This is a genomic window from Streptomyces sp. NPDC054047 (assembly GCF_055585065.1).
In genome coordinates, this window is sequence record NZ_JBVJKV010000011.1 from 113945 (window position 1) to 169317 (window position 55373).

The 55373-nt window shown below is 70.9% G+C and carries 53 protein-coding genes and 1 riboswitch (2 of these 54 running past the window's edge); of the genes, 29 read left to right on the top strand and 24 right to left on the bottom strand.

The genetic code is table 11. The features are described 5' to 3' along the window. The 4 genes in view from ACZ6ZP_RS32810 to ACZ6ZP_RS32825 are tightly spaced (at most 29 nt apart) and all read left to right on the top strand, a layout consistent with a single transcriptional unit that may run on beyond the window. Positions 1-963: the 3' portion of a GMC family oxidoreductase gene (locus ACZ6ZP_RS32810; protein WP_351172728.1), read on the top strand. The gene continues 582 nt to the left of window position 1, outside the view; only the last 963 of its 1545 coding nucleotides appear in the window; its start codon lies beyond the left edge, outside the window; its stop codon occupies positions 961-963. Positions 964-992: 29 nt separating this feature from the next. Beyond that, complete coding sequence (locus ACZ6ZP_RS32815; protein WP_351172731.1) at positions 993-2084, top strand: quaternary amine ABC transporter ATP-binding protein; 1092 nt, start codon at positions 993-995, stop codon at positions 2082-2084. After that, complete coding sequence (locus tag ACZ6ZP_RS32820) at positions 2084-4051, top strand: ABC transporter permease subunit (protein WP_361468528.1); 1968 nt, start codon at positions 2084-2086, stop codon at positions 4049-4051. Before ACZ6ZP_RS32815 ends, ACZ6ZP_RS32820 begins: the two co-directional genes overlap by 1 nt. Before the next feature lies 1 nt (position 4052). Continuing rightward, positions 4053-5015 carry an ABC transporter substrate-binding protein gene (locus tag ACZ6ZP_RS32825; RefSeq protein ID WP_361468530.1) on the top strand — a complete coding sequence of 321 codons (963 nt, stop codon included), beginning with the start codon at positions 4053-4055 and terminating at the stop codon, positions 5013-5015. A gap of 231 nt (positions 5016-5246) precedes the next feature. On the opposite strand, the gene ACZ6ZP_RS32830 is transcribed toward ACZ6ZP_RS32825, so the two are convergent. Genes ACZ6ZP_RS32830 through ACZ6ZP_RS32840 form a run of 3 tightly spaced genes read right to left on the bottom strand, consistent with a single transcriptional unit; the run spans position 5247 to position 6924 of the window. Continuing rightward, positions 5247-5972, bottom strand: a complete 726-nt coding sequence (locus ACZ6ZP_RS32830) for an isocitrate lyase/PEP mutase family protein (RefSeq protein ID WP_469409435.1) — start codon at positions 5970-5972, stop codon at positions 5247-5249. After that, entirely contained in the window at positions 5969-6415 is a 447-nt protein-coding gene (locus ACZ6ZP_RS32835; protein ID WP_351172743.1) for a carboxymuconolactone decarboxylase family protein, read from the bottom strand. The genes ACZ6ZP_RS32830 and ACZ6ZP_RS32835 overlap by 4 nt, the downstream gene beginning before the upstream one ends. Then, the gene (locus tag ACZ6ZP_RS32840; protein ID WP_469409437.1) at positions 6412-6924 is read right to left on the bottom strand and encodes a carboxymuconolactone decarboxylase family protein; all 513 of its coding nucleotides are present in this window, start codon (positions 6922-6924) and stop codon (positions 6412-6414) included. The genes ACZ6ZP_RS32835 and ACZ6ZP_RS32840 overlap by 4 nt, the downstream gene beginning before the upstream one ends. A 47-nt stretch (positions 6925-6971) precedes the next feature. On the opposite strand from ACZ6ZP_RS32840, the gene pdxR reads away from it, so the two are divergent. Continuing rightward, positions 6972-8435, top strand: a complete 1464-nt coding sequence (pdxR, locus tag ACZ6ZP_RS32845) for a MocR-like pyridoxine biosynthesis transcription factor PdxR (RefSeq protein WP_469409439.1) — start codon at positions 6972-6974, stop codon at positions 8433-8435. A 200-nt stretch (positions 8436-8635) separates the two neighbouring features. Here pdxR and ACZ6ZP_RS32850 read toward each other — a convergent pair whose 3' ends face one another. Further along, entirely contained in the window at positions 8636-9487 is an 852-nt protein-coding gene (locus tag ACZ6ZP_RS32850; RefSeq protein ID WP_366462379.1) for a DMT family protein, read from the bottom strand. Positions 9488-9620: 133 nt separating this feature from the next. On the opposite strand from ACZ6ZP_RS32850, the gene ACZ6ZP_RS32855 reads away from it, so the two are divergent. From ACZ6ZP_RS32855 to ACZ6ZP_RS32865, 3 genes are all read left to right on the top strand, one after another. Then, a complete protein-coding gene (locus ACZ6ZP_RS32855; protein WP_351172752.1) occupies positions 9621-10058 on the top strand; it encodes a hypothetical protein in 438 nt (145 codons plus the stop codon). A gap of 63 nt (positions 10059-10121) precedes the next feature. Continuing rightward, positions 10122-11327: a glutathionylspermidine synthase family protein gene (locus ACZ6ZP_RS32860; protein WP_351172755.1), complete on the top strand. Its 1206-nt coding sequence runs from the start codon at positions 10122-10124 to the stop codon at positions 11325-11327. A gap of 80 nt (positions 11328-11407) precedes the next feature. Further along, entirely contained in the window at positions 11408-12193 is a 786-nt protein-coding gene (locus ACZ6ZP_RS32865) for an SAM-dependent methyltransferase (RefSeq protein ID WP_351172758.1), read from the top strand. A gap of 86 nt (positions 12194-12279) precedes the next feature. Here ACZ6ZP_RS32865 and rocD read toward each other — a convergent pair whose 3' ends face one another. Further along, positions 12280-13482: an ornithine--oxo-acid transaminase gene (rocD, locus tag ACZ6ZP_RS32870; protein WP_469409441.1), complete on the bottom strand. Its 1203-nt coding sequence runs from the start codon at positions 13480-13482 to the stop codon at positions 12280-12282. 111 nt (positions 13483-13593) lie between these two features. Next, positions 13594-13684: riboswitch (ZMP/ZTP riboswitch) on the top strand. A 40-nt stretch (positions 13685-13724) separates the two neighbouring features. Here rocD and ACZ6ZP_RS32875 point away from each other — a divergent pair. Beyond that, the gene (locus ACZ6ZP_RS32875) at positions 13725-15071 is read left to right on the top strand and encodes a serine hydroxymethyltransferase (RefSeq protein WP_469409442.1); all 1347 of its coding nucleotides are present in this window, start codon (positions 13725-13727) and stop codon (positions 15069-15071) included. Positions 15072-15177: 106 nt separating this feature from the next. On the opposite strand, the gene ACZ6ZP_RS32880 is transcribed toward ACZ6ZP_RS32875, so the two are convergent. The 3 genes from ACZ6ZP_RS32880 to ACZ6ZP_RS32890 all read right to left on the bottom strand — a co-directional run bounded on the left by ACZ6ZP_RS32880 (position 15178) and on the right by ACZ6ZP_RS32890 (position 17485). Continuing rightward, a complete protein-coding gene (locus tag ACZ6ZP_RS32880) occupies positions 15178-15924 on the bottom strand; it encodes a hypothetical protein (RefSeq protein ID WP_469409443.1) in 747 nt (248 codons plus the stop codon). A gap of 72 nt (positions 15925-15996) precedes the next feature. Further along, a complete protein-coding gene (locus ACZ6ZP_RS32885) occupies positions 15997-16866 on the bottom strand; it encodes a hypothetical protein (RefSeq protein WP_469409444.1) in 870 nt (289 codons plus the stop codon). Next, positions 16859-17485 (bottom strand): RNA polymerase sigma factor, encoded by a 627-nt coding sequence (locus ACZ6ZP_RS32890; protein ID WP_383820062.1) that lies wholly within the window; start codon positions 17483-17485, stop codon positions 16859-16861. Before ACZ6ZP_RS32890 ends, ACZ6ZP_RS32885 begins: the two co-directional genes overlap by 8 nt. 136 nt (positions 17486-17621) lie before the next feature. Between ACZ6ZP_RS32890 and trpS the strand changes: the two genes are divergently transcribed. Continuing rightward, the gene (trpS, locus tag ACZ6ZP_RS32895) at positions 17622-18635 is read left to right on the top strand and encodes a tryptophan--tRNA ligase (protein ID WP_351172773.1); all 1014 of its coding nucleotides are present in this window, start codon (positions 17622-17624) and stop codon (positions 18633-18635) included. A gap of 73 nt (positions 18636-18708) precedes the next feature. Then, entirely contained in the window at positions 18709-19296 is a 588-nt protein-coding gene (locus tag ACZ6ZP_RS32900) for a 2'-5' RNA ligase family protein (RefSeq protein ID WP_351172776.1), read from the top strand. 86 nt (positions 19297-19382) lie between these two features. On the opposite strand, the gene ACZ6ZP_RS32905 is transcribed toward ACZ6ZP_RS32900, so the two are convergent. Further along, complete coding sequence (locus ACZ6ZP_RS32905; protein ID WP_351172779.1) at positions 19383-20138, bottom strand: decaprenylphospho-beta-D-erythro-pentofuranosid-2-ulose 2-reductase; 756 nt, start codon at positions 20136-20138, stop codon at positions 19383-19385. Positions 20139-20158: 20 nt separating this feature from the next. Beyond that, on the bottom strand, positions 20159-21550 hold the full coding sequence (locus tag ACZ6ZP_RS32910) for an FAD-binding oxidoreductase (protein ID WP_351172782.1): 1392 nt from the start codon (positions 21548-21550) through the stop codon (positions 20159-20161). Positions 21551-21715: 165 nt separating this feature from the next. Here ACZ6ZP_RS32910 and ACZ6ZP_RS32915 point away from each other — a divergent pair, with 165 nt between their 5' ends. The 4 genes from ACZ6ZP_RS32915 to ACZ6ZP_RS32930 are packed head-to-tail and all read left to right on the top strand — an operon-like array spanning position 21716 to position 24621. Next, a complete protein-coding gene (locus ACZ6ZP_RS32915; protein ID WP_351172785.1) occupies positions 21716-22237 on the top strand; it encodes a phosphatase PAP2 family protein in 522 nt (173 codons plus the stop codon). Beyond that, positions 22230-23171 carry a decaprenyl-phosphate phosphoribosyltransferase gene (locus ACZ6ZP_RS32920; RefSeq protein WP_469409445.1) on the top strand — a complete coding sequence of 314 codons (942 nt, stop codon included), beginning with the start codon at positions 22230-22232 and terminating at the stop codon, positions 23169-23171. The genes ACZ6ZP_RS32915 and ACZ6ZP_RS32920 overlap by 8 nt, the downstream gene beginning before the upstream one ends. Before the next feature lie 26 nt (positions 23172-23197). Further along, a complete protein-coding gene (locus tag ACZ6ZP_RS32925; protein WP_351172870.1) occupies positions 23198-23626 on the top strand; it encodes a GtrA family protein in 429 nt (142 codons plus the stop codon). Continuing rightward, complete coding sequence (locus tag ACZ6ZP_RS32930; protein ID WP_469409446.1) at positions 23614-24621, top strand: YihY/virulence factor BrkB family protein; 1008 nt, start codon at positions 23614-23616, stop codon at positions 24619-24621. The genes ACZ6ZP_RS32925 and ACZ6ZP_RS32930 overlap by 13 nt, the downstream gene beginning before the upstream one ends. On the opposite strand, the gene ACZ6ZP_RS32935 is transcribed toward ACZ6ZP_RS32930, so the two are convergent. Further along, positions 24569-25828: a D-alanyl-D-alanine carboxypeptidase family protein gene (locus ACZ6ZP_RS32935; protein ID WP_383820052.1), complete on the bottom strand. Its 1260-nt coding sequence runs from the start codon at positions 25826-25828 to the stop codon at positions 24569-24571. The two genes, ACZ6ZP_RS32930 and ACZ6ZP_RS32935, sit on opposite strands and share 53 nt — an antisense overlap. Before the next feature lie 127 nt (positions 25829-25955). On the opposite strand from ACZ6ZP_RS32935, the gene ACZ6ZP_RS32940 reads away from it, so the two are divergent. The 3 genes from ACZ6ZP_RS32940 to ACZ6ZP_RS32950 all read left to right on the top strand — a co-directional run bounded on the left by ACZ6ZP_RS32940 (position 25956) and on the right by ACZ6ZP_RS32950 (position 28094). After that, positions 25956-26198, top strand: coding sequence for an SCO4848 family membrane protein (locus tag ACZ6ZP_RS32940; RefSeq protein WP_160506782.1), 243 nt, complete (start codon positions 25956-25958; stop codon positions 26196-26198). Positions 26199-26228: 30 nt separating this feature from the next. Further along, entirely contained in the window at positions 26229-27524 is a 1296-nt protein-coding gene (locus ACZ6ZP_RS32945) for a metallophosphoesterase (protein WP_469409449.1), read from the top strand. Between the two features lie 147 nt (positions 27525-27671). Then, positions 27672-28094 (top strand): ATP-binding protein, encoded by a 423-nt coding sequence (locus ACZ6ZP_RS32950; protein ID WP_351172800.1) that lies wholly within the window; start codon positions 27672-27674, stop codon positions 28092-28094. A 59-nt stretch (positions 28095-28153) separates the two neighbouring features. Here the strand turns inward: ACZ6ZP_RS32950 and ACZ6ZP_RS32955 are convergent, their stop codons facing one another. After that, positions 28154-29599 (bottom strand): sensor histidine kinase, encoded by a 1446-nt coding sequence (locus tag ACZ6ZP_RS32955; RefSeq protein ID WP_383820047.1) that lies wholly within the window; start codon positions 29597-29599, stop codon positions 28154-28156. After that, entirely contained in the window at positions 29596-30330 is a 735-nt protein-coding gene (locus tag ACZ6ZP_RS32960) for a response regulator transcription factor (protein ID WP_351172806.1), read from the bottom strand. Before ACZ6ZP_RS32960 ends, ACZ6ZP_RS32955 begins: the two co-directional genes overlap by 4 nt. Before the next feature lie 171 nt (positions 30331-30501). On the opposite strand from ACZ6ZP_RS32960, the gene ACZ6ZP_RS32965 reads away from it, so the two are divergent. Continuing rightward, positions 30502-32943 (top strand): MMPL family transporter, encoded by a 2442-nt coding sequence (locus ACZ6ZP_RS32965; protein ID WP_469409613.1) that lies wholly within the window; start codon positions 30502-30504, stop codon positions 32941-32943. A 37-nt stretch (positions 32944-32980) separates the two neighbouring features. On the opposite strand, the gene ACZ6ZP_RS32970 is transcribed toward ACZ6ZP_RS32965, so the two are convergent. Next, positions 32981-33907 carry an SMP-30/gluconolactonase/LRE family protein gene (locus ACZ6ZP_RS32970; protein WP_469409453.1) on the bottom strand — a complete coding sequence of 309 codons (927 nt, stop codon included), beginning with the start codon at positions 33905-33907 and terminating at the stop codon, positions 32981-32983. A gap of 111 nt (positions 33908-34018) precedes the next feature. Here ACZ6ZP_RS32970 and ACZ6ZP_RS32975 point away from each other — a divergent pair, with 111 nt between their 5' ends. Beyond that, on the top strand, positions 34019-34471 hold the full coding sequence (locus ACZ6ZP_RS32975) for an Lrp/AsnC family transcriptional regulator (protein ID WP_351172812.1): 453 nt from the start codon (positions 34019-34021) through the stop codon (positions 34469-34471). Here the strand turns inward: ACZ6ZP_RS32975 and ACZ6ZP_RS32980 are convergent. The 8 genes from ACZ6ZP_RS32980 to ACZ6ZP_RS33015 form a co-directional block, all read right to left on the bottom strand. Beyond that, the gene (locus ACZ6ZP_RS32980; RefSeq protein ID WP_351172814.1) at positions 34468-34923 is read right to left on the bottom strand and encodes a VOC family protein; all 456 of its coding nucleotides are present in this window, start codon (positions 34921-34923) and stop codon (positions 34468-34470) included. The two genes, ACZ6ZP_RS32975 and ACZ6ZP_RS32980, sit on opposite strands and share 4 nt — an antisense overlap. 220 nt (positions 34924-35143) lie before the next feature. Beyond that, the gene (locus tag ACZ6ZP_RS32985; protein WP_351172823.1) at positions 35144-36193 is read right to left on the bottom strand and encodes a hypothetical protein; all 1050 of its coding nucleotides are present in this window, start codon (positions 36191-36193) and stop codon (positions 35144-35146) included. A gap of 20 nt (positions 36194-36213) precedes the next feature. Next, complete coding sequence (locus tag ACZ6ZP_RS32990) at positions 36214-36861, bottom strand: hypothetical protein (RefSeq protein WP_351172826.1); 648 nt, start codon at positions 36859-36861, stop codon at positions 36214-36216. 171 nt (positions 36862-37032) lie between these two features. Continuing rightward, on the bottom strand, positions 37033-37803 hold the full coding sequence (locus ACZ6ZP_RS32995) for a succinate dehydrogenase iron-sulfur subunit (protein WP_351172829.1): 771 nt from the start codon (positions 37801-37803) through the stop codon (positions 37033-37035). Then, positions 37803-39557 (bottom strand): succinate dehydrogenase flavoprotein subunit, encoded by a 1755-nt coding sequence (sdhA, locus tag ACZ6ZP_RS33000; RefSeq protein ID WP_351172832.1) that lies wholly within the window; start codon positions 39555-39557, stop codon positions 37803-37805. The genes ACZ6ZP_RS32995 and sdhA overlap by 1 nt, the downstream gene beginning before the upstream one ends. A gap of 16 nt (positions 39558-39573) precedes the next feature. Next, positions 39574-40056 carry a succinate dehydrogenase hydrophobic membrane anchor subunit gene (locus tag ACZ6ZP_RS33005; protein WP_351172835.1) on the bottom strand — a complete coding sequence of 161 codons (483 nt, stop codon included), beginning with the start codon at positions 40054-40056 and terminating at the stop codon, positions 39574-39576. 8 nt (positions 40057-40064) lie between these two features. Beyond that, positions 40065-40445, bottom strand: coding sequence for a succinate dehydrogenase, cytochrome b556 subunit (sdhC, locus tag ACZ6ZP_RS33010; RefSeq protein ID WP_351172838.1), 381 nt, complete (start codon positions 40443-40445; stop codon positions 40065-40067). A gap of 149 nt (positions 40446-40594) precedes the next feature. After that, positions 40595-41146: a 2-oxo-4-hydroxy-4-carboxy-5-ureidoimidazoline decarboxylase gene (locus ACZ6ZP_RS33015; protein WP_351172841.1), complete on the bottom strand. Its 552-nt coding sequence runs from the start codon at positions 41144-41146 to the stop codon at positions 40595-40597. A 248-nt stretch (positions 41147-41394) separates the two neighbouring features. On the opposite strand from ACZ6ZP_RS33015, the gene ACZ6ZP_RS33020 reads away from it, so the two are divergent. The 4 genes from ACZ6ZP_RS33020 to ACZ6ZP_RS33035 all read left to right on the top strand — a co-directional run bounded on the left by ACZ6ZP_RS33020 (position 41395) and on the right by ACZ6ZP_RS33035 (position 45531). After that, positions 41395-43002, top strand: a complete 1608-nt coding sequence (locus tag ACZ6ZP_RS33020) for a beta-N-acetylhexosaminidase (RefSeq protein WP_351172844.1) — start codon at positions 41395-41397, stop codon at positions 43000-43002. 202 nt (positions 43003-43204) lie between these two features. Then, positions 43205-43711, top strand: a complete 507-nt coding sequence (locus ACZ6ZP_RS33025) for a hypothetical protein (RefSeq protein WP_351172847.1) — start codon at positions 43205-43207, stop codon at positions 43709-43711. A gap of 76 nt (positions 43712-43787) precedes the next feature. Then, positions 43788-44366: a hypothetical protein gene (locus ACZ6ZP_RS33030; protein WP_351172875.1), complete on the top strand. Its 579-nt coding sequence runs from the start codon at positions 43788-43790 to the stop codon at positions 44364-44366. Positions 44367-44655: 289 nt separating this feature from the next. Then, complete coding sequence (locus ACZ6ZP_RS33035; protein WP_361468589.1) at positions 44656-45531, top strand: hypothetical protein; 876 nt, start codon at positions 44656-44658, stop codon at positions 45529-45531. A 45-nt stretch (positions 45532-45576) separates the two neighbouring features. On the opposite strand, the gene ACZ6ZP_RS33040 is transcribed toward ACZ6ZP_RS33035, so the two are convergent. Then, a complete protein-coding gene (locus ACZ6ZP_RS33040; RefSeq protein ID WP_469409460.1) occupies positions 45577-48354 on the bottom strand; it encodes an FG-GAP-like repeat-containing protein in 2778 nt (925 codons plus the stop codon). Positions 48355-48615: 261 nt separating this feature from the next. Between ACZ6ZP_RS33040 and ACZ6ZP_RS33045 the strand changes: the two genes are divergently transcribed. The 4 genes from ACZ6ZP_RS33045 to ACZ6ZP_RS33060 all read left to right on the top strand — a co-directional run bounded on the left by ACZ6ZP_RS33045 (position 48616) and on the right by ACZ6ZP_RS33060 (position 52704). Continuing rightward, a complete protein-coding gene (locus ACZ6ZP_RS33045; RefSeq protein ID WP_469409462.1) occupies positions 48616-49488 on the top strand; it encodes a hypothetical protein in 873 nt (290 codons plus the stop codon). 118 nt (positions 49489-49606) lie between these two features. Next, on the top strand, positions 49607-50194 hold the full coding sequence (locus ACZ6ZP_RS33050; RefSeq protein ID WP_351172858.1) for an RNA polymerase sigma factor: 588 nt from the start codon (positions 49607-49609) through the stop codon (positions 50192-50194). Between the two features lie 792 nt (positions 50195-50986). Beyond that, a complete protein-coding gene (locus ACZ6ZP_RS33055; protein ID WP_469409464.1) occupies positions 50987-51652 on the top strand; it encodes an RNA polymerase sigma factor in 666 nt (221 codons plus the stop codon). Beyond that, positions 51652-52704 (top strand): hypothetical protein, encoded by a 1053-nt coding sequence (locus tag ACZ6ZP_RS33060; RefSeq protein WP_469409466.1) that lies wholly within the window; start codon positions 51652-51654, stop codon positions 52702-52704. Before ACZ6ZP_RS33055 ends, ACZ6ZP_RS33060 begins: the two co-directional genes overlap by 1 nt. A gap of 256 nt (positions 52705-52960) precedes the next feature. Here ACZ6ZP_RS33060 and ACZ6ZP_RS33065 read toward each other — a convergent pair whose 3' ends face one another. After that, entirely contained in the window at positions 52961-53842 is an 882-nt protein-coding gene (locus ACZ6ZP_RS33065; protein ID WP_399983527.1) for a L,D-transpeptidase family protein, read from the bottom strand. A 133-nt stretch (positions 53843-53975) separates the two neighbouring features. Between ACZ6ZP_RS33065 and ACZ6ZP_RS33070 the strand changes: the two genes are divergently transcribed. Then, positions 53976-55373: the 5' portion of an acyl-CoA mutase large subunit family protein gene (locus ACZ6ZP_RS33070; protein ID WP_469409469.1), read on the top strand. 183 nt of this gene lie beyond the right edge of the window; the window shows 1398 of its 1581 coding nt (coding positions 1-1398); the start codon lies at positions 53976-53978; its stop codon lies beyond the right edge, outside the window.

The window sequence follows — 55373 nt, forward strand, 5'->3', positions numbered from 1 at the left end:
CACCCCCACATGGAGGCCGGTGACCGCCCGAACCTCCACCTCTTCCTGGAGACGTGGGCCACCAAGCTGGAGCTGGCGGGCAAGACCGCGCGCGGCGTCCACATCCGTACGAAGGAGGGCGCGGAGCAACTGCTCACCGCCCGCCGCGAGGTGCTCGTCTGCGCGGGCGCCGTCGACACGCCGCGGCTGCTCATGCACTCCGGCATCGGCCCCGCCAAGGACCTTCAGGCCCTCGGCATCCCCGTCGTGCACGACCTGCCGGGTGTCGGCGAGAACCTCCTCGACCACCCCGAGTCGGTCATCGTCTGGGAGACCAACGGGCCGCTGCCCGGCAACTCCGCGATGGACTCCGACGCGGGCCTGTTCGTGAAGCGGGACCCGGACCACAAGGGCCCGGACCTGATGTTCCACTTCTACCAGATCCCGTTCACGGACAACCCGGAGCGCCTGGGCTACGAACGCCCGGAGCACGGCGTGTCGATGACGCCGAACATCCCCAAGTCCCGTTCGCGCGGCCGTGTCTACCTGACGTCGGCCGACCCGGAGGTCAAGCCCGCCCTCGACTTCAAGTACTTCGAGTACGACGAGAACGGGGTGGACTACGACGGGCAGACCCTCGTCGACGGCATCAAGCTGGCCCGCAAGGTCGCGCAGGCCGAGCCCTTCGCCAAGTGGCTCAAGCGCGAGGTCTTCCCGGGCCCGGACGTCACCGACGACGCCGAGATCAGCGAGCTCGTGCGCAAGGCCGCGCACACCGTGTACCACCCGGCCGGCACCTGCCGCATGGGTGCCACGGACGACGAACTCGCCGTGGTCGACCCGGAGTTGAAGATCCGGGGACTCGAAGGAATCCGTATCGCGGACGCATCCGTCTTCCCGACGATGCCCGCCGTGAACCCGATGATCGGAGTGCTCATGGTCGGGGAGAAATGTGCCGAGATGCTGGGTGGTGACGGCCGATGAGCGAGGCCTCAGTGAAGGACAAGGAAGACATGACGCAGGAGTCAACGGACGGGCCCGTCTTCGCCGTCGAGAACCTCTGGAAGGTCTTCGGCCCGAAGGCCGACCGAATACCGGGCGACACCTCCCTGCACGACCTCACCCCCGCCGAACTGCGTGAGCGGACCGGCTGCACCGCCGCCGTGCGCGACGTGTCGTTCGAGGTCAAGAAGGGCGAGGTCTTCGTCGTCATGGGGCTCTCGGGCTCCGGCAAGTCGACGCTCGTACGCTGCCTGACCCGCCTCATCGAGCCGACGTCCGGCTCCATCGCGATCGACGGCGAGGACGTCCTCGCCATGGACAAGGCGCGTCTGCGCGAACTGCGCAGGCACCGCGCCGCCATGGTCTTCCAGCACTTCGGCCTCCTCCCGCACCGCACCGTCCTCGACAACGTCGCGTACGGCCTGGAGATCCAGGGCGTCGGCAAGGCCGAGCGCCGCGCCAAGGCCCTCGAAGTCATCGCCAAGGTCGGCCTCGACGGCCTCGAACAGCGCAAGCCCGGCCAGCTCTCCGGCGGCCAGCAGCAGCGCGTGGGCCTGGCCCGCGCCCTCGCCGTCGACCCCGAGGTCCTGCTCTTCGACGAGCCGTTCAGCGCGCTCGACCCGCTGATCCGCCGCGACATGCAGGAAGAAGTCGTCCGCCTGCACCGCGAAGAGGGCCGCACGATGGTCTTCATCACCCACGACCTCAGCGAGGCACTGCGCCTGGGCGACCGCATCGCCCTGATGCGCGACGGCCGCATCGTGCAGCTCGGCACGCCCGAGGAGATCGTCGGCTCCCCGGCCGACGACTACGTACGCGACTTCGTACGGGACGTGGCGCGCGCCGACGTGATGAGCGTGCGCACCGCCATGCGCCCCGCCGACACCGACGAGGAGGGCCGCGGCCCGGCCCTCGCGCCGGACGCCAAGGTCGCCGAGGCCATCGAGGCCGTCGCCAAGTCCGGCTTCCCCGTCCGCGTGATGGACGGACCGCGCTGCCTTGGCGTCGTCGACCACGAGGCGCTGCTCGGCGTCGTCGCGGGCGTGGCCCCGGCGCAGAAGCCCGACAAGGGCCGCTCCGATACCGGCGAGGTGGTCGCCTGATGGCCACCGCCACCGCCTCGACTCCCGTACGTGACACGGGGATCGGCGCGCTCCTGCGCCACCGTGCCGTCGGCAAGATCCTGCTGCTCGCCGTCGCGGCGGCGATCCTCGTGCCGATCGTCAACGCCAAGTGGGCGTCCGGCGCCTGGCCCGGCGCGCTCACCGTCGACCTGACCGAGCCGCTCGGCAAGACCACCGACTGGATCATCGACAACCGAGACAGCCACCCGCTGTTCGTCTACTTCCTCGGGCACGTCTCCAACGGCATCGTGCTCTCCATCCGCGGCGTCTACCTGGTGCTCCTCGCGGCCGGCTGGGCCGGAGTGACCGTCGGCGCCGCGCTCGTCGCCTGGCGGGTCGCGGGCGTACGGCTCGCGGTCCTGGCCGCCGCCTCGTTCGGCCTGTGCGGACTGCTCGGCATGTGGGTGCCGACGATGCAGACGCTGGCCCTGATGATCGTGGCCGTGCTCGCCTCCGTCGTGCTCGGCATGCTGCTCGGGCTCGCGGGGGGCCTGAGCGACAGGATCTACCGCATCCTGCGGCCGGTCCTCGACACCATGCAGGTGCTCCCGGCCTTCTCGTACCTGCTGCCCGTCGCCCTGGTCTTCGGCATCGGCGTGCCCGCCGCGGTCATCGCGACCGTCATCTACGCGGCCCCGCCGATGGCCCGGCTCACCGCGCTCGGCCTGCGCGGCGCCGACGGCGGCGTGATGGAGGCGGTGACGTCGCTCGGCACCACCGCCCGCCAGCGCCTGCTCTCCGCGCGCCTCCCGCTGGCCCGCAAGGAACTCCTGCTCGGCCTCAACCAGACGATCATGATGGCGCTGGGCATGGCCGTCATCGCGTCGATGATCGGCGGCGCCGGTCTCGGTGACCGCGTCTACCAGGCCCTCGGCTCGGTGGACGTCGGTGCCGCGCTGGCCGCCGGTATCCCGATCGTCCTGCTCGCCGTGGTCCTCGACCGGGTCACCGGCGCGGCGGGGGAGCGACTCGGCGCCAACACCGAGGACAACTCCCCGCTGCGCGGCCGGCGCGGCTGGGCCGTGGCCGGAGCGGTCACCGTCGTCGCCGCGCTCGCCGCGCGCTTCGCGGACCGCCTGGAGTGGCCCGAGGGCTGGATCGTGAACATCGTCGAGCCGGTCAACACCGCCAAGGAGTGGATGGTCGACCACATCTACACCGGCGTGCCCGTCGTCGGCGGCACCGCCGACTGGGCGGCCCACTTCACCACCTGGGTCCTCGACCCGGTCCGCGACGGACTCCAGGGCATGCCCTGGTGGTCGGTCCTCCTGGTCGTCGCGACCCTCGCCTGGCTGATCGGCACCTGGCAGACCGCGCTCACCGCCGTCCTCGCGATGGCGGCGACCGGCGTGCTCGGCGTCTGGAAGCCCTCGCTCGACACCCTCGCGCAGGTCCTCGCCGCGGTCGCCGTCACGGTGGTCCTCGGCTTCGCGACCGGCATCGCGGCGGCCCGCAGCACGCGTCTGGAGAAGCTGCTGAGGCCCGTCCTTGACGTCTTCCAGACGATGCCGCAGTTCGTGTACCTGATCCCGGTCGTGGCCCTCTTCGGCATCGGCCGCGCCCCCGCGGTCGCCGCGGCCGTCGTGTACGCGCTGCCCGCCGTCATCCGCATCACCACGCAGGGCCTGCGCCAGGTCGACGCCGCGGCGATGGAGTCGTCCCGCTCGCTCGGCGCCACCAGCTGGCAGCAACTGCGCAATGTCCAGCTCCCGCTGGCCCGCCCGGCGCTCCTGCTCGCCGTGAACCAGGCGGTCGTCCTGATCCTCGCCGTCGTCGTCATCGGCGGCCTCGTGGGCGGTGGCGCGCTCGGCTACGAAGCGGTGTTCGGCCTCGCCCAGGGCGACCTGGCCACGGGCCTGGTGGCCGGTGTGGCGATCGTGTGCCTCGGTCTGATGCTCGACCGGGTCACGCAGCCGACGGAACGCCGTGCGAAGAAGGGTGCGTGACATGCGAGTACGTACGCGTGTGATGAGTGCCGCCACGGCGGGCTGCGCCCTCCTGGCGCTGTCCGGCTGTGCGGCCGACATGACCAAGCAGGCCTCTCCGTACGCCAATGCGGCGGGCGCCAAGACCGTGACGCTCTCCGTCCAGTCCTGGGTCGGCGCGCAGGCGGACGTGGCGGTCGCCGAGTACCTGCTCAAGGAGGAGCTCGGCTACCGGGTCGACAGGGTCCAGATCGACGAGGTCCCGGCCTGGGACGCGCTCAGCCAGGGCCGCGTCGACGCGATCATGGAGGACTGGGGCCACCCGGACCAGGAGCAGCGCTACATCAAGGACAAGAAGACGATCGTCCCCGGCGGCGACGTCGGGGTCACCGGGCACATCGGGTGGTACGTCCCCACGTACTTCGCGAAGAAGCACCCGGACGTCACCAACTGGAAGAACCTCAACAAGTACGCGAAGGACTTCCGCACCTCCGAGAGCGGCAGCAAGGGCCAGCTCATGGACGGCTCCCCGTCGTACGTCACGAACGACAAGGCGCTGGTGAAGAACCTCGGCCTGGACTACGAGGTCGTCTTCGCGGGCTCCGAGGCGGCGCAGATCACGCAGATCGAGCAGTTCGCCAAGCAGCGGAAGCCGTTCTTGACGTACTGGTACAAGCCGCAGTGGCTGTTCAAGAAGGTGCCGATGACGGAGGTGAAGCTGCCCGAGTACAAGGAGGGCTGCGACGCCGACCCCGTCAAGATCAAGTGCGCCTATCCGCACACGCCGCTGCAGAAGTACTTCAACGCCGACTTCGCCAAGAAGGGCGGCGACGCGGCGGAGTTCCTGAAGAACTTCAAGTGGTCGGAGGAGGACCAGAACGAGGTCTCGCTGATGATCGCCGACAAGAAGATGTCGCCGCAGGACGCGGCGAAGGCGTGGGTCGCCGACCACGAGTCGAAGTGGCGGGGCTGGCTCCCGAAGTAGCCCTTCGGGCGGGGCGGGCGGACTGACCGCCGCTGCGCGGCGAAGGTCTGGTGCCCACTCGTTCTCGGCGGGTCCTGGCCGCCGCTCCGCGGCGAGTTCTCCCGCCCGCCCACTCGATCACCCCGCAGGGCAATTGGGTGGTGGGCGGGAGACATCCGCCGCGAAGCGGCGGTCTGGTGCGGTGCCGTCCAGGGGCCATGCCGAAGCGCGCCCCGGGCAAGCGGGCAGGGGCTACCGCAGCTCCGCGGTGATCTCGCGCAACGCCTCCGTCGCGCGGATCTGAAGCCCCGGCCCGAACGTGATCCGCGTGGCCCCCAGCTCACCCAGCTCCCGCAGGGAGGCACGGGACGGCCGGGCGCCCGCGTTGATGGGGCCCGAGATACCGCCCCGGAGGGCAGGCAGCGCCTCCGGCGGTGCTCCGATCGGGTAGACGCAGTCCGCCCCCGCCGCCACGTAGAGGCGGGCCCGCTCGATCGCCTGACCGGGATCGGCGACACCCCGGATGAAGGTGTCGACGCGGGCGTTGATGAACAGCCCCCCGCCCGCGACGGAACGTACCTCCGCCAACCACTCCGCCTGCTCGCGCGGATCCTTGAGCGCCCCGCCCGCAGACTCCGATTCCTCCAGGTTGCAGCCCACCGCGCCCGTCTCCAGGAGCCGCTCCACCAGCTCCTTCGGCGCCAGCCCGTAGCCGCCCTCGATGTCCGCACTCACCGGCACGGCCCCGGAGACCGACCGCACGATGCGGGCCACCGCCGCGAACATCTCGTCCGGCGGCACCTCACCGTCCGCGTACCCGAGCGACGCCGCGACCCCCGCGCTCGGCGTCGCGACGGCGGGGAAACCGGCCTCCACGAAGACCCGCGCGCTGGCCGCGTCCCAGGGCCCGGGCAGGACCAGCGGATCACCGGGCGCCCGCCCGTGGTGCAGTGCGCGGAAGTCGTCCACGAGGCTCATGGCGCGTACCCTCCCGGCTCGATGCGGCGGCTGACCATCACCCGGTTCCAGCTGTTGATGACGGTGATCACCCCGATGAGATGGGCGAGTTCGGCCTCGTCGAAGTGCTTGGCCGCAGCCTCGTACACCTCGTCCGGCACGAACCCGTCCGTCAGGACGGTCACCGCCTCGGTCAGCGCGAGAGCCGCCCGCTCCCGCTCGCCGAACAGCTCGCCCGCCTCCGCCCAGGCGTTGAGGAGGGCGATCCGCTTCGCCGTCTCGCCGTTCTTCACGGCGATGTCCACATGCATGTCCAGACAGAACGCACACGCGTTGATCTGCGAGGCCCGGATCATCACGAGCTCGGCGAGCACGGGGTCGCCGAGCCCCTTCTTCGCGGCCGCGCTCAACGCGGCCATCGCCGTCCCGACCCCCTTGTCGAGGTGCGTGGTCCGAGCGCTCACTTGTGGTCACCGGCCTTGTAGTGGCCCGGCACCTGACGCGTCGAGACGCCGAAGCGGTTCCACGCGTTGATCACCGTGATCGCGGCGATCAGCTGGGTCAGCTCCTGCTCCTCGAAGAGGGCCGCGGCCTTCTCGTACACGGCGTCCGGCACGAAGCCGTCCGTCAGGACGGTGATCGCCTCGGCCAGCTCCAGAGCGGCGACCTCCTTCGCGGTGTAGAAGTGCTGCGACTCCTCCCACGCGCTGAGCTGGATGATCCGCTCCACGCTCTCGCCCGCCGCGAGGGCGTCCTTGCTGTGCATGTCGATGCAGAGCGCGCAGTGGTTGAGCTGCGAGGCGCGGATCTTGACCAGCTCCAGGATCACCGGGTCGACGCCCTTACGGGCCGCCGCGTCGAGCCGGATCATCGCCTTGAAGACCTCGGGTGCGTGCTGGTGCCAGTCGAGCCGGGGCGCGTGCTCGTGGACGTATTCCCTGGTGCCGTCGTCGGTGCTGTGGTTCGTCGTCATGTCATCGACCGTACGACCGGAATAGCCCACGGGTATGGTCCATTCCCATGGAAGAATCCTGGGCCGCTTTGGGCGTGGACCTCCACCTGGAGACGACCGGCGAGGCCACCTCCGGCACGCACTCCGGCGTACGCAAGGGCCTCACCGACGCCCTGCGTGAAGCGGTGCGCGGCGGCAGGCTCGCCCCCGGCACCCGCCTCCCCTCGTCCCGCTCCCTCGCCGTCGACCTGGGCATCGCCCGCAACACGGTCGCCGACGCGTACGCCGACCTCGTGGCCGAGGGCTGGCTCACCGCACGCCAGGGCTCGGGCACCCGCGTCGCCGAACGCGCCGTGCCGCGCCCCGCCGACCCCGCACCGCGCCGCAGGGCCGCCGGCGGTCCGACGTACGACCTGATGCCGGGCACCCCCGACCTCGGCTCCTTCCCGCGCGCCGCCTGGCTCAAGGCAGCGCGCCGGGCCATGGCGTCGGCCCCGAACGACGCGCTTGGCTACGGCGACCCGCGCGGCCGCATCGAACTGCGCACCGCCCTGGCCGACTACCTCTCCCGCGCCCGCGGCGTGCACGCGGACCCGGACCGCATCGTCGTCTGCGCCGGTTTCGCACAGGGGCTGAGCCTGCTGGGCGGTGTGCTGCGGGCGCGGGGTCTGCGGGAGATGAGGGTCGAGTCGTACGGCCTCGACGTGCACTGGGACCTGCTGAAGCGGGCGGGGTTGCGGACGAGGCCGCTGCCTTTCGACGAAAGGGGCACGTCCACGGCCGAGTTGGGGTCGAAGCGGGGGCCGGGGCCGGGGCCGGGACAGGGGCCGGGAGCTGGATCTGGCCCGGCCAAGGCGGCGCTGCTCACGCCCGCGCATCAGTTCCCGATGGGGGACCCGCTGCACCCCGACCGGCGTGCGGCGGCCGTCGACTGGGCGCGGCGCGAGGGCGGGCTGATCCTGGAGGACGACTACGACGGGGAGTTCCGCTACGACCGGCAGCCGGTGGGCGCGCTCCAGGGCCTCGACCCCGACCGCGTGGTCTACCTCGGCACGGCGAGCAAGTCCCTCGCCCCCGGCCTGCGACTCGGCTGGATGGTCCTTCCGGCGCCGATCGCCGCCGAGGTGGTCGAGGCGAAGGCGGGCGCGGAATGGGCCTGCGGGGCGCTCGACCAGCTGACGCTCGCGGAGTTCATCACGTCGGGTGCGTACGACCGCCATGTGCGGGGCGCGCGCCTGCGCTACCGCCGCCGACGGGACGAATTGGTCGCCGCGCTCGCGGCGCGGGCACCGGAGGTGCGGGTCACGGGGATCGCAGCGGGCCTGCACGCGGTCCTCGAACTGCCGCCGGGCACGGAACGTTCGGTGGTCCAGGCGGCGAGCTGGCAACGCCTCGCGGTCCAGGGCCTGGCGAGCTTCCGTCATCCCGACGCGCGGGTCCCGGGCCGGGACGCGCTGGTGGTGGGGTACGGAACACCGGCGGATCATGCGTGGGCGGGGGCGTTGGAGGCGCTGTGCCGGGTGCTGCCGTGAGCTCTTAGCCCGTCCACGTCCGGCGTTTGAGGACGAACTCGGCGGAGCCGGTGATTGACGGTGCCCAAGGCTCCCGCGCCAGCAGGTTTCCGGGAAGGGGCGGGGTTGGGGACATAGCCCCGCAGGGTCCACCCACCCTCAAGCCACCCCCTACACCGCCCCCTCGACAGGAACCCCCTCCGAAGGAGCCGGCGCCTCGCCTACACCGCCCCCTCCACAGGAACCCCCTCCGAAGGAGCCGGCGCCTCGCCGAACCGCGCCAAAGCCAACGCCCCCACCACAGCCACCACGAACCCCAGTACGGCCAGCCACTCCAGCCCGTCCCGAGTCCGATCCCCCAGCCACACCACCCCCACCACCGCAGGGCCGATCGTCTCCCCGATCACCATCCCCGCGGTAGCGGTCGTCACCGACCCCCGCTGCAACGCCGACGTCAGCAGCAGGAACGCCGCACCCCCACCCACCAGCAACGCGTAACAAGCCGGGTTCCGCACCAACGCCCCCGGCGAGACATCGTCGATCAGCCGCACGGCCACCTCCACCACCCCGAAGCCGAACCCCGCCCCGAGCCCCAGCGCCAACGCCCGCCCCCGCCCCGGCAACCGCCCGGCCAAGGCCCCCAGCACCAACACCCCCACCGCCACGCCCAGCATCACGTACCGCAGGGTCGTCGACCCCACGCCCTCTCCCTCGTCCCCCGAAGCGAGCCCCAGCATCGCGAGCCCCGCGCACACCACGCCCACGGCCGCCCACTCCACCCCGCTCAGCCGCACCCGCAGCAACCGCGAGGCCACCACCGCCGTGACGGCGAGGCTCGCGGCGAGCGCCGCCCCGACGGCGTAGATCGGGATGGAGCGCAGCGCCACGATCTGCAGCAGGAAGCCGAGCCCGTCGAGTGCGAGCCCCACGACGTACCGCCACTGCTTCACCGCGCGCAGCAGCAGCGCGGGGTCGACGCCGGACCCCGTACCCGGCGCCGTGGCGCGCGCGGCGACGGCCTGGAAGACGGAGGCCGTGCCGAAGCAGACCGCTGAACCGAGTGCGCAAATCATCCCAAGAGACACGAAGTGACTGTAGAGGAATGGGATTCGGCTGAGCCGATTGGCATGGCACAGGGACGCATACCTAGGCTGGCCGCCGATCGCGTCTTGACACATGTACGACAACGGGGGAGTGACGCAGCCGATGGCAGCGGAGAAGGAAAAGGGCACCCCGCGGCGGAAGCTGCGGTCCAGCACGGTCGTGCTCGGCGGGATGGGCGTCCTCGCGGCGGCCCTGACCTCGTGCGGCTCGGAGCCGGACAAGCGGTGCGTGGACCGCGACAGCTACGACGCCTTCAGCGGCTACAAGATCGTCGCCGACAAGAACTGCAAGAGTGGTTCTTCCTCCGGTTCCTCCTCCTCGTACGGCAAGGGGGGCAAGACCGGCGGCAGTTCCTACGGGACGGGCACGGGTGCGGGTACGGGTGCGGGTGCGGGCACCGGCAAGTCCGGTCGTCGCATGGACCCCGACTGGTACTACGACGCCGACGTCGACGGCCGCTACGCCGACTACGGCACCTTCAGCCGCAGCGAGGCCGTCGACCGCGACGGCTTCGGCTGCTCGGGCAGCGGCGGCGGCTGAGCCGGATACGAGCGAGCCACGAGAGCCGAGACCGAGACCGAGACCGAGACCGAGACCCGCATCATGGAACGCCGCACCCTCACCCCGCGCCCCGGCTGGCAGCAGACCGTCGAGGACCAGGGGCTCATCTACCCCCTCACCCGCTACCCCGACGACTCGCTGCGCCCCTACTGGGACGAGTCCGCCTGCTACGTCTTCTCCCTGCCCGAGGTCGAAGCCCTCGAAGAGGTCGTCGAGGAGCTGCACGCGATGTGCCTCGCGGCAGCCGGGCACATCGTCAAGCACGACCGCCTCGCCGACCTCGGCATCACGGACCCCCGAGTGGCCGAAGCGGTCACCGAGGCCTGGCACCGACGCTCCGAACTCCCCTCCCTCTACGGGCGGTTCGACCTCCACTACGACGGCACGGACGGGCGCCCGGCCAAGATGCTGGAGTACAACGCGGACACCCCCACCTCCCTGGTCGAGGCCGCGAGCCCCCAGTGGTTCTGGATGGAGGAGTGCTTCCCCGGCGCCGACCAGTGGAACTCCCTGCACGAACGCCTCGTCGACGCCTGGAAGAAGCAGGCCCCACTGCTCCCGCCCGGCGGCCCGCTGTACTTCGCGCACTCCGCGGGCGACGAGCTCGGCGAGGATCTGATGACGGTCGCGTATCTGCGCGAGACCGCGCAGCAGGCGGGTCTGGACACCGAGGCGATCTCCATGGAGGACATCGGCTGGGACCGTCTCTCGCGGCGCTTCGTCGACAAGAAGCTCGGCTTCATCCGCAGCTGCTTCAAGCTCTATCCGTGGGAGTGGCTGACCACCGACCGCTTCGCCCCGCACGTCCTGGAGACTCTCGACAACGGCGGCGGTACCGGCTCCACCCTGTGGATCGAGCCGGCCTGGAAGATGCTCCTCTCCAACAAGGCGCTGCTTGCGGTGTTGTGGGAGCTGTATCCCGGCCACCCGAACCTGCTCCCCGCCTACCTGGACGGCCCCCGTGAGCTGGCCCTCGCCTCCGGTCCCGGCTACGTCGCCAAGCCGCTCCTCGGCCGCGAAGGCGCCGGAGTCACGATCCACCCGCCGGGCGACGCCCAGTCCTCCTCCTCCGTGCGTGCGGAGGCGTGCTGCTACCAGGAGTTGGCACCCCTGCCCGACTTCGACGGCAACCGTGTGGTGCTCGGTGCGTGGGTCGTCGAGGACGAGGCGGCGGGGCTCGGCATCCGGGAGTCGGCGGGTCTGATCACGGACGAGTACGCGAGGTTCCTGCCGCACGTGATTCTCTGAGGCCGGACCCGCGGGCTCCGCCAATTTCCCCGAGTACGCTGCCGGTTGATCGCGATGACGCACCCGGAGGCGAACCGAACATGGCCGACAGCAGGATCAACACCACGCAGCCTCACACGGCCCGGATCTGGAACTACTGGCTCGGCGGCAAGGACAACTACCCCGTCGACCAGGCCGCCGGGGACCAGATCCGCACCCTGCACCCCGGCATCGGCGCGTACGCGCTCGCCGACCGGCAGTTCCTCGGGCGGGCCGTGCGCCACCTCGTCACCGAGTGCGGCATCCGGCAGTTCCTCGACATCGGCACCGGTCTGCCGACCGCCGACAACACCCACGAGGTCGCCCAGCGGCTCGCCCCCGAGTCCCGCGTCGTCTACGTGGACAACGACCCGCTGGTCCTCACCCACGCGCGCGCCCTGCTGACCAGCACCCCCGAGGGCAAGACCGACTACCTCGACGAGGACCTGCGCAACGTCGACGCGATCCTCGAACACGCCGCCAAGACCCTGGACTTCGACCAGCCGGTCGCGCTGATCCTGCTCGGAGTCGTCATCTTCATCGAGGACGACTCCGAGGCGTACGGCATCGTGCGCCGTCTGCTCGACGCGCTGCCGGCCGGCAGCCACCTGGTCCTCTCGCACACGATCACCAGCCCGGCGATGCCCGACGTGGACGAGGCGGTGGCGTTCTGGAACGAGAACGGCACGCCCAAGCTCACGCAGCGCACACCCGAGCGCGTCGCCGAGTTCTTCGAGGGCCTGGAGCTCCTCGACCCCGGTGTGGTGTCGTGCAACCGCTGGCGTGCGGAGTCGACGGTCGGCGTCGAGGACGTGGCCATGTTCGGCGGAGTGGGCCTCAAGCGTTGAGTCCGGGCTGCTGAGACCGGAGCCGCTGAGGCACGGGCCGCTGAGGCACGGGCCGCGGAGGCGGTACGGGGCCCGCCTCCCCGGAACTAGGCCAGCACGGCCCGCAGTTGATCAAGCCCCCAGTCCAGGTCCTCCTTGCTGATCACCAGCGGCGGGGCGATCCGGATCGTCGACCCATGGGTGTCCTTGACCAGCACCCCCCGGTCCATCAGCTTCTCGGAGATCTCGCGGCCCGTGCCGTGCGACGGCTCGATGTCGACGCCCGCCCACAGCCCGCGGCCCCGCACCTGCGTCACCGCGCCCGTGCCGGCGAGCAGCCCCAGCTCGGAGTGCAGATGCTCGCCCAGCTCGGTGGCCCGCTGCTGGAACTCGCCCGAGCTCAGCATGGCCACGACCTCCAGCGCCACCGCGCACGCCAGCGGATTGCCGCCGAACGTCGAGCCGTGCTCACCCGGCTTGAACACCCCCAGCACATCCGCGTCCGCCACCACCGCGGACACCGGCACGACACCCCCGCCGAGCGCCTTGCCCAGGATGTACACGTCCGGCACCACGCCCTCGTGCTCGCACGCGAACGTCCTGCCCGTCCTGCCGAGCCCCGACTGGATCTCGTCCGCCATGAAGAGGACGTTCCGCTCCCGCGTCAACTCCCGGACGCCCGCGAGATAGCCGGCCGGCGGCACCAGGACCCCGGCCTCGCCCTGGATCGGCTCGAGGAGCACGGCCACGGTGTTCTCCGTGACCGCTTCCCGCATCGCGGTCAGATCGCCGTACGGCACGATCTCGAAGCCCGGGGTGTACGGGCCGTAGTCCGCGCGGGCCTCGGGGTCCGTCGAGAAGCTGACGATGGTCGTGGTCCGCCCATGGAAGTTGTCGCGCGCGACGACGATCTTCGCCCGCCCGTCGGGCACGCCCTTGACCTGATACCCCCACTTCCTGGCGGCCTTCACGGCGGTCTCCACCGCCTCCGCACCGGTGTTCATCGGCAGCACCATCTCCTTGCCGCACAGCTCCGCGAGCCGCGTACAGAAGTCGGCGAACCGGTCGTGGTGGAAGGCCCGCGAGGTGAGCGTCACCCGCTCCAGCTGCTCCTTGGCGGCGTCGATCAGGCGGCGGTTGCCGTGCCCGAAGTTCAGCGCCGAGTAGCCGGCGAGCATGTCGAGGTAGCGGCGCCCCTCGACGTCTGTCATCCAGGCACCCTCCGCCGACGCGACCACGATGGGCAGCGGGTGGTAGTTGTGCGCGCTGTGCGCTTCGGCCGAGGTGATGAACTTTTCGGTAGTCGACACGGGGTCTCCGTTCGTCCTGCGGCATGGGGCGGGTGTGGCGCCCAAGTTCTATCGTCGCTCGGATCGTGGACGAGGAAACCTGCCGACCCGGCGTGCCCGCTAGGCTGCTCTCTACAGCACGGCGACTGGCGCACGGGGAACGGACCCCGAGGGAGCCGTGCGAGGCAGAACCTTCGAGGTGCCGCCCGCCTGGGCACCCCGGGACCACGACCGGAAACTCACCGCTCGCCCCGGAGGACGCCATGACTCACTCCCCTTCCTCGAACCTCGCCGCGGATTCCGCTTCCTCACGTTCCGCTTCCGCGGATTCCGCGCAGCTTCCGAACACCCTCAGCCACCCCGCGCTCGCCGCGCAGGACCCCGAGCTCTCGGCTCTCGTCGGCGCCGAGGAGCAGCTCCAGGCCGACACCCTGCGGCTGATCCCCAGCGAGAACTACGTCTCCACCGCCGTCCTCGAAGCCTCCGGCACGGTCCTCCAGAACAAGTACAGCGAGGGCTACCCGGGCCGCCGCTACTACGAGGGTCAGCAGAACATCGACCCCGTCGAACGCCTGGCCGTCGCCCGCGCCAAGTCCGTCTTCGGCGTCGAGCACGCCAACGTCCAGCCGTACTCCGGCTCCCCGGCCAACCTCGCCGTCTACCTCGCCTTCGCCGAGCCCGGTGACACCGTGATGGGCATGGCCCTCCCCATGGGCGGCCACCTCACCCACGGCTGGGGCGTCTCCGCCACTGGCAAGTGGTTCCGCGGCGTCCAGTACGGCGTCCGCCACGACACGGGCCGCATCGACTTCGCCGAGGTGCGCGACCTCGCCCTCAAGGAACGCCCCAAGCTGATCTTCTGCGGTGGCACCGCCCTCCCTCGCACCATCGACTTCGCCGCCTTCGCCGAGATCGCCCACGAGGCGGGGGCCGTCCTCGTCGCCGACATCGCGCACATCGCCGGCCTGATCGCGGGCGGCGCCCACCCCTCACCGGTGCCGCACGCCGACGTGATCTCCACGACCACCCACAAGACCCTGCGCGGCCCGCGCGGCGCGATGCTGATGTCCCGCGAGGAGCACGCCAAGGCCATCGATAAGGCGGTCTTCCCCGGACTGCAGGGCGGCCCGCACAACCAGACCACCGCGGCCATCGCCGTCGCCCTGCACGAGGCGTCGCAGCCCTCCTTCCGCGACTACGCCCACGCGGTCGTCGCCAACGCCCAGGCCCTCGCCGAAGCACTGCTCGCCCGCGGCTTCGACCTGGTCTCCGGCGGCACCGACAACCACCTGATCCTGATGGACCTCACCCCCAAGGACGTCCCGGGCAAGGTCGCCGCCAAGGCCCTGGACCGGGCCGGGATCGTCGTGAACTACAACACCGTGCCGTACGACCCGAGGAAGCCGTTCGACCCCTCCGGCGTCCGCATCGGCACCCCCTCGCTCACCTCCCGCGGTCTCGGAACGCAGCACATGCCGACCGTCGCCGACTGGATCGACCGAGGCGTCGCCGCGGCCCGTGCCGGTGACGAGGACGCCCTGACGAAGATCCGCTCCGAGGTCGCCGACCTGATGGCCGCCCACCCGGCCCCGGGCCTGCCGGCGCACTGACTTGCCTGACCGGTCTGACCGGTCTGACCGTTCTGATCGCTGGTCCGCACAGCCGCCCCAGGTCGGCCACCTCACCGGCCGGGGGCGGCAGCGCCCCTGCGCCCCCTCACACGTCCCGCAACTCCTGCCGCGGGCCGTCCTCATGGAGCCGCCGCCCGCGCAGCGAGGCGAGGAAGGGCCCCCGCAGCAGCAGCGCTCCCGCGGCTCCCGCCGCGGCGCCCGGTATCGCCCACCACCAGCCCGTGCCGCCGTCGCCCGGTATGCCATCCGCCCGTGCCGAGGCGGTCGTCGGCGGTGGGGCCGCATCCGTCTCGGGGGCTGTCGCCTGATTGCCCCCGGCTGCCGGAGCGCCCATGACCCCCAGCTTCTTGAACAGTGCCGTCAGGCGGGCCGGGTCCTTCGCCTTGTGCCACGAGCCGGTCATGGACTCCACGTCCGTCGTCGTGTGGATCCACACGGTCTCGGCGTCCTTGGCGCTCTTGGCACCCGTGGCGTCCTTGCCCTCCTTGCCCTCCTTGGAGCCGGACGCCATCGGATAGGCCCGGTCCACCCGCCACGGACTCACGTCGTGGGCCATCCACGTCACATTGATCTGACGGCTTCCGGCACTCATGTCGAGACCCGGTGGCTGCTCGCGCCGGCCCTCGCCGATGTCGCCGAGACAGCGCTCCAGCTCGCCGTACTCCTTGTCGCTCACATAGAGCGCCGTGCTCTGCCCGCTCTCCGGCGAGACCACGAGGACGCTCGTCGGTCCGCCCGCCACCGCCTGCGGCGCCCCCATCACGACCAGCGCAAGCCCGGCCGCGAGCCCCGCCGCCGACCCGCACATTCCCCTTGCCGTACGCATCCGCATGTCCGATCCCCCAGCCGCTCCCCGGCACGACCCGTCCGCACCGCCTCACTTCTGGTACACCGCCCGAGCCGTTCAGGTTCCCTCTTCGCCGGAACGAGCCGGAAGCGACTTCCCGATCTCCAGCGCCCGCTCCTTGGACGCCACGCCCTCCAGCCGCAGCGTCAGCTCCCGCCCGTGTGTCCACAGCAGCGTCGGCCCGGCCGTCCGCTCGGAGCGCGTCCACCGGTCGCCGTCGCCCTCCACCATCCAGAACGTGAGCCGATGCGGGCGCGGGAACCACAGCCCCGTCTCCCGGCCGACCTGCACCCAGTCGGGACGCTCCGTCACCGTCTTGCCGAAGCCGAGGTCGAGGCGGGCGTCGAACTCGTCGAGCCGTATCGTCCGGCCCTCGTCGTGCCAGCACAGGGTGACCAGGACGCGCGCCCCCGGCTCCCGCGTCACCGCCACGGCATCCGGCGCGCCGAGCGCGGCCGGCACCGCGGGCACGAAGCCGGCCCGCCGCTCGGCCTCGGACAGGCTCACCCCGCCGCCGCACCCGGGCACCCCGGCCTCGCTCGGCGAGGGCGCCGAAGGGTCGTACCGCACCTCGACCCCGCCGAAGTCGAACCACTCGAAGACCGCGGCCCGCACCGGCGGCGTGAGCACCGCGGCCGTCAGGAGCCCGCACAGTGCCGCCGTCAGGACCCGCCACCGCGCCCGCAGCCACGACCGCAGCCGGGACAGGCGCTCCGGCGGATCGCCCACCGGGACCGGCACCGGGACCGACTCCGCGATGATCTGCGCGATGACCCGCTCGGCCATCGACGCGCCGCCGGCCCCGGGCGGGTCCAGGGACCGGCCGAGCGCCCGCAGCTCCTCGGGAAGCGGACGGGCGCCGCCGCGTCCGGCCTGCTCGGCGCCGTCCCTGTCCCGCCTGTCCTGGCCGTCGCCCCGCTCACTCACGCCCGTCACCTCCCCCCGGTCCTACCGGTCCTTCCGGCCCTTGCGGCAGCAGCCGCCCCAGCTTCCGCAGCGCGCGGTTCAGCCGGGACTTGACCGTGCCCCGCGGCCAGCCCAGCGCCTCGGCCGTCTCCGCCTCCTCCATCTCCAGGAGATAGCGGTACGTGACGACCAGGCGGTGCTCCTCGCTCAGCCGGTCGAGCGCGGCGAGCAGGGCCGTCCGGCGCTCGTCCTGAAGCGCCGCCACCGCCGGGTCCGCCGATTCCGGTATCAGCGGCTCCGCCTCCGTGAGCGCCGCCTCGCGCCCGACGAGCGACCGCTGCCGCACCGCCGAACGGACTGTGTTCCTCGTCTCATTGGCGACGATCGACAGCAGCCACGGCTTGAACGCCGAGCCGTCCCTGAACCGCCCCAAGGAGCAGTACGCCTTGAAGAAGGCCTGCTGCACCACGTCTTCCGCGTCCGATCCCGCCCCGAGTGCCACGGCCGCCCTGAGTGCGATCCCGGTGAAAGCGCGCACCAACTCCGCGTACGCCTCCGGCTCCCCGGCGCGCACACGCGCGATCACCGCACCCTCGTCGACGACGCGGCCCCCCTCCAGGACCTCCCCCTGTGCCCTCACACTCTTGATACACCGGCCGGACGCGATCGGTTCCGCATGTGCGACGACCGGATCGACCCGCGCCAGGACAAGATCGCGGCACACCCGTCACACGTCTGTTTCCGAGCAATGAGAGACACCTGAGAGAATGAGCCTCATGGCCTCTGATCGTCCTCGCGTGCTCTCCGGAATCCAGCCCACCGCGGGCTCGTTCCACCTCGGCAACTACCTCGGCGCGGTCCGCCAGTGGGTGGCGCTGCAGGAGTCCCACGACGCCTTCTACATGGTGGTGGACCTGCACGCGATCACGATCCCGCAGGACCCGGCCGAGCTGCGCGCCAACACCCGGCTCGCCGCCGCCCAGCTGCTTGCCGCCGGGCTCGACCCGGAGCGCTGCACGCTCTTCGTCCAGAGCCACGTCCCCGAGCACGCACAGCTCGGCTGGGTCATGAACTGCCTCACCGGCTTCGGCGAGGCCTCGCGCATGACGCAGTTCAAGGACAAGGCGGCCAAGCAGGGTGCCGACCGCGCCTCCGTGGGCCTCTTCACGTACCCGGTCCTGCAGGTCGCGGACATCCTGCTCTACCAGGCCCATCAGGTCCCGGTCGGCGAGGACCAGCGCCAGCACATCGAGCTGACCCGCGACCTCGCGGAGCGCTTCAACGGCCGCTTCGGCGAGACGTTCACCGTCCCGGCGGCGTACATCCTCAAGGAGACGGCGAAGATCTTCGATCTCCAGGACCCGTCGATCAAGATGAGCAAGTCGGCGTCCACGCCGAAGGGCCTGATCAACCTCCTCGACGAGCCCAAGGCCACCGCCAAGAAGGTCAAGAGCGCGGTCACCGACACCGACACGGTCGTGCGTTACGACACCGCGGAAAAGCCGGGTGTCAGCAACCTGCTCAGCATCTACTCGACGCTCACCGGTATCGGTATCCCGGAACTGGAGCAGAAGTACTCCGGCAAGGGCTACGGTGCGCTGAAGACCGACCTCGCCGAGGTCATGGTCGACTTCGTGACTCCCTTCCGGGACCGCACCCAGGCCTACCTGGACGACCCGGAGACGCTCGACTCGATCCTGGCCAAGGGTGCGGAGAAGGCGCGCGCCGTCGCCGCGGAGACCCTCGCCCAGGCGTACGACAAGGTGGGCCTGCTGCCCGCCAAGCACTGAGCCACACAGCCCCCTGCACCACGCCAGGTACAACAGCGCCCTCTGCCCGCCACCCGACCGACAGGAGTACGACGTGGGGACCGTAACGATCGGTGTGTCGATCGCGGTCCCGGAGCCTCACGGCAGCCTGCTCCAGGAGCGGCGCGCGGGCTTCGGGGACCCCGCGGCGCACGGCATCCCCACCCACGTCACGCTGCTGCCGCCGACCGAGGTGGACGCCTCGGCGCTGCCCGCGGTCGAGGCGCACCTGGGGGCCGTCGCGGCCGCCGGGCGCCCCTTCCCGATGCGGCTCTCCGGTACGGGTACGTTCCGTCCGCTGTCGCCCGTGGTCTTCGTCCAGGTGGTGGCGGGCGGCTCGGCCTGCGGCTGGTTGCAGGAGCGGGTGCGGGACGCCTCGGGGCCCATGGCGCGCGAGCTGCAGTTCCCGTACCACCCGCACGTCACGGTGGCGCACGGCATCTCCGAAGAGGCCATGGACCGGGCCTACGCAGAGCTTTCGGAGTACGAGGCCGAGTGGCCCTGCACCGGCTTCGCGCTCTACGAGCAGGGCGCCGACGGAGTGTGGCGCAAGCTGCGTGAGTTCGCCTTCGGCGGGGGCGGCCCTTTGGTCCCTCCGCAGGCGGCGGCCCCGGCCACGCACGGCACGCTGCCCGCCCGCTGACCTGAGCGCCGCCCCCGAAGCCTCACACCGGAAGCCGCCGCCTCCGAAGCCTCACACCGGAAGCCGCCGTCCCCGAAGGGGCGGCCTCACACCGGAAGCCGACGGAAGACCGTCCGGGGCACGTGACGCAGCGCCGACATGACCACCCGTAGCGCGCCGGGCACCCACACGGTCTCCGAGCGCCGCCGAAGGCCCGTCTCGATGGCCAGCGCCACCGCCTCCGGAGTGGTCGCCATCGGGGCCTCCTCCAGGCCCGCCGTCATCTTGGAGCGTACGAAGCCGGGGCGCACGACCATCACGTGCACGCCCGTGCCGTGCAGCGCGTCGCCCAGGCCCTGGGCGAAGGCGTCGAGGCCGGCCTTGCTGGACCCGTAGATGAAGTTCGAGCGGCGGGCACGCTCGCCCGCGACCGACGAGAGCACCACCAGGGAACCGTGCCCCTGGGCCTGCAGCGAGCGCGCGCACACCAGGCCCGCCGAGACCGCGCCGGTGTAGTTCGTCTGCGCGACCCGCACCGCCGACAGCGGCTCGTCCTCGTCGCGTGCCTGGTCGCCGAGGATGCCGAAGGCCAGCAGCACCATGTCGATGTCGCCCTCGGCGAAGATCTTGCCGAGCGTGGCCTCGTGGGACTCGGAGTCGAGCGCGTCGAAGGCGACGGTGCGCACGTCCGCACCCACGTCGCGCAGGCCCGCGGCGGCCTTCTCCAGGTCCGGGGACGGCCGCCCGGCGAGCCACACCGTACGGGTGCGCCGCGCGACCAGACGGCGGGCCGTGGCCAGGCCGATCTCGGAGGTGCCGCCGAGTACGAGCAGGGACTGGGGGGTGCCGAAGGCGTCCTTCATGGGACCAACTCCTGGAGGTGCTAGAGGGCGAGGCGGCGCGAGAGGTCCGAGCGGAACAGGCCGCGCGGGTCGATTTCCGCCCGCAGCGCGCGGAAATCGTCGAGCCGCGGATACATCGCGGCGAGCATCTCGGGCCGCAGGCGGGAGTCCTTGGCCAGGTAGACGCGGCCGTCGGACGCGGCGACCTCCTCGTCGAGCTCGTCGAGGAAGGCGCCCAGGCCCGGCAGGTTCGCCGGGATGTCCAGGGCGAGGGTCCAGCCGGGCATCGGGAAGGAGAGCCAGCCCGGATCGCCCTCTCCGAAGCGCTTCAGTACGGCGAGGAAGGACGGGCAGCCGCGGTCCGAGATGCGCCGCACGATGCGCCGCAGGGACTCCTCCTGGCCGTACCCGACGACGAATTGGTACTGCACGAACCCGCCGCGGCCGTACACGCGGTTCCAGTGCGGGACGCCGTCCAGAGGGTGGAAGAACGTCGACATCTTCTGGAGCTCGCCCACGCGGGAGCGGGGCGCCTTTCGGTACCAGAGCTCATTGAAGAGGCCCACCGACTTCCGGCCCAGCAGCCCTTCGGGCAGGAAGCGTGGGGCGGACGGCAGCTGGCCGGGGCGGAACGCCAACGGGGTTCTGCGCGCGCGTGCCGGGAGGGCGTCCAGGGGAGCGTGGTCGCCGCGGGTGAGGACCGAGCGCCCCATCGACGCACCGCGCGCCAGGAGGTCGATCCAGGCCACCGAGTAGCGGTAGCGGTGGTCGGTGGCGGTGAGGCGGGCCATCAGGTCGTCCAGGTCGGTGGCGCGCTCGGTGTCCACCGTCATCAACGACGTCTCGACCGGTTGCAGTTGCAGGGTCGCGGCGAGGATCACGCCGGTCAGGCCCATGCCGCCGGCCGTCGCGTCGAACAGGGCGCTGCCGCGCTCGACCGCGCGCACCTCGCCGTCGGCGGTGAGCAGTTCCACCGCCATCACGTGGCGCGAGAACGAGCCGGACCCGTGGTGGTTCTTGCCGTGGATGTCCGCGCCGATCGCCCCGCCGACGGTCACGTAGCGGGTCCCGGGGGTGACCGGCACGAACCAGCCGAGCGGGAGCAGGACTTCCATCAGGCGGTGCAGGGAGACCCCGGCGTCGCACAGGACGGTGCCCGCGTCCGCGTCGATGGCGTGCACGCGGTCCATGCCGGTCATGTCGAGGACCGAGCCGCCCGCGTTCTGCGCGGCGTCCCCATAGGCCCTTCCAAGGCCCCTGGCGATGCCTCCACGCTCCCCGCAGGCCTGGAGGGCGGCCACGGCCTCCTCGGGCGAACGGGGGCGGATCAGGCGGGCGGTGGAGGGTGCGGTGCGCCCCCAGCCCGACACGGACACGGCCTCGGACGTCGTCGCGGGCGCGGGGGCGGCGGGCGGAGCGGAGTCGGCAGGCATGGGTGTGACCGTATCGTCCGGGCAAGGGCAGTTTGCCCTAATTAGTACGAGCTCTCACCGAAATGGGTGATTGATGGAGTGTCGTCCTATATTGCCGTAAATATTGAGAGGTTGCCTAGAAGAGTCCAGAGGTCAGGTCCTGAAGTCCCCGGAGAAGGAGGCCACATGCACGACATGGACCACCGGCTGCTGTCGGCCCTGCGCGACTGCGGCTCCGACGCGCGCGTGGCCACCGCCGCACGGGCGCTGTCCTGGACCGGCGAGCACGGCGCCCTCTGGCTCGTCGTGGGGCTCGCGGGCGCCGCGGTCGACCGCGAGCGGCGCGGCGCCTGGCTGCGCGGCACGGCGCTGACCGCGGCGGCCCACGTGGTCAGCATGGGCGTCAAACGGGTCGTACGGCGTCCACGCCCCGGCGGCGACACGGGCGTGGAGCCCCTCGTCAGGACCGCGGGACGGCACTCATTCCCCAGTTCGCACGCCACTTCGGCCGCCGCGGCCACCGTCGCGTACGGCGCGCTGAGCCCCCTGGGAGCCCGCGTCGTCCCGCCGCTCGCCGCCGCGATGTGTGTCTCGCGGATGGTCGTCGGCGTCCACTACCCGAGCGACGTGGCGGCAGGCGCGGCCCTCGGCGCCCTCACCGCGCGCGTGGGCTCCGCCTGGATGAACGGAGGCCGCAAGCATGGCTGACCGCACCGCCCTGCTCGAACGCCCCCAGCCGCCCCGCCCGTCGGGACCGAGCGCCCTCACCCTGCCGCTCGGCCTCCTGAAGACCGCGCGCCCCCGCCAGTGGGTGAAGAACGTCCTGGTCGTCGCGGCCCCCGCCGCCGCCGGTGAACTCTTCGCGCGCCACTCGCTGATCCAACTCGCCGTGGTGTTCGCGCTGTTCACGGCCGCCGCGTCCGCCGTCTACCTCATCAACGACGCGCGCGACGCCGACGCCGACCGCGCGCACCCCACCAAGTGCCGCAGGCCGGTTGCCGCGGGGCAGGTGCCGGTGCCGGTCGCGTACGCCGTGGGCGGGCTGCTCGCCGTGCTCGCGCCGCTGGCCGCCGCCGCGCTCTGCACGCCCCTGACGGCCGGGCTGCTCGCTGCCTACGTAGTGATGCAACTGGCCTACTGCGTCAGCCTCAAGCACGTCCTCGTCGTCGATCTCGCCGTCGTCACCACCGGCTTCCTGATGCGAGCGATGATCGGGGGAGTGGCCCTGGACATCCCGCTCTCCCGCTGGTTCCTGATCACCACGGGCTTCGGCGCGCTCTTCATGGTCTCCGCCAAGCGCTACTCCGAAGCCGTCCAGATGTCCGGGAAAGCGGGCGCCACGCGCGCGTTGCTCACCGAATACACCACCGGCTATCTCCGCTTCGTCTGGCAGCTTGCCGCGGGCGTCGCCGTCCTCGCGTACTGCCTGTGGGCCATGGAGAGCGGCGGCACCGGCAACGGCCTGCTGCCCTGGCGGCAGCTGTCGATGGCCGCCTTCGTCCTCGCGGTCCTGCGGTACGCCGTCTTCGCCGACCGGGGCACCGCGGGCGAGCCCGAGGACGTCGTCCTGCGCGACCGGGCGCTCGCCGTCATCGGCCTGGTGTGGATCGCGATGTACGGCCTCGCGGTCGCCGACTGGTGAGCCCCCTCAGGGAGCGGCTGCGGGCCATGGGCCCCGAACTGCTCGGCTTCGCCGCCGCCGGGATCTGTGCCTACGCCGTCGACCTCGGCCTCTTCATCTGGCTGCGCGGCCCCGTCGGTCTCGACCCGCTGACCGCCAAGGCGCTGTCCTTCGTGGCCGGCTGCACGGTCGCCTACGCGGGCAACGCGCTCGGCACCTACCGGCGACGCGCGGCGTCGTCCGAGGTCTCGCGCCTTCGCCAGTACGGGATCTTCTTCGCCGTCAACATCGCGGGCGCCCTGGTGCAGTTGCTCTGCATCGCGGTGTCCCACTACGGCCTCGGCCTGACCTCGCAGCGCGCGGACACCGTCTCCGGGGCGGGAGTCGGTATGGCACTCGCCACTGTTCTGCGTTTCTGGGGTACTCGGACCTTGGTCTTCCGCACAACGGGCAGGGAGGCATCATGGACTGGCTGAAAAAGCTCCCCGGCATCGGGCCCCTGGTGGAGCGTCTGATGCGCACGCACGCGTGGAGCGCGTACGAGCGGCTCGACAGTGTGCACTGGACCCGTCTCGCGGCCGCGATGACGTTCATCAGCTTCCTGGCGCTCTTCCCACTGATCACCGTGGCCGCCGCGGTCGCCGCGGCGACGCTCTCCAAGAGCCAGCAGGACAAGCTCGAGGACACCCTCTCGAAGCAGGTCCCCGGCATCTCCGACCAGCTGAACCTGGACGCCCTGGTCGCCAACGCGGGCACCATCGGCCTCGTCGCGGGCGCCCTGCTGCTCTTCACCGGCATCGGCTGGGTCGGCTCGATAAGGGAGTGCCTGCGGGCCGTCTGGGAGCTGGAGGACACCGACGAGAACCCCGTCATGCGCAAGATCAAGGACGCCGGGGTGCTCATCGGGCTCGGTGGCGCGGGGCTCGCGTCCGTCGTCGCCTCGACCCTCGCCTCGACCGCCGTCGGCTGGAGCGCCGACCTCCTCGGGGTCTCCAAGGACGGCTGGGGCGGGGTGCTGCTGCAGGCGATCGCGTTCGCCATCGCCGTCCTCGCGGACTTCCTGCTGCTGCTCTACGTCCTGACACTGCTGCCGGGCGTCCAGCCGCCCCGCCGCCACCTGATCACCGCCGGCCTGATCGGCGCGGCAGGCTTCGAGCTGCTCAAGCTGCTGCTCGGCGGCTACATGAAGGGCGTCGCCGCGAAGAACATGTACGGCGCCTTCGGAGTGCCCGTCGCGCTCCTCCTGTGGATCAACTTCACCGCGAAGCTCCTGCTGTTCTGCGCCGCCTGGACGGCGACGCGGAAGCAGCGACGTACGGAAGAAGAACAGGAAGAAGCACGGGAAGGGGCACGGGACGGGGCACGGGAAGGGGCACGGGAAGGGGCAGAGGTGCAACCGAGGACTGCGCCCGGAGACGTCAGCGGCGGTTCTTCCGCCGCGCCAGGTCCGGCAGCGGCATCCGGCGGCTGATCACGAACCAGCCGGCGGCGATGAGCGCCAGGACGCCGCCCGCGACCCCGAGCGCCACCCCGACGCCGCCCGACTCCTTGTCGGAGGCGTGCGCCACGTTCTTGGCCGAGTCCGACCCGCTCTTGCCGGCGCCGGGAGCGCCCTTGCCACTGCCCGTACCGGCACCCTTCGGGGCGACCAGTTCACCCACCGGCTCGACCTTGCCCGAGGCCTTGAAGCCCCAGTCCAGGAGGCGTTCGGTCTCCTTGTAGACCGCGTGCTGCTCCCCGGAGTCGGGGTTCATGACGGTGACGAGCAGCACCTTGCCGTCGCGCTCGGCGACACCGGTGAAGGTGTTGCCCGCGTTCGTGGTGCTGCCGTTCTTGACGCCCGCGATGCCCTTGTAGGCATCGAGACCGACGTCCCCCGTAAGGAGTCGGTTGGTGTTCTGGATCTCGAAGGACTCGCGCTTCTTCTTGCCCTTGTCCTTGCCCTTCGTGACCTTCTTGGTCTCGCCGGGGAACTTGGCGGTGGCCGTCGAGCAGTACTCGCGGAAGTCCTTCTTCTGAAGCCCGGAGCGGGCGAACAGCGTCAGGTCGTACGCGGAGGAGACCTGCCCCTTCTCGTCGTAGCCGTCCGGGCTGACCACGTGTGTGTCCAGCGCCTGGAGCTCCTCGGCGTGCGACTGCATGTCCTTGACGGTCTGCGGGACGCCGCCGTTCATCGCCGAAAGGACGTGCACCGCGTCGTTGCCCGAGCGCAGGAAGACGCCGAGCCACAGGTCGTGGACCGAGTACGTCTCGTTCTCCTTGACGCCGACCATGCTGCTGCCCGCGCCGATGCCCGCCAGGTCGGAGAGCTCGACCTTGTGCTCCTGCGTCTTGGGGAACTTCGGCAGGACCGTGTCCGCGAAGAGCATCTTCAGGGTGCTCGCCGGGGGCAGCCGCCAGTGCGAGTTGTGCGAGGCGAGCACCTCGCCCGTCTCGGCGTCGGAGACCATCCAGGAGCGCGCGGAAAGATCCTTGGGGAGCACGGGCGCGCCCGACTTCAGGCTGACCTGGGTGCCCGGCTCGCCGAGCCTGGCGCCGCCGACGGTCGACATCGACGCGGGCGGCTTGGGCTTCTTCTCGCCCCCCGGCTTGCCGTCCGCCCATGCGGGAGCTGTGGTCGACATGGTCAGCAATGCGGCGGAAGCGACCAACAAGGCGGTCTTTTTTACGGCAGGCACGGACGAGAACGTACAGGGCGCCGCTGTGGAAGTCGCCGCCGAGGTGGACAGTGTCGCGGGCGCCTCGGACGGCGCGGGCTCCCCACCCCGGCGGCGGTCCGGAAAGGAGGCTCGCGATACTGAACGCATGAAGCTCAGCCGCCCGGTCTCCTGGTTCCTGCTCGCCTTCGGCGTGTGGAGCTGGTTCATCTGGATCACTTTCGTCAAGAACCTGTGGAAGGACGGCAGCGGGCTCGCCTTCGATGACGCAGGCGACCCGACCGCGTACTTCTGGGTCCACCTGACGCTCGCCGTCGCCTCCTTTGTCTTGGGGACGGTGGTAGGGGCCATCGGGTTGCGCGGAGTCCGTGCCTTGCGCCGTACGTCATAGCTGATCAGTCACTCCTGAGGGGCGCGCTCCGTGGTCATCCTGTTCGTGCTGGCCGGTATCGCCGCGCTCGCGGCCCTCGCCGGCATGCAGTGGTACGCGTGGCGACGCCTGGTGCGGGACACCACCGCCGGGCCCGGGTTCGCCCGGCGCGCGGGCACCGTGGTCTTCGTGGCGGGACCGCTGCTGATGTTCGCGGCGGTCGCCAGTGAGCGGACCGGTGCGCCGTTCTGGCTCCAGCAGGTGCTTGCCTGGCCGGGCTTCATGTGGATGGCGCTGTCGATCTATCTCGTGCTCGCGCTTCTTGTGGCGGAGCTCGTACGGCCCTTCTTCTTGAGGCGTCGCACGAATCCCACCCCTACGGAGGACTCCGCTACGGAGCGCTCCTCGACGGAGAGCCCCGCTCCGGAGGCCCTCTCCACGGAGAGCCCCGCCCCGCAAGCCCCGGCCCTCGCCCCAGCCCCCGCCCCCGCCCCCGCAGAAGTCCGCACCGAGCGAGCCGCCCCCTCGCGCCGCCTCTTCGTCTCCCGGATCGTCGGCGGGACCGCGGCGGCCGTCGCCGTCGGAACGGTCGGCCAGGGAACGTACGGTGTCCTGCGCGGCCCCCGGGTCAAGCGCGTCACCGTGCCGCTCGCCAAGCTGCCGCGCGGGGCGCACGGGTTCCGGATCGCCGTGGTCAGCGACGTCCACCTGGGGCCGATTCTCGGACGCGGCTTCACCCAGCGGGTGGTCGACACGATCAACGGCACACAGCCCGACCTCATCGCGGTCGTCGGCGACCTGGTCGACGGCAGCGTCGAGGACCTCGCGCCGGCCGCCGCCCCGCTCGCGCAGCTCCGCGCGCGGCACGGCACGTACTTCGTGACCGGCAACCACGAGTACTTCTCCGGAGCCGAGCAGTGGGTTGATCACGTACGCGAACTCGGCCTGCGCCCCCTGGAGAACGCCCGCACCGAACTGCCCGGCTTCGACCTCGCGGGCGTCGACGACGTGGCGGGCGAGCGCGAGGGGCGCGGGCCCGACTTCGCCAAGGCGCTGGGTGACCGGGACCGCTCGCGGGCCTCCGTGCTCCTGGCCCATCAGCCGGTCGTCATCCACGACGCCGTCAAGCACGGCGTGGACCTCCAGCTCTCCGGGCACACCCACGGCGGACAGCTGTGGCCAGGCAATTTCATCGCCGACCTGGCCAACCCGACGCTCGCCGGACTCGAGCGGTACGGCGACACGCAGCTGTACGTGACGCGCGGCGCCGGTGCGTGGGGACCGCCGGTGCGGGTCGGGGCGCCGTCGGACATCACGGTCGTCGAGCTGGCCTCCCGCCGGGCTTGATCGAGTGTCGGTTCGATGCGGTAGGAACCTGGCTGGATACAACCGGGCCACAAGGTGACGGTGTGACACCGGGCACTACCTCTGCGCAGCATTAAGTGTTGGAAGTGTGTGCGGTTCTTGGCGCTTTGGTGTGCCATAGGGGGAACGTTGTTACGACGTCAGGCTTTCTCGCTGCCGCCGCACCCGGCATCCGTCTCGCTCGCCCGACTCCGCGTTCATGATCATCTCGCCGCCTGGGGGCACAAGGAGGAGAGCGGGGCGCTCCAGGACACCGTGCTCCTCGTGTCGGAGCTGGCGACGAACGCCGTCTGTCACGGACACGTCCAGGAGCGGGAGTTCGAGGTCGCGGTCACGGTGCTCGCCGACGGCGACTGCTTCATCGAGGTCTCCGACGAGAGCCCGACCAGGCCCGAGCTGCGGGAAGTGGGCCCCTGGGAGGAGAACGGCCGCGGCCTGCGCCTCCTGGACGGCCTCGCCGAGGCGTGGGGCGTCTGGCAGCGGGGACGGCACGGGAAGACGGTCTGGGCGCTGGTGCGGGGCCGAGACGCCCGGCAGGCAGCCTTGCCGTGACAGCCGGCAGCTCTGCCGTGGCCCACGCGCAGCCTCCCCCTGGCACACGCGCGGCACCCTCAATCAGCCCTTCGCGCGGGCAACGTGACCGTCACCGTGAGCCCCGCCCCCGGCGCCGTCTCCACCCCCACCTCGCCGCCGTGCGCCACGACGACCCCCTGCACGATCGCCATCCCGAGCCCGCTGCCCGCGCCCCCGCCCGCACGGAAGAACCGGTCGAACACACGCGCCGCGTCCGCCGCCGCGAGACCGGGCCCCTCGTCCGCGACACGCAGCCGCACCACCCCGTCCTGCCGCTCCACGCCCAGCGTGACCGCCGCGTCGGCGGGCGTGTGGACCCGTACGTTGCCCAGCAGATTGCCGAGCACCTGGCGCAGCCCCGACTCGTCAGCGCGCACCAGCACCGCCCCGTCGGCACGGACCGTCAGCGGGCGCTCCGGCTCCTGCACCCGCAGGTCGTCGGCGGCGTCGCGCACCAGGCGGCTCAAGTCGACGTTCCTGAAGCGCAATTCCGGCTGCTGGTCCAGGCGGGCCAGGGTGAGCAGCTCGTCCACGAGGTGTCCCATCCGGTCGGTCTCTGCGATGACGCGGCTCCACGCGCGCGTGCGCTCCACCGGATCGCGGAGCATCCCCTTGTCGTACAGCTGGAGGTAGCCGCGGATCGCCGACAAGGGCGTACGCAGCTCGTGCGAGGCGTCGGCGACGAAGCGGCGCAGCTGCGCCGAGCTGCGCTCGCGGGTCTCGAAGGCGGTCTCGACCTGGTGGAGCATGGAGTTGAGGGCCAGACGCAACTGCTCGGTCTCCGTCGCCGGGGCGCGGCTGGAGGGAACGCGCCGGGTCAGATCGCCCTCGGCGATGGCCGACGCGGTCTCGACCATGTCCTCCAGGGGGCGCAGCCGGTGGTGCGCGGAGATCATCGTCAGGACGGCGAGCAGCCCCAACAGGACCACTCCGAAGGCGGCGTCCAGCTTGAGCGCCTTCTTGATGCCCGACTCGACGTCCTCCGTGTCCGCGGCCATCAGGACCGTCGTGCCGTCGGCGAGCTCCGCGCCCACCATGCGGTGGGCGTCGCCGCCCAGGTCGACGTCCTGCGGCTCGGACTCGTCGGCGACCGCCGCGGGGTCGTCCACGGCGGCGGCCAGGGCGCGCTGGCGCGGGGTCGGGGCGAGCGAGCCGATGGAGACGGGTTCGCCGCGCTCGTCCACCGCCACGAACACCGTGTCCCCGCGCGGGAGCGCGCTCGCGCGCTCCTTGCCGCCGGGCGAGAGCTTGTCGAGCACGATGCCCAGCTCCCTGAGCCTCTCGATGTCCTTCATGGTGAGCCCGGTGTCCAGCAGCGAGCTGCGCGACTGTGTCAGTTCGGCGTCCACGCTGTCGAGCAGATAGTGGCGCATGCCCATCACGCTCACGCCGGTCGCCACGATGACGCCGAGGGCAAGGAGAGCCACGTTCACCCACGTGAGCTTGGCGCGCAGCGAGCTCATGCCGCGGTGCGCACGCCTCATGCGAGGCCGTATCCGACGCCCCGCCGAGTCGTGATCACCGGCGGGCCCAGCGCGTCCAGCTTGCGCCGCAGATAGCTGATGTAGGTCTCCACGACGGTCGACTCGGCCTGGTGGTCGTACTGCCACACATGGCGCAGGAGCTGCTCCTTGGGCACCACGCGGCCGCCGTTGCGCACCAGGAAGCGCAGCAGGGCGTACTCGGTGGGTGTGAGCTGCGCCGTGCGGCCCGCGCGGCGCACCACGTACGTCGTCTCGTCCAGCTCCAGGTCTCCGTAGCGCAGCGGCGGGCGCTGGGGCAGGACGTCGCCCGCCCTGGTGCGGCGCAGGACCGCGCCGATCCGGGCGATGACCTCGTCGATGTTGAACGGCTTGGTGATGTAGTCGTCACCGAAGCCGAGCGCGCCCACGACCTCGGCGGGCGCGTCCCGCGCGGTCAGGAAGAGCAGGGCCATCTCGGGCCGCCGGGCGCGCAGTTCCCTGGCCAGGGCGCGACCGTCGCCGTCCGGCAGCATCACGTCCAGGAGCGCCACGTCGGGCCGGGTGCTCTCGGTGAGCGCGAGGGCCTCGCGCACGGTGCCCGCCACCATCACGTCGAAGCGGTGGTAGCGCAGGGCGATGGCGAGCACGTCGGCGATGCTCGGTTCGTCCTCCACGACCAGGACGGTGGCCCCGGCGCCCGGTCCCGCTGGCACTCCGACATCTGTTCCCTGCTGGCCTTCGGCGTGGCTCATGCCCTCAGTATCGGTTCGGGCGTTGTACGAAGTCCCGGTCCGTGCCTTGGAGTTCCTTGAGAATCATGGCCGCGCCGAGCCGTAGCAGCGCGCCGCCGCCGATGCTGAGGCTCCTGAAGGAACGGACCCGGGGGACCTGGCGACGCGGAGGAGGAGTGGAACGTGGCGGCATTGGCGCGATGGTGCTATCGGCACCGTCTGGTGGTTCTCGTGCTGTGGGTGGGAGCCCTGTTCGGTCTGGGGGCGGCGGGGACCTCGGCGGGGACCGACTACTCGAATGTGTTCTCCCTGCCGGACACGGACTCCAAACGCGCGTACGACCTGATGACGAAGGCGTTCCCGGAGAGCTCCGGAGACACCGACACGGTCGTCTGGCGCGTCGACGCGGGGGCCTCGGCCCGTGACCAGGACGTACGTTCCCGGATCGAGCCCGCGCTCAAGGAGATCGCCGGCATGAAGGGCGTCGGCGAGGTCGCGAGCCCCTACGCGTCCAAGGAGGCGGGCGCGGCCCAGACCAGCGAGGACGGACGCATCGCCTACGCCCAGGTGACCTTCGCCGAGGAGGCGAACTCGGTCCCCAAGGAGCTCGTCCAGGACGTCGTGGACACGGCTCAGGACGCCGAACGCGCGGGACTCCAGGTCGAGCTGGGCGGCCAGGCCATCACCCGCATCCAGGAGCCGCCCACGGGCATCGCCGAGATGGTGGGCATCGCCGCCGCGGCAGTCGTCCTCTTCCTGGCCTTCGGCTCGCTCTTCGCGATGGCCCTGCCGATCGTCATCGCCGTCTTCGGAGTGGGCCTCGGCATGCTCTCGACGATGCTGCTCAGCCACGTCACGGACATCCCCGAAGTGGCCCCGCTGCTCGGCTCGCTGATCGGCCTGGGCGTCGGCATCGACTACGCGCTCTTCATCGTCACGCGGCACCGGCGCGGCATCCTGCGCGGCATGGAGCCCGAGGAGTCCGCGGTGCAGGCCCTGAACACCTCGGGCCGCGCGGTGCTCTTCGCGGGCGGCACGGTGTGCATCGCGCTCGCCGGGATGCTGGTGATGAACATGCGCTTCCTGGACGGCGTGGTCATCGCGGCCTCCCTGACGGTGGTCCTGAGCGTCCTCGCGGCCATCACCCTGCTGCCCTCGCTCCTCGGGCTGCTCGGCCCCAAGGTGCTCAGCCGCAAGCAGCGGCGGCGCCTCGCCGCGACGGGGCCGGAGCCGGCCGAGGCGAGCGGTCTCGCGGCGCGCTGGTCCTCGTACGTCCAGAAGCGTCCTCGCTCGATCGCGGCGCTCGCCTTCGTGGTGATGGCCTTCCTCGCGCTGCCGCTGCTCTCCTTGCGGCTCGGCGCGACCGACCAGGGCAACCACCAGGAGTCGACGACGACCCGGCAGGCGTACGACATGCTGGCCGAGGGATTCGGTCCGGGCTTCAACGGCCCGCTCCAAGTAGTGGCCGAAGAGACCGACACCACCGCCCTGGTGACGACCATCCGCGAGACGGAGGGCGTCGCGCGGGTGGCGGCGGCCCCGCCCGCGGAGGGCATCTCGGTCATCAACGTCGTCCCGTCCACGTCCCCCCAGTCCGAGGAGACGGACCAACTCATCGACCGGCTAAGGGAAGACGTGATCCCGCAAGCCGGAGTCGAGGCCCACGTCGGCGGCGTCACCGCCGTCTTCAAGGACTTCGCCGCGGTGACGGGCGACCGACTGCCCTACTTCGTAGGAGCGATCATCGCGCTCGGCTTCCTCCTGCTGCTGATCGCGTTCCGCTCGATCGTGGTGCCGCTGACGGCCGCCCTGATGAACCTGATCGCGGCGGCGGCGTCCTTCGGTGTCCTCGTGGCCGTCTTCCAGTGGGGCTGGGGCACGGAGTTTCTCGGCGTCGGCAAGGAGGGCCCGATCACCGCCTTCCTGCCCGTCATCATGCTGTCGCTGCTCTTCGGGCTCTCGATGGACTACCAGGTGTTCCTGGTGAGCCGCATGCACGAGGAATGGGTGCACACGAAGGACAACGCCCGAGCGGTGCGGGTGGGCCTCGCCGAGACCAGCAGGGTCATCAACTGCGCGGCCCTGATCATGATCTGCGTCTTCTCCGCGTTCGTCCTGAGCGGCGACATGGAGGGCGCGATGGCGGGCATCGGCCTGGCGGCGGCGGTCGCCCTGGACGCGTTCATCCTGCGCACGGCCCTGGTCCCGGCCGCCATGCATCTGCTCGGCCGCTCCAACTGGTGGCTGCCCGCGGGCCTGGAGAAGCGCCTCCCGCACCTGGCGGTGGAGCCGCGGGAGGCACCGGAGGGGACGGCGACCGTGCCCCGCGCGCGCGTGGGGGAGTCCGACGGCGAAGGCGCCGCCTCCGTGGTGCACGGTTTCATCCGCACCGCGGAGGGCGAACCGGTGGAGGGCGCGATCCTGACCCTCTTGTCCAAGGGAGGCCGCCAGCTGGACCGCGTCACCTCCCTCGCCGACGGTTCGTACATCGTCGCGGCCCCGTCGGCGGGCGCCTACACGCTGGCCGTCACGGCCCCCGGCTACGCGGCCCGCGCGCGGCACATCGCGGTCGCGGACGAAGCGCTCGTGTACGACGTGGAGCTGGCGGTGGGCGAGATGGACACGGTGAACTGAGCGCCCCGCACCGGAGGGCTCGGGTGCGGGCTCCGGGTCAGGGGGACGTCGTCCTGACCCGGGGCAGCCCGGTCACCGACATCACCAGCGAATAGAGCGACGTCGTCGCCGCGATGAAGAGCCGGTTGTTCCTCGGCCCGCCGAAGGCGATGTTGGCGACGGGCTCGGGGACCGTGAGCCGGCCGATCAGGGTGCCGTCGGGGTCGTAGCAGTGCACCCCGTCGTGGAAGGCGGCCGCCCACAGCCGGCCTCCGTCGTCGAAGCGGATGTTGTCGAAGCCGGTCTTCGACTCGGCGAAGACGACGCCGTCCGAGAGGGTCCCGTCGTCGCGCACGTCGAAGGCGCGGATCGCGGCAGCGCGGGAGTCCGAGACGTACAACTGCCGCTCGTCGGGCGAGAAGACGAGGCCGTTCGGCCCGTCGAAGCCGTCGGCGACGATCCGCACGTCACCGGTCACGGGGTCGATCCGATAGACGTTGCAGGCGCCGATCTCGGGGGTCGCGCGATGTCCTTCGTAGTCGCTGGTGATCCCGAAGTCAGGGTCGGAAAACCAAACTGACCCGTCCGAGCGGACCACGGCGTCGTTCGGGCTGTTGAACCGCTTGCCCTCGAAGCGGTCGGCGAGGACCGTGACACGGCCGTCGTGCTCGGTGCGGGTGACGCGCCGGTTGCCCTGCTCGCAGCAGATCAACCGGCCCTCGCGGTCCAGGGTGTTGCCGTTCACGTACCCGGCGGGTGTACGGAAGACGCCGACGGTGCCGGTCGTCTCGTCCCAGCGCAGCAGCCGGTCGTTGGGGATGTCGCTCCAGACGAGCTGCCGCCAGGCGGGCAGGTAGAGCGGCCCTTCGGCCCAGCGGCAGTCGTCGTACAGGACCTCCAGCTTGACGTCCCCGTTGGCGCACCGTCCTGTGCGGAAGCGCTCGTCCAGAACCTCGTACGACGTAGGCACTTTCTCGGAAGACATGACCACCCCTGTCTGACGCATGCATGAATGATATTCGGTGACAGGAGGATATTGCAGTACGAGATATGGTGTACGTCAAGGATGGATGAACGGAGAGCGGGAGCGCAGGCGATGGACGACACCGACCGAGAACTGCTGGCACTGCTGCAACAGGACGCGGCACAGTCGTACGCGACCCTGGGCAAGGCGGTGGGTCTTTCGGCGGGCGCGACCCACGAGCGGGTGCGCAAACTGCGCGAGCGCGGGGTGATCCGGCGCACGACGGTCGATGTGGACCCGGCGGCCGTGGGCCAGGGCGTGCTGGCCTTCGTCATGGTCGACTCGACGGCCTGGATGGGGGACCGGGCGGCGGACTTCGCCGCGATCCCCGAGCTGCAGGAGGCGCACGTCATCGCGGGCACGGCGAGCGTCCTGGTCAAGGTCCGCACGGCGACCACGGAGCAGCTCCAGGACGTGCTGCGGCGGCTGTACGCGATCGAGGGGGTGAGCGGCACGCAGGCGACGGTGTCGCTGGAGACGTTCTTCGAACGCCCGGTGCCGCCGAGGATCAGCCCCGCCGGCTAACTCCGCGCCAGCTCCGGCCGCTTGCGGTAGTCGGTGAATCCGACGACGTTGCCCCACGGGTCGGAGACTTCGACGGTCCACCCGGTGGCCACGGAGAAGGGCGGCGCGAGCGCCTTGATCCCGGCGGCCTCCAGCGCCCGCCCGGCGGCCCGGGCGTCCCCCACCTCCAGCCACACCCGGGGCGTGGCCCAGGCCGATGGCCGGTGCTCGACGCCCTCCTCAACCCGCAGCAGGATGCCGGGCGTCTCCTTGCCCACCTTCAGGATCGCGAGCCCGATCTCGTCGATCCGGTGCGCCACGGGGAACCCGGCGCGCTCGTAGAAGGTGACGGCCTCTTCGAGGTCGCCGACGGGGAAGAGGACGTTGTCGAACCCGAGCAGCTCGGCCGACTGCTCACCGGATTGACGAACGGACTGGTCAACGGACAGGCCGACCGACTGGTTGTCTGACATTCCGTCAGAGTAGGTCGGCAGGTGATGATTCGGCCGCATCGTGGGTGGCTGGCGGGGCGCTCGGACCAATCGTCGCCCAAACGGCCCAGACAGATCCGTTCGGGCCGGGTCGTGTCGCCCCCCCGGCACGTGCCACGTTCTCGGGGGCTCGTGCCATCCCGGCCGGTCAGCCGAGACTCTGCCCGCTCATTACTTTCGACGCGTCGTCGGCGAAGTCGTGCTATCGGTTGATGGACTGGATCTCCTGGACCTCGACGTCCTGCGTGCCGTCGAAGGTTCCGTTGGGGAGGTCGCCGCCGGTGCCGCCGGAGCCCTCCCAGGTGATCTCCCAGGTGATGGACGCCTTCAGCTGGAACGGCTTGCCGCCGGTGGCTCGCTGGTACGCGATGCCGCACGGCGGGTCCTCCTTGGAGGAGCCCTTCGTGTACGGGGTGCCGATGCTGCCGTCGTCGTCGACCTCGCAGTCGCCGGACGCGGGGAAGGTCCGCGCGTCCGCCGTGCCGGGCTCCAGGTGGAGCCCGACCGGCTTCGCCGTGGTCTCCGCCCACAGGCCCGTACCGGGCAGCTCGGCCCGGACCTTGACGTCCTCGAAGGTGCCCTTGTCCAGCCAGACCCAGGTGGGCAGATTCACCGTCGACCTGGCTTCGGGCTTCAGCTCGACCTTGGTGTCGGGGACCTTGATCTTGTCGTACGCGTAGGAGGCGAGGACCTTGGGCGTGGGCGCGTTGGCGATCTTCGGGAGGGTTCCGGCGTCCTGCCAGAAGAGGATCTCCTGGCAGTTGTACGCCTCCGGATCGTCCTTCATGTCAGGGTTGACGACGCCGCGCCAGAACTTGCCGTCCTTGTCGAGGTTGAAGTTCTTGTAGGCCTTGATGCCGTCGCTCGGGGACTTGCCCTTCTCGAAGGTGTCCACCATCAACTGCTCGCCCCAGCTGAGCGAGGGCGTGACCGGTACCAGGTTCTCGTTGGGCGTCTTCTTGAGCTGGTCCGTCGCGGCCTTCACTTCCTCGGACGTCGCCACGGGCTCGTACCAGCAGGCCGGGGGCTTCCAGTTCGGATCCACGGGGGCGAGCGGCTTGGCGGCCGAGCCCGACTTCCCGCCCGAGACCTGCGCGACCGTGACGTTCGTGGCCGTGGCTCCGGCGGTGAGCGAGTTCCCGGAGGCGCCGCCGGAGGGGCCTGCGGGCGGATGGTCGTTGTCCTCGCCGAACGCGTGCGCCGCCGTCGGCCAGGCGCCGAGGGCGAGCACCAGAGTGGTGAGAACGGGCAAGGACCTCTTCAGCGCCCTCGTCACTTGTCGCAACCCCCGCGCACCGTCTCGAGCGAAACGGTGCTCCAGACGCCCTCGGACGTCTTCCTCAAGGTCGTGCGGTACTGGAGGACGGGGTTCACGTCGTCAGGAGTGCCCGTCTTCTCCTTGGTCTTGCGGTCCAGGGTGTAGCCCTTGCTCTCGTCCACGCAGTAGAAGAGCACGCCCCCACCGGTGTCGGAGATGCTCACCTGCGGATTGAAGACCCTGGCCTTGCCGATCAGGTTGTGGTTGTTGTCCACGTAACCCTTGATGTACGTCCTTGACGACGTCAGAGCCTGCTCCGAGTTGTAGAAGCTCACCGCCTCGGACTTCGGGTCCGAGTCGATGATGGCCAGGTACTCCGCCTTCAGGCGCTCCTTGCCGTCGTCCAGGATCGCCTGCTTCTTCGGGTCGCTGTTCCGCCACCCGGCGAAGTCGGCCTTGAACGAACCCGGCAGCTCCACCTCCGGCCGCTTCGCCCCGCCCGGCTTCGCCGACGCGCTCGCGGATGCCTTCGAGCCGCCGTCACCCGCGCCCTCGATCTTGTCCGAGGAGTCCTTGTCACCGCCCCCCGATCCACACGCGGTCAACAGCAGGGCCGCGGACGCGGTCAGCGCGGCCGTCATGAGACGGATGGAGCGGTTCACTCTGGACTCTCCCGTGGGGTGGAGTTGTTGATGGGTGATGCGTGTACGTGGTGGTGGTGTGTGTGGGGTGGCACAAGCGAATACACGCTATCTGTGGGGCCGCTGAGGACGCACGTGGGCCCCGCTCCTCGAAGGAGCGGGGCCCACGTCAACGTACGGGCAGAGAAGAAATCAGAAGCGACGCGTGATCAGCGCGCGCTTCACTTCCTGGATCGCCTTCGTGACCTCGATGCCACGCGGGCACGCGTCCGTGCAGTTGAACGTCGTGCGGCAACGCCACACGCCGTCCTTGTCGTTCAGGATCTCCAGGCGCTGCTCGCCCGCCTCGTCACGCGAGTCGAAGATGAAGCGGTGGGCGTTCACGATCGCCGCGGGGCCGAAGTACTGGCCGTCGTTCCAGAAGACCGGGCACGACGACGTGCACGCCGCGCACAGGATGCACTTCGTCGTGTCGTCGAACCGCTCGCGGTCCTCCGGCGACTGCAGGCGCTCGCGCGTCGGCTCGTTGCCGGTGGTGACCAGGAACGGCATGACGTCGCGGTACGCCTGGAAGAACGGGTCCATGTCGACGACCAGGTCCTTCAGGACCGTCAGACCCTTGATCGCCTCGACCGTGATCGGCTTGGACGGGTTGAGGTCCTTGATCAGGGTCTTGCAGGCCAGGCGGTTGCGGCCGTTGATGCGCATGGCATCCGAGCCGCAGATGCCGTGGGCGCAGGAGCGGCGGAAGGTCAGCGACCCGTCAAGCTCCCACTTGATCTTGTGGAGGGCGTCGAGGACACGCTCCTTGGGGTCGATCTCCACCTGGAAGTCTTCCCACGTCGCGTCCGCCGAGACCTCGGGGTTGAAGCGGCGGATGCGGAAGGTGGCCGTGATGTACGGGGAGTCGGCGAAGCCGGCCTCGGGCTTGGCGTCTTCCTTGTCGAGGGTCGGGGTTGCCATCAGTACTTACGCTCCATCGGCTGGTAGCGGGTCTGCACGACCGGCTTGTAGTCGAGCCGGATCGACTCGGCGCCGTCGTCGCCTACCTCGCGGTACGCCATGGTGTGGCGCATGAAGTTGACGTCGTCGCGGTTCGGGAAGTCCTCGCGGTAGTGACCGCCGCGGGACTCCTTGCGGGCCAGGGCCGACTGCGCCATGACCTCGGCCAGGTCGAGCAGGTTGCCCAGCTCGATGGCCTCCAGGAGGTCGGTGTTGAAGCGCCGGCCCTTGTCCTGGATCGAGACGTTGAGGTAGCGCTCGCGGAGCTCCGCGATCTTCTCCACCGCCGTCTTGATCGTCTGCTCCGTGCGGAACACCATGACGTTGGCGTCCATGGTCTCCTGCAGCTCCTTGCGGAGCTCGGCGACCCGCTCGTTGCCCGTGGCGTCGCGCAGGCGCTCGACCTGGGAGACGACGAGCTCCTCGGCGTTCTCCGGCAGCTCGATGAAGTCGTTCTTCGCCGAGTACTCCGCCGCCGCGATGCCCGCACGACGTCCGAAGACGTTGATGTCCAGGAGCGAGTTGGTGCCCAGACGGTTGGCGCCGTGCACCGACACGCAGGCCACCTCGCCCGCCGCGTACAGGCCCGGGACGACCGTGGTGTTGTCCGCGAGGACCTCACCCTGGACGTTCGTCGGGATGCCGCCCATGGCGTAGTGCGCGGTCGGCTGGATCGGGATCGGGTCCGTGTAGGGCTCGATGCCGAGGTACGTACGCGCGAACTCCGTGATGTCGGGCAGCTTGGCGTCCAGCTGCTCCGGCGGGAGGTGCGTGAGGTCGAGGTAGACGTGGTCGCCCTCGGGACCGCAGCCGCGGCCCTCACGGATCTCCGTGTAGATGGAGCGCGAGACGACGTCACGGGACGCGAGGTCCTTCATGACCGGCGCGTACTTCTCCATGAAGCGCTCGCCGTCCTTGTTACGGAGGATGCCGCCCTCACCACGGGCGCCTTCCGTGAGAAGGATGCCCATGCGCCAGATGCCGGTCGGGTGGAACTGGAAGAACTCCATGTCCTCCAGCGGCAGACCGCGGCGGTAGCAGGCCGCCTGGCCGTCACCCGTCAGCGTGTGCGCGTTCGACGTCACCTTGAAGAACTTGCCGGTGCCGCCCGACGCGTAGACCACGGACTTCGCCTGGAAGAGGTGGATCTCGCCGGTCGCCAGTTCGTAGGCGACGACGCCCGCGCTCTTCTTGACGCCGTCGACCTCCACCAGGAGCTGGTCGAGGACGTAGAACTCGTTGAAGAACTCCACGCCCTCCTTGATGCAGTTCTGGTAGAGCGTCTGGAGGATCATGTGGCCGGTGCGGTCGCCCGAGTAGCAGGCACGGCGGACAGGAGCCTCGCCGTGGTTGCGGGAGTGACCGCCGAAACGGCGCTGGTCGATCTCACCGGCGGGCGTACGGCCGAAGGGCAGGCCCATCTTCTCCAGGTCGAGGACCGCGTCGATGGCCTCCTTCGCCAGGATCTCGGCGGCGTCCTGGTCGACCAGGTAGTCGCCGCCCTTGATCGTGTCGAAGGTGTGCCACTCCCAGTTGTCCTCCTCCACGTTGGCGAGCGCGGCGGCCATGCCGCCCTGCGCCGCGCCCGTGTGGGAGCGGGTGGGGTAGAGCTTCGTCAGGACCGCGGTGCGGCTGCGCTTCGTCGCCTCGATGGCCGCGCGCATGCCCGCGCCACCGGCGCCGACGATGACGGTGTCGTACTTGTGAATCTTCACTGGGTTCGCCTCGGCTTTAGCGGATGTTCGGGTCGAAGGTGAAGATCACCAGCGTGCCCAGAAGGATGGTGAACACCGTGGCGGTGTACAGCAGGCCCTTGAGCCACAGGCGCGTGTTGGCGCGCTCCGCGTAGTCGTTGATGACCGTGCGCAGGCCGTTGGCCCCGTGCAGCATCGCGAGCCACAGCATCAGCAGATCCCAGACCTGCCAGAACGGCGAGGCCCAGCGACCGGCGACGAAGGCGAAGCCGATCTTGCTCACGCCGCCGTCGAGCACCAGCTGGATCAGCAGGTGGCCGAGGACCAGGACGACCAGGACGACGCCGGACAGGCGCATGAAGAGCCATGCGGCCATCTCGAAGTTGCCGCGGGTCGAGCGCGGGGTCTTGGAGGTGCGCTTGCGCGGCGCCTCGATGAGGGGAGCCGGGTTGTCGACGTCGTAGAGCGAGGCGCCTTCGACGGGACCCACTCCGGCTTTGTCGAGCGTGGTGTCGGACATGTCTGGCGTCAGCTCCCGAAGACTTCGCGGACGGCGTGGCCGAGGACCGGGTAGAGCGCCCCCACCATCAGGACGACCCAGATACCCATGACGGTCCAGAGCATCTGCTTCTGGAAGCGCGGGCCCTTGGACCAGAAGTCGACGGCGATGACACGCAGGCCGTTCAGGGCGTGGAAGAGGATGGCGGCGACCAGGCCGTACTCAAGGAGTGCGACGAGGGGGGTCTTGTAGGTGCTGACGACATCGTCGTACGCCTCCGGGGAGACGCGGACGAGAGCGGTGTCCAGCACATGCACGAACAGGAAGAAGAAGATGAGGACGCCGGTGACTCGGTGAGCCACCCAGGACCACATTCCTTCCCGGCCGCGGTACAGCGTTCCAGCCGGCACGGCAGAACCCTCCGGGAGCGGGGATTGGGGCCAGCCGGCTTGGGTGGTCGGACGGGCCCGGCCGGGTACGGTCCACCGGCCGCTCGTCATCGTATCGACGAGTTGTCGGTTCGCTCGCGCGGGGTAGCCAGGTGTGATCAAACAGGCAATCAAACAGGCACGTACGGGCTATTCAGGTCGTGCACGAGTCGGGTGAGTCGCCCGCGTGCGAGCTTCCTCAGTTCCTCGGCCGCAAGGACCCGCTCTTCCTCCGGGTCGTTGGCCAGACGGGCCCGGATTCCGGCGAGCAGATGGTTCAGCGCCTGGCTCGGCGGGACGTCGTCCAGGCAGATCACGAAGACGTGACCGAAGCGGCTCTCGTACGCGGCGTGCGCGGCTTGCAGGGCGGTGTCCGCGGCGCTGTAGGTCCCCTGCCGGGGGATGACCGGACGCAGAGGTTCGCAGGCCAGAGCCTCGGCGAGGTCCGCGAGCGGCAGGTCGTACGCCGCTTCGTCGGACGCGGCGAGCAGGGCGTCCAGGTCGGGATACGGCCGGTGGGCGACGAGCCTGCGGGCCCAGAGGTGGCTGCCGCAGCAGGTGAGAAAGGCGGCTTCGGCCGCGCCGGGCTCTGCGGTGTTCAGTTGCTCCGGGGTGCGGTTCGGCTCCGCCGGGGGTCTCGGTGAACTGTGCGGGGGCAGCGGGGGCTCCTGGGCAGGGGGCATCGACGAGGGACGCGTGGGGGGATTTGTCGTAACGCTAGCGAGGCTTGGTGGGGACTGTCTGACGGATGCGTGAATTTCACCCGGATGGGAGAGTTTCGCTTCGCGTGGTGGACGGGGTGGCCTCGGGCCCCGCTCTACCGTGGGCGGATGACTGCCGCCTGTGCCGCCCGGTGGGGGGTTCTTCGTGCCGCCGCCGCGCGGCGGATTTCTCCTGCCCACCCACCCGTCTACCCGGCAGGAGACCCTGGATGATCCCCCGCCCCGTCGCCATCGCGGCCGCAGCAGTCGCCGCCGGAGCCGTCGCCCTCACCGTGGCCGTCTGGCCCGACGGCGGGAACGGCGGCGCGCCCGCCGATCCCCCCTCCGACAACAAGTCCGCGGTCTCCCCGACCCCCTCGCCCACGAAGTCGTACCCCCTCTCCAAGGCCCCCTCCACCATCCCCGCCGTACGCGAGCACAAGGCGGCCCGCGGCCCGGGATGGAAGCCGAAGGACGGCGGGCGCGTGGTCGTCTCCGACGGCGACCTCGCCGACGAGGGCAAGCTGCTCGCCGGGGAGCTGAAGCTCAAGTACGCCGGTGACGCCGACCCCCGCGAGGGCGACGTGCAGCTCGCGCTCACCCCGGAGGAGTCCAAGGCGTCCGGCACGTCCGACGGCAGGGACGAGTCGTACTCCCTCTCCGTGAAGGGGCAGCGGGTGAAGATCACCGCCCCCGAGGAGTCCGGCGTCTTCTACGGGACCCGCACCCTGAAGCAGGAGGTGCGCGGCGGCAAGGCCGCGCCCGAAGGCGTCGTGCGCGACCGGCCCGCCAAGCCCCGGCGCGGCTTCATGATCGACATCGCGCGCAAGCACTTCGACGCCAAGTGGATCGAGGACCGCATCCGCGAGCTCGGCGACCTCAAGTACAACGAGATGGGCCTGCACTTCTCCGACGACCAGGCCTTCCGCATCGAGTCGAAGTCGCACCCCGAGATCGTCTCGCGCGACCACCTCAGCAAGGCGCAGGTCCGCCGCATCCTCAAGCTCGCGGCCGGCCGCCACATCACGGTCGTGCCCGAGATCGACTCGCCGGGCCACCTCGGCGCGGTCATCGCCGCGCACCCCTCGCTCCAGCTCCGCGACACCCGTGGCGTCGCCGCGCGCGGCGCGGTCGACATCTCCAAGCCGCAGGCGGCGGAGATCGTCGACGATCTCCTGGAGGAGTACGCGGATCTCTTCCCGGGGCGCTTCTGGCACCTCGGCGCCGACGAGTACCGCGCCCTCACGGTCAGCGACCCCGAGGCCAGCTACCCGCAGCTGGCGTCCGCCGCCCGCGAGAAGTACGGCTCCGGCGCCCGCGTCCAGGACCTCGCGACCGGCTGGCTCAACGACCGGGCCGAGACCATGCGCCCCTACGAGCGCGGGCTCAGGGCCTGGAACGACGGCTTCTTCCGCGGCGGGGTGGAGAAGGCGGACGAGGACCTCGAAGTCGCGTACTGGACGGGCAAGGAGATCGGGGCGAGGGAGCCGGTCGAGTATTTGAAGGACGGGCGGAAGGTCGTCAACTACAACGACGAGTACCTCTACTACGTCCTCGGCCAGCCCAACACCTTCCGCTATCCCACCGGGCAGCGGATCTACGAGCAGTGGACGCCGCTGGTGATCCGCGGGACGAAGCCGGTGAGCGCCGAGTACGACGACCAGATCCTCGGCGGCTCCTTCGCCGTCTGGTGCGACCTGGCGGGTTCGCAGACGCAGGAGCAGGTGGCGCGGGGAATCCGGATGCCGCTGCGGGCGACGGTCCAGAAGCTGTGGGACGCGCGGAAGCCGGGCCTGTCCTGGGACGAGTTCGTGAAGCTGGCCGATCAGGTGGGGTAGGCCGTGGGGCGGGGGTCGTGGGGCGGGCCGGGAGGCAGGCCATGAGGCAGGCCGTGGGGCGGGTCCCGCGCCGGAGAGGTCCGCGAGATCCGTTTTCTGCTTTTTGGTGGCGAACTTGCCTACGTCTGTGGTGTATTCGGCCAAAGCCGATCGCAGCCGTCGAGCGCAGTTGAGCAGAGTCGACCCACGGGGGGACGAGAGCATGGGCTACTGGGGTTATTACGTCGTGGGCAGGAGCGAACGGCCGCTCGTGGAGCTCGCGGCGGTGGCGGGGGTGCGGGACGAGCTCAGCCTTCTCGTGCGGCGGGACGACGGCTGGCAGGTGTGGGAGGTGCCGGGCGGCGACGGCACGCGCGACGTCGGCAACATGAACACCCTGGCCCTGGAGACGGGTTCGCCCGCCCTCTTCGGCTACGTCATGGACAGCGACTGCGTGGTCGTCGAGGCGGCGGCCCCCGCGAGCGGCGTGTGGACGACGTGCCTGGCCCGCGAGGCGATGGCCGGGTACATCGGCGACGACGGCCTGAGCCTGGACGACTACTTCCTCGAACCGCGCGACGCGGCCGACCGGGCGGTGACGTGGGCGGCGGAGTCGGGCAGGACGGTGACGGCGGGGCCGCTCCTCGACGTACTGAACGCCGCGGCGGAACCCTCGGCGGAGGAGCTCTTCTTCCGCTTCCTCGACCGCCTCGGTGTGGTGCCGCAGTGACGTTCCTGGAGGCCCGCACGCAGTAGGGGACGTGCATTGTCCGCAACGGGAGGCGTACGACATGGGCGGCCCGAGTCTGAGTCTGGTCGAGCTGATCGCCGAAGCCGACACCAGGGGCTTGGCGGCGAGCGGTCTCGCCTGCCTCGACCGGTGTGTGCCGCTTCTCGGCGGCGGTGACGAGGTGCTGCGCCCGCTGTGGGGCAGCCTCGCGGAGGGCGGTTCCTGGGACGTGGCGCTCGCCGAGGTCCGGGCGCGGCTCGGCGGTGCCGACGTCCTGGAGGACTCCACCGCCGACGAGGCCATCACCCTCGCCTACCGCATGCTCGGCGCCGTGCCCTCCACGCGTTCCGCCGCCGAGCTGCGGGAGTGGGCCGACGCCTGCTCGGTCGCCGCGCTGCAGATCCACCGGCTGCTCGACACCGCGCCGGACGCAGGCGCGGGCCCGCCGTCCCTGAGCGCGCGGCGCGAGGGCCGTACGGACGGAATGTCACCGCTGGTCGCCGCGGAGCTGCGGCGCCAGGTGCGCATCCTGGAACTGCTGGCCAACCAGGGTGCGGGCGCAGGGGCGTTGCGCCAGGCGCTGGAGGTGTCGATCGAGGGCCGGCGCGTCCTGCGGGCGGTGGTCTCGCGACGGGAGCGGGGGAGCAGGGTCTAGCTCTTCGCGGGGCGGGCGGTGCGCTGTCGCGATCAACAGGGTGTGGTGGCGAGTCCGCCGAAGACGATCGCCGGGTCCGAGGCGCGGGAGTGTGAAGTGACCCTGCGTGTACGGGAGTTCATGTAGCGTTACCTCGACCACTGCCTCGTACGGCACTTCATGGCGTGCGAGGCGGCCCCCGTCCCCGGCTGCAACCGGTGGCGAGGGCCTTCACCCCGAGTGCAACACCCGAAATGGAGCACCCGAAATGCTTCGTCATGTTATCGCGCCTGCCCGATTCTTCTCTCAGGTGCCCAACGAAATCATCCGCCATCCCCGGCTCTCCTCCGACGCCGTCCGGCTGTTGACCTGGCAGCTCTCCCTCCCCGCCGACGCCGCCGATTCGCTGTCCAAGACGGCCCAGAGCGCGGGCATCGGCAAGGTCGCCTTCCTGCGCGCCAAGCGGCAGTTGAAGGAGGAGGGGTACGTCCACGAGTGGCGCGAGCAGGTCGAGCGTGGGCGGTGGCGGACCCGGCAGCTCGTGTCGAACGTGCCGCTCGGCCGCGACGAGGCGGCCCGCGTCAGCGAGGGATCGCCGCAGGTCGCGCCGGTGGACGTCGTACCGGCCGTCGGCGCCCCGACCGGTCGGGACGTCGGCCGTCTTCCAGATCAAACCCCCGTGGGGAACACCCTCCAACCGTCCCCGGACGCCCACCGAACCGTCGACGCCCTGCACCGGCTGGACCCCCGCCTCCGCGTCCCGCGCGGCATACTGCCCGAACTGGCGGCCCTCGCCGAGGAGTGGCTGGCCGCCGGGCACACCGTGGACGGCGTACAGGACGAGATCCGTCGCCAACTGCCCAGCCGGGGAGCGCCCGTTCACCGCCCCGGCGGACTCGTCCGGTACGTGTTGCGGACCGTCCCGCCCCTGGACGTACCGCCCGCTCCAGGCGCGGGCGTCTCCCAGATGGTGGAGTGCGCGGGGGCTCACGTCCAGCCGCGTCTCTTCCGTCCCCTCGCCGATGAGATCCTCTGCGCCGACTGCCGTCAGGCGCGGGCGGAGACCACTGCCGGGCCGCCCGAGGCCACCGCCGCACGAGGCGCGGACGCGGTGCGCGCTGCCCTGCGGCGGGGCGGCGGGCCTGGGGCGGCATACGGCGAGCGCCGTGCCGCTCCCCAGACCTGAGGGGAGCAGCACGGCGCGTAGGACCGTTTCGGGGACCGTCCGCCGTTACGGCGTCAGCAGTTGGCCCAAGTGAGCCGCCGCCGGAGTTCCCAGCTGCGTACGGCCGTAGTACACGGCGCCCGTCGTCGAGACGCCCGATGCTCCGCTGTCCAGTTGGAGGATCGTGCCGTTGCCCTCGTCCTCTCCGTCCACGCCGATCGCCAGATCCGCGCGGCCGTAGCCCGACAGGTCCGTCAGGAGTACCGAGGAGCCCAAGCGGTCCGCCGACTCCGTGGAGCCCGTGATGCCCTCCGTGTCCTGCGAGAAGGCCTGCGCGCCCGTGCCCGTCAGGCCCGATGACGAGCCCTTCAGGAGGAGCGACGTGCCCGCGTCCTTCCTTGCCGCACCGGAACGCGTGATGTCCTCGTTCGGGGCGCCCGCCAGGACGTCCGCGTAACCGTCCAGGTTGAAGTCGCCCGCCGAGACCGACCAGCCCATCGCGTCGCCCGACTCGGCGGCGCCCGGGACTCCGGACGTGTCCTGGTGGACCGTCTTCATGCCGGTCGTCGTGAAGCCCGTCGACGTGCCCGGGACCACCGTCACCTGGCCGCCCGCGAACGCGCCCGACTCCGCCGTGTACGGCTGGCCGATGACCAGGTCGTCGTAGCCGTTGCCGTTCACGTCGCCCACGGCCAGCGAGCGGCCGCCCTTGACCGTCAGCGAACCGACCCTGCTCAGGCCCGTCTTGGTGCCCTTGAACCACTGGACGCGGCCGACGCCCGACTGGTCGCGGTAGTTCAGGGCCACGTCCGCGTAGCCGTCACGGTTGAAGTCGCCGGACGCCGCATCGGCGTACGAGATGGCTCCGTCGCCCGACGTGAGGTCGCCGCCCACCTCGATGCCCGCCTTGAAGCGCGCCGCCCAGCTGCCGCCGGTGCCGGTGGCCGCCGCGAAGACGTCCGCCTTGCCGTCCGCGTTGAAGTCGCCGACCGTCACGGCCGAGCCGAACTTGGCGCCCGGGTAGTGGAAGTCGTCCCCCAGCTGCATGTCCGTGCCGGAGTCGAAGGCCGGACCGTAGAGGATCGTGACCGCGCCGCGGTCCTTGTTCGTGGCGTCGTCCTCGCCGGGGGCGCCGATCGCCAGGTCCGCGTGGCCGTCGCCGTTGATGTCGCCCCAGGCCGTGGCCGCCGCCCAGTTGTCGCCCGCCTCTGAGGCGCCGGGGACTCCGGGGCTCGACTGGGTGAGGGTCTTCTTGGAACCGGCCACCGGGCCGTCCAGGCCGCCGGGGACGATCGTCAGGGTGCCGACGCCGCCCGAGGCCTTCGGCGTGCCCGCCACCAGGTCCGTGATGCCGTCCCTGTTGAGGTCGGTGGTGGGGATCGCCGAGTTGCGGCCCGCGCTTGCCGCGTAGCGGCGGATCTCGCCGAGCTTGGAGTACAGGTTCTTGCCGGGGCAGAGGGTCGCGAAGCCGTCCCGGTGGCCCGAGATCGTGTTGAGCGACGGGGTGTCGCCCTTCTTCCACACGCCCGTGTCGTCGGCCGCCGTCAGCGTGGCCTTGCCCTGCGGGTCGCCCCCGTACTGGCCCAGCTTCCAGGCCGCGACCCGGGAGACCGACTCCAGGGCGGCGCGCGTCGGCTTGCCCGCCTTCTTGTACGTCTCGCCCGGGGCCGGGTTCTCGTTGCCCTCGAAGTCGCCGAGGACCGCGATGCCCGCGGACTCGCCGTTGAAGCCGTACGTGTGCGCGCCGCGCACCGGCAGGTCGGTGCCACCGCCGCGGCCCTCGAAGACCTGGCCGCACTTGTCCACGAGGAAGTTGTAGCCGAGGTCGTTCCAGCCCTCGGTCTCCACGTGGTACGTCATGACGCCGCGGACCAGGGCCGCCGACTGGGCGCAGCTGTAGTCGTTCGTGCCGACCGTGTGGTGGACGAAGACCGCCTTGACCTTGTCTATGTACTCCGGCGGGTCCTCGACCTGCGACTCGTCCGCGCCCCACGCCGCCCTGCTGATCATCGGCGGCTTGGTGACGGTGGACTCCGGCGCCGGCGGAACTGTGGGCTCCGGGTCGGGGGACGCGGGGTCCGACGGGGTGGGGGACGCGGGCGGCTCGGTGCCCGGGTCGGTGGGCTCCGGCGACGTGGGCGCCTCCGAAGGGGCCTCCGAGGGGGCCTCCGACGGTACGGGCGACGCCGGCTCGCTCGGCTCGGGCGAGTTCGGCGGCACGGTCTCGTCGGCGTACGCCACGGGCGCCATCGCCGAACCGTCGAGCGCCGGGTTCTTCGCCTCCTTGGCGGTCACGCCCGGGTCCACGAGATTGACCTCAAGTCCCTTGGGCAGTGCGGCACTTGTGGTGCCGTCCGCCGCGACCACGCGGACCTCCACGCCGTCCGACGGGCCGACCCACAGCGGCTCGGACGCGGCCCGCATGCCCGCCTCGGCCTTCTCGGGCAGGTGCAGCTCCAGGTCCAGGTGCTGCCAGCCCGTCCACTCGGCGCTCTCGACGGAACGCGTACGGACCTGGGCCGTGCCCTCGAGCTCCTTCGTCACGCCGGTCCACGAGACGCCGAGCAGCGAGAACTGCTCCGTCGACGTGCGCGGCAGCTCCCTCTCCTTGGCGCCGTCGGCCTTGAGCGCGATGTCGTGCACGCTCACCGGCCGCTTGCCGCGTGCGACGTCGCCCGGCTGATCGCCGGTCGAGGAGTCCGCCATCGCGTACGTGACGGCCCCCGCGCCGCCAAGGACGACGGCCCCGATGGTCAGCCACGCCCTGCGCTTGAGACTCAGCGGCCGGTACGCGTGCGTGGTTCGCGCTGCTTCGCGCGGTTTGCGCGGGCTCAAATGCCCCACCCCTTAGCGGAATTGCCGGTTCAACCGGGTTGACCAAAGCGAGTCCGTACGACTGCCTGCCGACGAAAACGGTTGTACGGCGGTGGGCGAAATGTGACGTGACGTATCCCGCACTCCCGGGGTGTGACATATGCACTGAGCATTGCGCTGGACCACGTGACAGCTGTGAACGAGGAGTGCGGACGAGTGCGGGTGGGGGACGTGGTTTCTGTGGTGGGGAAGAGACGCCGGTGGGCGCGGGGAGTCGCCTGCTGTCTCGTGATGGGAGCGCTCGCGTCCTGCGGTGGTGGCGGGGGGAAGGTCTACGAGGGGCTGGTCGAGCGGACGCCGAAGGCACCGGCGAAGCCGGCCGACGAGGTGCGGGGCGGGCGGCTCGCCGCGGAGGCCATGGGGCTGCTCAGGGAAGCCGATTCGCTGCGCATCGGGGTCGAGATGAACTCCCCCAAGGGGCACCGGGAGGTCTCCGTGCACCTGGACCGCGCGAGCAACTGCACGGGCACCTTCGACTCGGGGCCCATGCAGCAGGGCGAGTTGGTCATGGTCGGGGGCGGGGACGCGTACATCCGGTTCTCGGACGAGTCGCTCGACGCGATCCGGGACGCCGCCGTGTCGCGCGGGCCGCAGATCGCGGCGCAGGCCAGGGAGCGGACGGCGCTGGCGCGCGGCAAGTACCTGAAGCTGCCGAAGAGCGGCGGGAGTTCGGGCTCGGGAGGCTCGGGAGGCTCGGGAGGCTCGGGAGGCTCGGGAGGCTCAGGGGGCGCGGGAGGCTCAGGGGGTTCGGGGGTCGCCTCGCCGGCGAACATGTGCGATCTCGACAAGGTGCTGGGGCAGCTGGGCGGCGGCTCGCCCTCCGACATGGAGGACGCGCGGGCCCTGCCGGACCGGCGGTGGCACGGGGAGAAGGTCACCCCGCTCGCCACGACGGACAACGGGCACGACATGACGGCCTATCTGGCGGCGGGCGACAAGCCGTACATCGTCGGCATGACGCAGACGCGGGGCGACGAGCAGATGGAGATGCGCATGTCCGACTACGACAAGCCGGTCGCCGCGCACGTCCCCGACCCGTCCCTGGTCCTGGACCCCGGGGCGCTCGGCATGGGTGTCGGCGGGGGCTCGCTGTTCGAGGTCTGAGGGTTCGGGGCTGAGGCCTCTGCCGTCCGCGCCTGTGACATTTCTGTGCGGCCTGGCGCAGCTCAGCGTGGGGGCATGGACACGGTGAGCTGTGTCGTATCGGTACGGATGGGAAAGCGTGGGCCGAGGAGGGGAACCCCGTCGCGCACGGGCGCGGGACGAGGAGCTGGGCGCCGCGGTCGCGCGGGCACAGGAGGGCGACGAGGCGGCTTTCGCTGCCGCGTACCGCCTGGTGCAGCCGGGGCTCATCGGCTATCTGCGGGGTCTGGTCGGCCGCGACGGCGAGACCGCGGAGGACATCGCGGCCGAGGCTTGGCTGGAGATAGCCCGCGATCTGGGGCGGTTCCGCGGCGACGGGGCGGGGTTCCGCGGCTGGACGGCGACCATCGCGCGCCACCGGGCTCTGGACCACCTGCGGCGCCAGAAGGTCCGGCCGCGGCCGTCCGCCCTCGAACAGGACATGCTGGAGATTCCCGGGCCGCACAGCACGTCGGAGCAGGCGCTGGAGTCGATCTCCACGGACCAGGCCCTCGCGCTGATCGCCGGGCTGCCGCGGGACCAGGCGGAGGCGGTGCTGTTGCGGGTCGTCGTCGGCCTGGACGCGTCGGCGGCGGCGCGGGTGCTTGGCAAGCGCCCCGGGGCGGTGCGGACTGCTTCTTACCGGGGGCTCAAGCGGCTTGCGGAGCGGTTGGGGGAGTCGGGGTGAGGGGGCCGCGGGGGCTGCGGGGGGCGGGGGAGCCGCGGGAGCCGCGGGAGCCGTGGGTGGATTCCGGTGAGCCCCTTGCTGCGCTTCTCGCGGAGGCGATGCGGGCCGAGGGGGTTGACGCTGAGGCGCAGCGGAGGGCTGTCGCGGCGTTCCGTCTGGCCCGCCGGGCGGGGACTTCGGCGGGGGCTCCGCGCCCTCGGGACGACTGGCGTTGATTCCGGCTGCGGGTGTGCGGGGGTTGCTCGCGCAGTTCCTCGCGCCCCTTCGCCGGCTTTCGGTTGGTTCTCGGGTGCGGGTGGGTGGGGGTTGGCCGCGCCGTTCCCCGCGCCCCTTTACCGGCTTTCGGTCCGTTCTTGGGTGCGGGTGTGTGGGGGTTGGCCGCGCCGTTCCCCGCGCCCCTGACGGGGCGTCCCGTTAGGGGCGCGGGGAACTGCGCGAGCAGCCACAGTCGACCCGCAGACGGAATGGGCGGTGCCAATAGTTGAGGGGGCCGGGGACCAACCCCGGTGGGGCGGAGCCTCGGGGGGAACTTCCGGTAGGCCCCTGCCAAGGTGAGCGGCCGGGGTCGCCACCCCCCACAGGAGAGACCCCGGCCGTCACGCGGACGGACCGCACGCGGCCCGTACTCCCTTCAGCGCCGCGCGTGCGTTTTCTGTCACACCGCGTTCTGTCACGCGCTAGTTGCACGTTGTACCAAACATGGACGCGGGCCCACTTCAGCCCGTAGCGTGCTGCTTCGCGCCAGGCTGCGGGGGCAGGACCGCGACCGGTGTAGGCGCATAGGGAGTAGTTGTGCTGGGGGACGACGCGGAACTGACCGCCGCGGTGCTTGCGGCGCAGGACGGGGACGAGACCGCGTTCCGGACTGTGTACCGCGCCGTGCACCCGCGGCTGCTCGGCTACGTACGCACGCTGGTCGGAGACCCGGACGCGGAGGACGTCGCGTCCGAGGCCTGGCTGCAGATAGCCCGGGACATCGATCGCTTCAGCGGCGACGCGGACCGGTTCCGCGGCTGGGCCGCACGCATAGCGCGCAACCGCGCGCTCGATCACATACGTATGCGGGGCCGCCGCCCGGCGATAGGCGGCGACGAGACCGAGCTCACCGGGAAGCCGGGCGAGGCGGACACCGCGGACGAGGCGATGGAGTCCCTCGCCACCGGCGACGCCCTCGCCCTGATAGCCCAGCTCCCGCAGGACCAGGCGGAAGCCGTCGTGCTCAGGGTGGTCGTCGGCCTCGACGCCAAGAGCGCGGCCCAGACGCTGGGCAAGCGCCCCGGCGCGGTCCGCACCGCCGCGCACCGCGGCCTGAAGCGGCTCGCGGAACTGCTCGGCGCGGACGGCCCGCCGAGCGAGGGCGCGCTGGACGCCGTACCGCCGCAGAGGGAGCCGCGCGGGCGCACGGTGACGTCCGCCGGTGTGACGCATTCGCGTTCCCGGGCGCAGAAGGACATGTGATGGCCGACGAGGACTACAGGTGGCTGGACCGCGACGCGGCGGAGCGTTTGCTGAGCGGTGAGTCCATCGACGGCACCGACGATCACGCGCAGGAGCAAGCCGCACAACTGGCCAAAGCCTTGGCCGCACTGGCAGCGGACGACCGCGCGGGCTCCGTCGTACCCGCCGACGTTTCCTCCGAACTCCCTGGTGAAGCAGCTGCGCTCGCGGCGTTCCGGGAGGCTCGCGGCCCTAAGGCACGAACCGCTTCTACGCGCGTGGGAGCGGGCGAGACGGTGCATATCGGGCGCTCGGCCGCGCCCCGGCGCCCCGCACGCTGGGCCCGCCCCCTGCGCTACGGCCTCGCCGCCGTGTTCGCCGGCTGCATGATCGGCGGAGTCGCCGTCGCGGCCGGTACGGGCGTGCTCCCCTCGCCGTTCGGTGACCGGGAACCGCCGGGCCCCGCGGCCTCCGCGTCGTCCGTCGCGTCCCCCGAGCCGCTCACCTCCCCCTCGGGCGGGAAGAGCGGCACTCCGGACGTGGAGCCCGACGACGCGACGACCACCCCGGAGGACCCCGCGCGCACCCCCGGCAGCAGCAGCGCGCCGCCGAAGGACGCCGAGGAGACCGAGGACGCGTCCAAGGGCGGCACGGGCACCGCGCAGCCCGGCTCCGGCGATCCGCAGCGCGAGGACGAGGCCGGCGACTGGTACCGCAAGGTCGTCTCCGCCTGCCGCGACTACCGCAGCGGTGAACTCCAGGGCGAGAAGAGGCGCCGCCTGGAGGAGGCCGCCAAGGGACCGCGCCGGGTGACCGAGTTCTGCGGCCGCGTCCTGGACGGATCGGGCGGCGACCGCGAGAACAGCGGCAACAGCGGCAGCGGCGGCAGTGACGACGACGGCGGCAAGGGCGGCGACTCCGACAAGGGCGACGGATCGTCCGGCGGCGGCAACGACCACTGGGGCAACGGCGGCAGCAGCCCCGTCCCGCCGATCGTGGTCCCCTCGGTGTCGCACCCGGCGCCGACCCCGACCGCCTCGTACAGTGCGCGGCCCGTGCCGTCGAGGTCCTGACCTGCTCGGAAACCCCGTTTGCCGCGGGTGTGACGTTTTTTGAGGCAGCGGCGCAGTAAGAAGTGAGCCGACTGGTCATCGGCCCGCGCACGAGCCAGGGGTTCCCCCCGTACCTTTGGCTCAGTGCCACCAGCGTGGGCGGGAGACGTTCCCCCGATCCCGCCCACGCTGATTAATCTCCCCACCGCCCGAGCGCGGACCGCCCGAGCGCGGACCGCTCGTGGCTCACCGCAGGTGGCGGACCACTGGTGGCGGACTACTTGTAGACGACGACCTTGTCGCCGTTCTTGACCTGCGCGAACAGACTCGCGATCTTCTTCTCGTCCCGTACGTTCACGCAGCCGTGCGAAGCGCCGTTGTAGCCGGTCGCCGCGAAGTCCGTCGAGTAGTGCACGGCCTGGCCGCCGCTGAAGAACAGCGCGTACGGCATGGAGCTGTCGTACAGCGTCGAGACGTGGTGGCGGGACTTCCAGTAGACGGTGAACGTGCCGTCGCGCGTGGGCGTGTACTGCGAGCCGAAGCGCACGTCCATCGTCGACACGACCTTGCCGTCGATCATCCAGGTCAGCGTGCGGCTCTCCTTGCTGATGCACAGGGCGCGGCCGGTCAGGCAGGCCTTGGCGGGCTTGGACGGCGGGATGCCGCCCCCGGAGTAGAGCTCGTACTTCGTCGGCTCGCGCGTCATGCCGAGCAGCCGCTGCCAGGTCACCGTGTCCGTCGTGCCCGTGCCCGGCAGACCGCGCTTCTCCTGGAAACCCCTGACCGCGGCGGCCGTGGAGTCGTCGTACGTGGCCGTGGGGTCCGCGTAGATCCACTGGATCTGCCGGAGCCGGGCCTGGAGTTCCCGCACCTGGTCGCCGCGCTGGCCGGGGGCGAGCAAGGTCTTGGGGGCCGGCTTGGGGGCCGGTTCCTGTGCCGGTTTCCCGTCCGATGTCCCCTCCGAGGTTCCCTCCGATGTCCCCTCCGGCTTCCCGGACGCCGTATCAGGGTCGCCCTGCTTCGTCTTCGTGGGGGAGATCCGGATCGGCTGATCCTGCCCGTTCGCACCGTCGGCCTGCGCCTTGCACCCGCCGACCAGGGCGACCGCGAATACTGCCCCCACGGCTATCGCACCTTTGCGCACAATGACCCCCGCCATCGCTCGACCGCTCACCGGACTCGCCGGGAGTGTTCCCCGCGAGTGACCACCCCTGAACGTTGCCCCATGCTGGAGTGGGACCGCCATACCGGACAGGTAACGGAGAAGCATCTCCGGCAGGAGGCACAGAGCGATGGCGCGTGAGTCGGAATCCGGGCTGCCCGTCGAGCCCGTGTACGGCCCGGAGGATCTCGACGGCTGGGATCCCGCGACGAAGCTGGGCGCTCCCGGCGCGTATCCGTACACGCGCGGCGTGTACCCGTCGATGTACACCGGCCGCCCGTGGACGATGCGCCAGTACGCGGGCTTCGGCACGGCCGTCGAGTCGAACGCCCGCTACAAGCAGCTGATCGCGAACGGCACGGCGGGGCTGTCCGTCGCCTTCGACCTGCCCACGCAGATGGGCCACGACAGCGACGCGCCGATCGCGAGCGGCGAGGTCGGCAAGGTGGGGGTCGCGATCGACTCGATCGACGACATGCGGGTCCTGTTCGGCGGCATCCCGCTGGACAAGGTGTCGACCTCGATGACGATCAACGCCCCGGCCGCCCTGCTGCTCCTGATGTACCAACTGGTCGCCGAGGAACAGGGTGTCGAGGCGGGCGAGCTGACGGGCACGATCCAAAACGACATCCTGAAGGAGTACATCGCGCGCGGCACGTACATCTTCCCGCCCAAGCCGTCGCTGCGCCTGGTCGCGGACATCTTCAAGTACTGCCGGGCCGAGATCCCGAAGTGGAACACCATCTCCATCTCCGGCTATCACATGGCCGAGGCGGGCGCGACGCCCGCGCAGGAGATCGCCTTCACCCTCGCCGACGGCATCGAGTACGTCCGCACGGCGGTCGCGGCGGGCATGGACGTGGACGACTTCGCGCCGCGCCTGTCCTTCTTCTTCGTGGCGCGTACGACGCTCCTTGAGGAGGTCGCCAAGTTCCGTGCCGCACGCAGGATCTGGGCCCGCGTGATGCGCGAGGAGTTCGGCGCGAAGAACCCGAAGTCCCTGATGCTGCGCTTCCACACGCAGACGGCCGGGGTCCAGCTCACCGCCCAGCAGCCCGAGCTGAACCTGGTCCGGGTCGCGGTCCAGGGCCTGGCCGCGGTGCTCGGCGGCACCCAGTCGCTGCACACGAACTCCTTCGACGAGGCGATCGCGCTGCCGACCGACAAGAGCGCGCGCCTGGCCCTGCGCACGCAGCAGGTCCTGGCGTACGAGACGGACGTGACGGCCACGGTCGACCCGTTCGCCGGGTCGTACGTCGTCGAGAAGATGACGGACGACGTCGAGGCCGCGGCCCTCGAACTCATGCAGCGCGTCGAGGACATGGGCGGCGCGGTGGCCGCCATCGAGAACGGCTTCCAGAAGAACGAGATCGAGCGCAGCGCCTACCGCATCGCCCAGGAGACCGACTCCGGCGAACGCGTCGTGGTCGGCGTCAACCGCTACCAACTCGACGAAGAGGAGCCCTACGAACCGCTCCGCGTGGACCCCGCCATCGAGGCCCAGCAGGCGGCCCGTCTAGCGAAGCTG

Bases quoted from the DNA above. Each gene is read 5' to 3' on its own strand.
- ACZ6ZP_RS32815 (WP_351172731.1), top strand. From the start codon at position 993: ATGACGCAGGAGTCAACGGACGGGCCCGTCTTCGCCGTCGAGAACCTC.
- ACZ6ZP_RS32820 (WP_361468528.1), top strand. From the start codon at position 2,084: ATGGCCACCGCCACCGCCTCGACTCCCGTACGTGACACGGGGATCGGC.
- ACZ6ZP_RS32825 (WP_361468530.1), top strand. From the start codon at position 4,053: ATGCGAGTACGTACGCGTGTGATGAGTGCCGCCACGGCGGGCTGCGCC.
- ACZ6ZP_RS32830 (WP_469409435.1), bottom strand. From the start codon at position 5,972: ATGAGCCTCGTGGACGACTTCCGCGCACTGCACCACGGGCGGGCGCCC.
- ACZ6ZP_RS32840 (WP_469409437.1), bottom strand. From the start codon at position 6,924: ATGACGACGAACCACAGCACCGACGACGGCACCAGGGAATACGTCCAC.
- pdxR (WP_469409439.1), top strand. From the start codon at position 6,972: ATGGAAGAATCCTGGGCCGCTTTGGGCGTGGACCTCCACCTGGAGACG.
- ACZ6ZP_RS32850 (WP_366462379.1), bottom strand. From the start codon at position 9,487: ATGATTTGCGCACTCGGTTCAGCGGTCTGCTTCGGCACGGCCTCCGTC.
- ACZ6ZP_RS32855 (WP_351172752.1), top strand. From the start codon at position 9,621: ATGGCAGCGGAGAAGGAAAAGGGCACCCCGCGGCGGAAGCTGCGGTCC.
- ACZ6ZP_RS32860 (WP_351172755.1), top strand. From the start codon at position 10,122: ATGGAACGCCGCACCCTCACCCCGCGCCCCGGCTGGCAGCAGACCGTC.
- ACZ6ZP_RS32865 (WP_351172758.1), top strand. From the start codon at position 11,408: ATGGCCGACAGCAGGATCAACACCACGCAGCCTCACACGGCCCGGATC.
- ACZ6ZP_RS32875 (WP_469409442.1), top strand. From the start codon at position 13,725: ATGACTCACTCCCCTTCCTCGAACCTCGCCGCGGATTCCGCTTCCTCA.
- ACZ6ZP_RS32880 (WP_469409443.1), bottom strand. From the start codon at position 15,924: ATGCGGATGCGTACGGCAAGGGGAATGTGCGGGTCGGCGGCGGGGCTC.
- trpS (WP_351172773.1), top strand. From the start codon at position 17,622: ATGGCCTCTGATCGTCCTCGCGTGCTCTCCGGAATCCAGCCCACCGCG.
- ACZ6ZP_RS32905 (WP_351172779.1), bottom strand. From the start codon at position 20,138: ATGAAGGACGCCTTCGGCACCCCCCAGTCCCTGCTCGTACTCGGCGGC.
- ACZ6ZP_RS32910 (WP_351172782.1), bottom strand. From the start codon at position 21,550: ATGCCTGCCGACTCCGCTCCGCCCGCCGCCCCCGCGCCCGCGACGACG.
- ACZ6ZP_RS32915 (WP_351172785.1), top strand. From the start codon at position 21,716: ATGCACGACATGGACCACCGGCTGCTGTCGGCCCTGCGCGACTGCGGC.
- ACZ6ZP_RS32920 (WP_469409445.1), top strand. From the start codon at position 22,230: ATGGCTGACCGCACCGCCCTGCTCGAACGCCCCCAGCCGCCCCGCCCG.
- ACZ6ZP_RS32925 (WP_351172870.1), top strand. From the start codon at position 23,198: ATGGGCCCCGAACTGCTCGGCTTCGCCGCCGCCGGGATCTGTGCCTAC.
- ACZ6ZP_RS32930 (WP_469409446.1), top strand. From the start codon at position 23,614: ATGGACTGGCTGAAAAAGCTCCCCGGCATCGGGCCCCTGGTGGAGCGT.
- ACZ6ZP_RS32940 (WP_160506782.1), top strand. From the start codon at position 25,956: ATGAAGCTCAGCCGCCCGGTCTCCTGGTTCCTGCTCGCCTTCGGCGTG.
- ACZ6ZP_RS32955 (WP_383820047.1), bottom strand. From the start codon at position 29,599: ATGAGGCGTGCGCACCGCGGCATGAGCTCGCTGCGCGCCAAGCTCACG.
- ACZ6ZP_RS32960 (WP_351172806.1), bottom strand. From the start codon at position 30,330: ATGAGCCACGCCGAAGGCCAGCAGGGAACAGATGTCGGAGTGCCAGCG.
- ACZ6ZP_RS32970 (WP_469409453.1), bottom strand. From the start codon at position 33,907: ATGTCTTCCGAGAAAGTGCCTACGTCGTACGAGGTTCTGGACGAGCGC.
- ACZ6ZP_RS32975 (WP_351172812.1), top strand. From the start codon at position 34,019: ATGGACGACACCGACCGAGAACTGCTGGCACTGCTGCAACAGGACGCG.
- ACZ6ZP_RS32980 (WP_351172814.1), bottom strand. From the start codon at position 34,923: ATGTCAGACAACCAGTCGGTCGGCCTGTCCGTTGACCAGTCCGTTCGT.
- ACZ6ZP_RS32995 (WP_351172829.1), bottom strand. From the start codon at position 37,803: ATGGCAACCCCGACCCTCGACAAGGAAGACGCCAAGCCCGAGGCCGGC.
- ACZ6ZP_RS33005 (WP_351172835.1), bottom strand. From the start codon at position 40,056: ATGTCCGACACCACGCTCGACAAAGCCGGAGTGGGTCCCGTCGAAGGC.
- ACZ6ZP_RS33015 (WP_351172841.1), bottom strand. From the start codon at position 41,146: ATGCCCCCTGCCCAGGAGCCCCCGCTGCCCCCGCACAGTTCACCGAGA.
- ACZ6ZP_RS33020 (WP_351172844.1), top strand. From the start codon at position 41,395: ATGATCCCCCGCCCCGTCGCCATCGCGGCCGCAGCAGTCGCCGCCGGA.
- ACZ6ZP_RS33025 (WP_351172847.1), top strand. From the start codon at position 43,205: ATGGGCTACTGGGGTTATTACGTCGTGGGCAGGAGCGAACGGCCGCTC.
- ACZ6ZP_RS33045 (WP_469409462.1), top strand. From the start codon at position 48,616: ATGGGAGCGCTCGCGTCCTGCGGTGGTGGCGGGGGGAAGGTCTACGAG.
- ACZ6ZP_RS33060 (WP_469409466.1), top strand. From the start codon at position 51,652: ATGGCCGACGAGGACTACAGGTGGCTGGACCGCGACGCGGCGGAGCGT.
- ACZ6ZP_RS33065 (WP_399983527.1), bottom strand. From the start codon at position 53,842: ATGGCGGGGGTCATTGTGCGCAAAGGTGCGATAGCCGTGGGGGCAGTA.